At 43.1% G+C, this 57,671-nt stretch carries 48 protein-coding genes, 1 tRNA gene and 1 pseudogene (1 of these 50 running past the window's edge); 24 read left to right on the top strand and 26 right to left on the bottom strand.

Annotation, left to right across the window (positions count from 1 at the left end):
• Together C505_RS0111585 and C505_RS0111580 are read right to left on the bottom strand one after the other, a co-directional pair.
• Positions 1-2,914: the 5' portion of a PAS domain S-box protein gene (locus C505_RS0111585; protein ID WP_157368985.1), read on the bottom strand. The gene continues 1,064 nt to the left of window position 1, outside the view; only the first 2,914 of its 3,978 coding nucleotides appear in the window; it begins with the start codon at positions 2,912-2,914; the stop codon falls past the left edge of the window.
• Positions 2,915-3,072: 158 nt separating this feature from the next.
• A complete protein-coding gene (locus tag C505_RS0111580) occupies positions 3,073-4,467 on the bottom strand; it encodes a PhoH family protein (RefSeq protein ID WP_018692777.1) in 1,395 nt (464 codons plus the stop codon).
• 323 nt (positions 4,468-4,790) lie between these two features.
• Between C505_RS0111580 and rapA the strand changes: the two genes are divergently transcribed.
• On the top strand, positions 4,791-7,712 hold the full coding sequence (rapA, locus tag C505_RS0111575; RefSeq protein ID WP_018692776.1) for an RNA polymerase-associated protein RapA: 2,922 nt from the start codon (positions 4,791-4,793) through the stop codon (positions 7,710-7,712).
• Positions 7,713-7,849: 137 nt separating this feature from the next.
• On the opposite strand, the gene C505_RS0111570 is transcribed toward rapA, so the two are convergent.
• The 4 genes from C505_RS0111570 to C505_RS22185 form a co-directional block, all read right to left on the bottom strand.
• The gene (locus C505_RS0111570; RefSeq protein WP_018692775.1) at positions 7,850-8,506 is read right to left on the bottom strand and encodes a hypothetical protein; all 657 of its coding nucleotides are present in this window, start codon (positions 8,504-8,506) and stop codon (positions 7,850-7,852) included.
• 219 nt (positions 8,507-8,725) lie between these two features.
• Positions 8,726-9,091 carry a TonB family protein gene (locus C505_RS0111565; protein WP_169337035.1) on the bottom strand — a complete coding sequence of 122 codons (366 nt, stop codon included), beginning with the start codon at positions 9,089-9,091 and terminating at the stop codon, positions 8,726-8,728.
• Between the two features lie 269 nt (positions 9,092-9,360).
• Positions 9,361-9,606 (bottom strand): hypothetical protein, encoded by a 246-nt coding sequence (locus tag C505_RS0111560; RefSeq protein WP_018692773.1) that lies wholly within the window; start codon positions 9,604-9,606, stop codon positions 9,361-9,363.
• A gap of 81 nt (positions 9,607-9,687) precedes the next feature.
• Positions 9,688-10,152 (bottom strand): GNAT family N-acetyltransferase, encoded by a 465-nt coding sequence (locus C505_RS22185; RefSeq protein ID WP_018692772.1) that lies wholly within the window; start codon positions 10,150-10,152, stop codon positions 9,688-9,690.
• A gap of 209 nt (positions 10,153-10,361) precedes the next feature.
• On the opposite strand from C505_RS22185, the gene hpt reads away from it, so the two are divergent.
• Positions 10,362-10,892 carry a hypoxanthine phosphoribosyltransferase gene (gene hpt, locus C505_RS0111550; protein ID WP_026317908.1) on the top strand — a complete coding sequence of 177 codons (531 nt, stop codon included), beginning with the start codon at positions 10,362-10,364 and terminating at the stop codon, positions 10,890-10,892.
• Between the two features lie 56 nt (positions 10,893-10,948).
• On the opposite strand, the gene C505_RS0111545 is transcribed toward hpt, so the two are convergent.
• The 8 genes from C505_RS0111545 to pspA all read right to left on the bottom strand — a co-directional run bounded on the left by C505_RS0111545 (position 10,949) and on the right by pspA (position 17,564).
• A complete protein-coding gene (locus tag C505_RS0111545) occupies positions 10,949-11,302 on the bottom strand; it encodes a 4a-hydroxytetrahydrobiopterin dehydratase (RefSeq protein WP_018692770.1) in 354 nt (117 codons plus the stop codon).
• A gap of 10 nt (positions 11,303-11,312) precedes the next feature.
• Positions 11,313-12,119: a phenylalanine 4-monooxygenase gene (phhA, locus tag C505_RS0111540; RefSeq protein WP_018692769.1), complete on the bottom strand. Its 807-nt coding sequence runs from the start codon at positions 12,117-12,119 to the stop codon at positions 11,313-11,315.
• Between the two features lie 199 nt (positions 12,120-12,318).
• Complete coding sequence (megL, locus tag C505_RS0111535; protein WP_018692768.1) at positions 12,319-13,500, bottom strand: methionine gamma-lyase; 1,182 nt, start codon at positions 13,498-13,500, stop codon at positions 12,319-12,321.
• Positions 13,501-13,681: 181 nt separating this feature from the next.
• Positions 13,682-14,665: a TIGR01620 family protein gene (locus C505_RS0111530; RefSeq protein WP_018692767.1), complete on the bottom strand. Its 984-nt coding sequence runs from the start codon at positions 14,663-14,665 to the stop codon at positions 13,682-13,684.
• Complete coding sequence (locus C505_RS0111525; RefSeq protein ID WP_018692766.1) at positions 14,662-16,077, bottom strand: YcjX family GTP-binding protein; 1,416 nt, start codon at positions 16,075-16,077, stop codon at positions 14,662-14,664. Before C505_RS0111525 ends, C505_RS0111530 begins: the two co-directional genes overlap by 4 nt.
• Before the next feature lie 23 nt (positions 16,078-16,100).
• Positions 16,101-16,505 (bottom strand): PspC domain-containing protein, encoded by a 405-nt coding sequence (locus tag C505_RS0111520; protein ID WP_018692765.1) that lies wholly within the window; start codon positions 16,503-16,505, stop codon positions 16,101-16,103.
• A complete protein-coding gene (gene pspB / locus C505_RS0111515) occupies positions 16,492-16,716 on the bottom strand; it encodes an envelope stress response membrane protein PspB (protein WP_018692764.1) in 225 nt (74 codons plus the stop codon). Before pspB ends, C505_RS0111520 begins: the two co-directional genes overlap by 14 nt.
• 188 nt (positions 16,717-16,904) lie before the next feature.
• Positions 16,905-17,564: a phage shock protein PspA gene (gene pspA, locus C505_RS0111510; RefSeq protein ID WP_018692763.1), complete on the bottom strand. Its 660-nt coding sequence runs from the start codon at positions 17,562-17,564 to the stop codon at positions 16,905-16,907.
• 165 nt (positions 17,565-17,729) lie between these two features.
• Between pspA and pspF the strand changes: the two genes are divergently transcribed.
• From pspF to C505_RS0111475, 7 genes are read left to right on the top strand one after another with little or no spacing between them, the layout of a single operon-like run.
• Positions 17,730-18,791: a phage shock protein operon transcriptional activator gene (gene pspF, locus C505_RS0111505; RefSeq protein WP_018692762.1), complete on the top strand. Its 1,062-nt coding sequence runs from the start codon at positions 17,730-17,732 to the stop codon at positions 18,789-18,791.
• Positions 18,788-20,404, top strand: a complete 1,617-nt coding sequence (sapA, locus tag C505_RS0111500) for an ABC transporter substrate-binding protein SapA (protein WP_018692761.1) — start codon at positions 18,788-18,790, stop codon at positions 20,402-20,404. Before pspF ends, sapA begins: the two co-directional genes overlap by 4 nt.
• Complete coding sequence (locus tag C505_RS0111495) at positions 20,401-21,432, top strand: ABC transporter permease (protein WP_018692760.1); 1,032 nt, start codon at positions 20,401-20,403, stop codon at positions 21,430-21,432. Before sapA ends, C505_RS0111495 begins: the two co-directional genes overlap by 4 nt.
• On the top strand, positions 21,419-22,315 hold the full coding sequence (locus C505_RS0111490) for an ABC transporter permease subunit (protein ID WP_018692759.1): 897 nt from the start codon (positions 21,419-21,421) through the stop codon (positions 22,313-22,315). The genes C505_RS0111495 and C505_RS0111490 overlap by 14 nt, the downstream gene beginning before the upstream one ends.
• The gene (locus C505_RS0111485; RefSeq protein ID WP_018692758.1) at positions 22,312-23,316 is read left to right on the top strand and encodes a peptide ABC transporter ATP-binding protein; all 1,005 of its coding nucleotides are present in this window, start codon (positions 22,312-22,314) and stop codon (positions 23,314-23,316) included. Before C505_RS0111490 ends, C505_RS0111485 begins: the two co-directional genes overlap by 4 nt.
• Entirely contained in the window at positions 23,313-24,080 is a 768-nt protein-coding gene (locus C505_RS0111480; RefSeq protein WP_018692757.1) for an ATP-binding cassette domain-containing protein, read from the top strand. The genes C505_RS0111485 and C505_RS0111480 overlap by 4 nt, the downstream gene beginning before the upstream one ends.
• 18 nt (positions 24,081-24,098) lie before the next feature.
• Entirely contained in the window at positions 24,099-25,901 is a 1,803-nt protein-coding gene (locus C505_RS0111475) for a monovalent cation:proton antiporter-2 (CPA2) family protein (RefSeq protein ID WP_018692756.1), read from the top strand.
• Between the two features lie 57 nt (positions 25,902-25,958).
• Here C505_RS0111475 and C505_RS24340 read toward each other — a convergent pair whose 3' ends face one another.
• Both C505_RS24340 and C505_RS22180 read right to left on the bottom strand, forming a co-directional pair.
• Positions 25,959-26,363 (bottom strand): hypothetical protein, encoded by a 405-nt coding sequence (locus tag C505_RS24340; protein WP_157368981.1) that lies wholly within the window; start codon positions 26,361-26,363, stop codon positions 25,959-25,961.
• A 165-nt stretch (positions 26,364-26,528) separates the two neighbouring features.
• Positions 26,529-29,279, bottom strand: coding sequence for a reprolysin-like metallopeptidase (locus C505_RS22180; RefSeq protein ID WP_018692754.1), 2,751 nt, complete (start codon positions 29,277-29,279; stop codon positions 26,529-26,531).
• Between the two features lie 131 nt (positions 29,280-29,410).
• Here C505_RS22180 and C505_RS0111460 point away from each other — a divergent pair, with 131 nt between their 5' ends.
• Both C505_RS0111460 and C505_RS22175 read left to right on the top strand, forming a co-directional pair.
• A complete protein-coding gene (locus C505_RS0111460) occupies positions 29,411-30,361 on the top strand; it encodes a D-2-hydroxyacid dehydrogenase (RefSeq protein WP_018692753.1) in 951 nt (316 codons plus the stop codon).
• Between the two features lie 156 nt (positions 30,362-30,517).
• Positions 30,518-31,174 carry a TcpQ domain-containing protein gene (locus C505_RS22175; protein WP_018692752.1) on the top strand — a complete coding sequence of 219 codons (657 nt, stop codon included), beginning with the start codon at positions 30,518-30,520 and terminating at the stop codon, positions 31,172-31,174.
• Here C505_RS22175 and glnE read toward each other — a convergent pair.
• Positions 31,131-33,956, bottom strand: coding sequence for a bifunctional [glutamate--ammonia ligase]-adenylyl-L-tyrosine phosphorylase/[glutamate--ammonia-ligase] adenylyltransferase (glnE, locus tag C505_RS22170; RefSeq protein ID WP_018692751.1), 2,826 nt, complete (start codon positions 33,954-33,956; stop codon positions 31,131-31,133). The genes C505_RS22175 and glnE overlap by 44 nt on opposite strands.
• Before the next feature lie 19 nt (positions 33,957-33,975).
• A complete protein-coding gene (locus C505_RS0111445) occupies positions 33,976-35,487 on the bottom strand; it encodes a CYTH and CHAD domain-containing protein (protein ID WP_018692750.1) in 1,512 nt (503 codons plus the stop codon).
• 185 nt (positions 35,488-35,672) lie between these two features.
• On the opposite strand from C505_RS0111445, the gene C505_RS0111440 reads away from it, so the two are divergent.
• From C505_RS0111440 to C505_RS0111425, 4 genes are all read left to right on the top strand, one after another.
• The gene (locus tag C505_RS0111440) at positions 35,673-36,347 is read left to right on the top strand and encodes a TIGR04211 family SH3 domain-containing protein (RefSeq protein ID WP_018692749.1); all 675 of its coding nucleotides are present in this window, start codon (positions 35,673-35,675) and stop codon (positions 36,345-36,347) included.
• Between the two features lie 172 nt (positions 36,348-36,519).
• Positions 36,520-39,687, top strand: coding sequence for a bifunctional proline dehydrogenase/L-glutamate gamma-semialdehyde dehydrogenase PutA (putA, locus tag C505_RS0111435; protein ID WP_018692748.1), 3,168 nt, complete (start codon positions 36,520-36,522; stop codon positions 39,685-39,687).
• Between the two features lie 60 nt (positions 39,688-39,747).
• A complete protein-coding gene (locus C505_RS0111430) occupies positions 39,748-40,428 on the top strand; it encodes an SMI1/KNR4 family protein (RefSeq protein ID WP_018692747.1) in 681 nt (226 codons plus the stop codon).
• Between the two features lie 81 nt (positions 40,429-40,509).
• Complete coding sequence (locus tag C505_RS0111425) at positions 40,510-41,712, top strand: HD-GYP domain-containing protein (RefSeq protein WP_018692746.1); 1,203 nt, start codon at positions 40,510-40,512, stop codon at positions 41,710-41,712.
• Here the strand turns inward: C505_RS0111425 and C505_RS0111420 are convergent.
• Together C505_RS0111420 and C505_RS22165 are read right to left on the bottom strand one after the other, a co-directional pair.
• Complete coding sequence (locus C505_RS0111420; RefSeq protein ID WP_018692745.1) at positions 41,709-42,668, bottom strand: general secretion pathway protein GspB; 960 nt, start codon at positions 42,666-42,668, stop codon at positions 41,709-41,711. The genes C505_RS0111425 and C505_RS0111420 overlap by 4 nt on opposite strands.
• Before the next feature lie 36 nt (positions 42,669-42,704).
• Positions 42,705-43,682, bottom strand: a pseudogene (locus tag C505_RS22165) (ExeA family protein); the annotation flags it as partial.
• Between the two features lie 135 nt (positions 43,683-43,817).
• Between C505_RS22165 and C505_RS0111410 the strand changes: the two are divergent.
• Positions 43,818-44,957 carry a CCA tRNA nucleotidyltransferase gene (locus C505_RS0111410; RefSeq protein ID WP_026317905.1) on the top strand — a complete coding sequence of 380 codons (1,140 nt, stop codon included), beginning with the start codon at positions 43,818-43,820 and terminating at the stop codon, positions 44,955-44,957.
• On the opposite strand, the gene C505_RS0111405 is transcribed toward C505_RS0111410, so the two are convergent.
• From C505_RS0111405 to folB, 3 genes are read right to left on the bottom strand one after another with little or no spacing between them, the layout of a single operon-like run.
• Entirely contained in the window at positions 44,954-45,754 is an 801-nt protein-coding gene (locus C505_RS0111405; protein ID WP_018692742.1) for an undecaprenyl-diphosphate phosphatase, read from the bottom strand. The genes C505_RS0111410 and C505_RS0111405 overlap by 4 nt on opposite strands.
• 31 nt (positions 45,755-45,785) lie before the next feature.
• Positions 45,786-46,283: a 2-amino-4-hydroxy-6-hydroxymethyldihydropteridine diphosphokinase gene (gene folK, locus C505_RS0111400; protein WP_018692741.1), complete on the bottom strand. Its 498-nt coding sequence runs from the start codon at positions 46,281-46,283 to the stop codon at positions 45,786-45,788.
• 4 nt (positions 46,284-46,287) lie between these two features.
• A complete protein-coding gene (gene folB, locus C505_RS0111395) occupies positions 46,288-46,641 on the bottom strand; it encodes a dihydroneopterin aldolase (RefSeq protein ID WP_018692740.1) in 354 nt (117 codons plus the stop codon).
• 161 nt (positions 46,642-46,802) lie between these two features.
• Between folB and plsY the strand changes: the two genes are divergently transcribed.
• Positions 46,803-47,405, top strand: coding sequence for a glycerol-3-phosphate 1-O-acyltransferase PlsY (plsY, locus tag C505_RS0111390; RefSeq protein WP_018692739.1), 603 nt, complete (start codon positions 46,803-46,805; stop codon positions 47,403-47,405).
• Positions 47,406-47,476: 71 nt separating this feature from the next.
• On the opposite strand, the gene tsaD is transcribed toward plsY, so the two are convergent.
• Positions 47,477-48,490, bottom strand: a complete 1,014-nt coding sequence (gene tsaD, locus C505_RS0111385; protein WP_018692738.1) for a tRNA (adenosine(37)-N6)-threonylcarbamoyltransferase complex transferase subunit TsaD — start codon at positions 48,488-48,490, stop codon at positions 47,477-47,479.
• Between the two features lie 210 nt (positions 48,491-48,700).
• On the opposite strand from tsaD, the gene rpsU reads away from it, so the two are divergent.
• The 6 genes from rpsU (at position 48,701) to C505_RS0111355 (ending at position 56,313) form a co-directional block, all read left to right on the top strand.
• Positions 48,701-48,916, top strand: coding sequence for a 30S ribosomal protein S21 (rpsU, locus tag C505_RS0111380; protein ID WP_018692737.1), 216 nt, complete (start codon positions 48,701-48,703; stop codon positions 48,914-48,916).
• A gap of 19 nt (positions 48,917-48,935) precedes the next feature.
• Positions 48,936-49,379, top strand: a complete 444-nt coding sequence (locus tag C505_RS0111375; RefSeq protein ID WP_018692736.1) for a GatB/YqeY domain-containing protein — start codon at positions 48,936-48,938, stop codon at positions 49,377-49,379.
• Positions 49,380-49,471: 92 nt separating this feature from the next.
• A complete protein-coding gene (gene dnaG, locus C505_RS0111370; protein ID WP_018692735.1) occupies positions 49,472-51,226 on the top strand; it encodes a DNA primase in 1,755 nt (584 codons plus the stop codon).
• Between the two features lie 149 nt (positions 51,227-51,375).
• Positions 51,376-53,235: an RNA polymerase sigma factor RpoD gene (gene rpoD, locus C505_RS0111365; protein ID WP_322786044.1), complete on the top strand. Its 1,860-nt coding sequence runs from the start codon at positions 51,376-51,378 to the stop codon at positions 53,233-53,235.
• A gap of 194 nt (positions 53,236-53,429) precedes the next feature.
• Positions 53,430-56,135, top strand: coding sequence for a choice-of-anchor B family protein (locus tag C505_RS0111360; RefSeq protein ID WP_018692733.1), 2,706 nt, complete (start codon positions 53,430-53,432; stop codon positions 56,133-56,135).
• A gap of 101 nt (positions 56,136-56,236) precedes the next feature.
• Positions 56,237-56,313: transfer RNA gene (locus C505_RS0111355), tRNA-Ile, on the top strand.
• Positions 56,314-56,480: 167 nt separating this feature from the next.
• On the opposite strand, the gene C505_RS0111350 is transcribed toward C505_RS0111355, so the two are convergent.
• Positions 56,481-56,681 (bottom strand): hypothetical protein, encoded by a 201-nt coding sequence (locus tag C505_RS0111350; RefSeq protein WP_018692732.1) that lies wholly within the window; start codon positions 56,679-56,681, stop codon positions 56,481-56,483.
• A gap of 522 nt (positions 56,682-57,203) precedes the next feature.
• Here C505_RS0111350 and C505_RS24335 point away from each other — a divergent pair.
• A complete protein-coding gene (locus C505_RS24335) occupies positions 57,204-57,377 on the top strand; it encodes a hypothetical protein (RefSeq protein WP_018692731.1) in 174 nt (57 codons plus the stop codon).
• A gap of 29 nt (positions 57,378-57,406) precedes the next feature.
• Here the strand turns inward: C505_RS24335 and C505_RS22160 are convergent.
• Positions 57,407-57,671, bottom strand: a 265-nt coding sequence (locus C505_RS22160) for a transposase (RefSeq protein WP_018692730.1), incomplete at its 5' end; no start/stop codon positions are given.

The following is a 57,671-nucleotide window of genomic DNA, read 5'->3' as shown; positions in this document are numbered from 1 at the left end:
TTGCAATAAATACTTGTTTATCAGAGATATCTAAACATACTTGAAGAGGTAACTTCCAGTCTGGTGAAATTGCCTTAGCAGGCACATGTTTTAACTTTACCGTGAATTCAAAGCGAGCGCCTTTATATTGTGTCGACTTCACATGTATCGAACCACCCATAAGCCGAATAATTGCTTGGCAAATCGCAAGACCAAGACCTGAACCTTCATATTGACGTGTTATTGAACTGTCACCCTGTTCAAATGCACTAAACAACCTCGGTTTCATCTCTTCTGAGATACCAATCCCCGTATCTTCCACGAAAAAATATAGCTCACAGGATTGTTCATCTTTCTCCATACATGCACCACCAATCGTGATTTTACCTGAGTCGGTAAACTTCACTGCATTATGCAGTAGATTTGTAAATACCTGTCCTAATCGGATTGAATCGCCAATGCACATTTCCGGGAGCTTTAAATCCAATTTATAATCAATAAAAATCCCTTTCTGCTGGGCAGTCAATGCATTGAGCATCACTGCTTGGATGATGACTTCTGAGAGATAAAACGGTTCATGCTTGAGTTGAAGTTTCGCAACTTCCATCTTTGAAAAATCTAAAATATCATTAATCACTTGCATCAGTGCATTGCCTGAACGCTCTGCTTTCTTCACAAAATCTCGTTGCTGTGCGTTTAGCTCTGTTGTTTCCAACAGTTGAAGCATGCCCATAACGGCATTCATCGGCGTTCGAATTTCGTGGCTCATATTGGCAATAAATTGCCCTTTCGCATTATTTGCACGTTCTGCTTCTTCTTTCGCAATGGAAAGCTCCTTTGCAATCAACCGCCGTTCACTAATATCTTGAAGGTGAACAATGATATACAGAGGCTGTTTCTGCTCATCCCAAACCAGAGAAGCACTAAGCAAGATCCACACCTCTCGATTGTCTTCGGTTCTTGCTCGAAATTCCTTACTGAATGAGTCCCACTCAACAACCAACAATCGTTGTAGATCTTCCGTGAGTTCTGCGCGTTCTTCTGGGCTGAAAAGTGCAGGAAAATAACGGCCATACGCCTGCTTATCTGTAAGAGAAAAAATATCAGAAAATGCATCATTCACTTGTAGAATTGCAAATTCTGGAGATAACAAACATATCCCATTCGCAGCATATTCAATTGCACTACGAAATTTATTTTCACTTTGTCTCAATGCCCTTAATGTTTCGTGAAGCTCCGTAATATCCCGACCGATCCCAATGACACCCAGCATCTTTTCCTGCTCATTAAAAAAAGGGGTGATGAGAATATCTAGATATTTCTGACTTCCATCAGGATATGTCACCAACTCACTTCGTCGGCTTGAGCAGCCTTCATCGAGCACCATTTGGTCTTCTTCATCAATCAGCCGAGCTTTCTCTCGGTTAAAAAAACCACTGGCTCGGCTACCAATAATTTGCTCTTCTTTCACACCTAAGAAAGCTTCATATGCTCGATTACATCCCAGGTATGTACCATCAACGTTTTTAAAGAAAATCAGATCTGGAATCGCTCTAATAATTGATTTCAGGAGTGCTAAATTTCTCTCTTTCGCTTCCGTCGAGCGCTTCAGTGCATTCGTTTTTTCTTCAACGATATAATCCAACCGACGATTTTGATCGCGGAGGTGCCGCATGAGTTCTTTGTTCTGAATAAAGGCCTGATAGACAGAGTTAAACCATGTTTCCCACCCAAGTGGTGCAGGCTTTCGCATCACAACATCACCATTTGCAGCTTGCTCAATGTAATGAATAAGCTGTGAAGCTGGTTTGACGAATATACGTCTGGTTAAGCTATAAACTAATGACAGTAAACAGGAAAGCCCACCAAATAAAATTAAAAATTGAATAATAAATCGAAGAAAGATTGGAGCAATAAACTCAGAAGCCTGTTGATAATACACCAAAGTCCATGGCAAAGTTTCCAAAGTCCGAGTTTCCACATAATAGCCGCCAACATATCCTTTTTTGGGACCTGAACGCAACATCGAAATTGCATTGACAGATAAAGATTTGGGCAACATATCTTGAACCGAATACGCTTTTTCCGGGAGGTTTTGTACAAATGAGGAATGTGCGAGAACACTATTTCCTTTATCAAATAAAACAAACTCACCTTTATTCCGCAAAAGGCGCTGTGCCATTGCGCTCAACTCTCGTGTTCGAAAGTCGATACCAAGGACACCACGAAATTCTCCATTGGCATAAACAGGGACCGTATGAGAAAACATGACCCCCTTTCCTGCCATATCTTGTGCAGCATTTGTCGTTTGTACACTTTGGTCTGGATTTGTTTCTGGTGTATTCATCCGAAAAACTTGAGAGGATAATAAATGGACACCACACAAAGGATTTTTGGGGGAAACCGGTGGGTAGATATGGATAAACTGCTCTCGTGAAAGGTAATAAATCCAGATAGATTCCGGTAACATGCCCTGAGCAACGGACATGACCCCATTCAGTGACTTGATCATGCTCCATTCCTGCTTCAGATGCTCATCCCCTCCCGTGCGATAATAACCACACGTTGTCCCAAATTTATCTGGATCCCCATCAATCATCTGAGACCAATTCAAATAATATTGGTCTTTTCTATCTCTTATAATCGGTGGAAGTTTCGCAGGCGTTTCTTCCTTTTTTTGGAGCGCACTTTCGGCAAGGTAGCGTGCACCTGTTAAAAACCGGGAGGAGTCTTCAAAGTGCCTATCAAACTGACTGGCAACAACGTGATTAAGATCAGAAGTGCTTTCTTCTTTCTCTTCAACCCAGGATAGAAAAAAATAAAGAGAAGTAAGCAATGAGACTGCGAGAATGACGAGGTAGGAATAAACCGTCATGCGATAGTATCGACTGATCGCTTCCATTGTGTGTTGCGAAGAGAAATTCAGATTAACCACTTCATATTCCAATACTGACTTCAGAAACTTTATCCATCAAACGTCATATCCTGATGATCCAAGCATGAATCGAAGATCTCACATGATGAACCGACCTATTCAATTGTCCCCCAGTGTAAAACATCCCTGTTCGAAGTAAACATATCTCATTCAAATTTTTAAAGGTTTTCTTCCGCGAATGATGCAAGACGTGAACGAACAACACCATTTAAATGTATCGTTGCACTCCCCGTGAAATTCTTAAAGCGTTCGACGATATACGTCAGGCCGGATGAAACAGCTGTAAGATAGTTACTATCTATTTGAGCCAGATTCCCAGAGCAGATCAACTTCGTTCCTTCACCACATCGTGTGATAATGGTTTTCAATTGCGAGGCGGTTAAGTTTTGACATTCATCGAGCAAAACAATTGCATTTTGAATACTTCTTCCTCGCATGAAGTTAACCGACTTGAACTGGATGTTGGCTTTATCCATAATGTAATTCAAGCTGGAGTGCGGGTTTTCATCATGCTTATGGAGTACTTCCAAAGAGTCCGTTATCGCAGCCAACCAAGGCGCCATTTTCTCCTCTTCTGTACCTGGAAGGAATCCTATAGATTCTGCTATTTCTGGCGTATTTCGGGTCACAATCACTTTATCGTAAAATCCTTTTTCAATGACTAGCTCCAGTGCCGCTGCCAAAGCTAATAAAGTTTTACCACTTCCAGCGGGTCCTGTCAGGATCACAAGTTCTATATCCGTATCCAGTAAAGCATTGAGTGCCATCGCCTGATAAATATTCTTGGGAGATATGCCCCATGCCGTTCGTGCCAGCAGTCGTTCACGACCTAAATCGACAAAACTCACACTATCTTGATGGATCTCACAGATTCGTGCCGCAAATTGCTCTGTTTCATCCAGTAAATATTCATTGATATACACCGTTGGGATCGCATCTCGTGCAACCGTATGAATGGTTTCCCTTCCTTCTGTCATACTGGAAACATTTTTAATCCTAGCCCAGAAATCTCCTTCAACTTTCTCAAACCCCTTAGTAAGAAAGCGAATATCATCAATCAGCTGATCCGTTCGATAATCTTCAACATGAGAAAGCCCAGCACCTTTTGCTTTGATGCGCATATTGATATCTTTTGTGACCAGCACAACTTTCCGTGGTGCTTTCACTTTTTGCAAATGCAAAGCTGCATTGATGATCCGGTGATCATTTTCTCCACCGGGTAACATACCAACATGTTCATCGACATAATGATCATTCACAATCATTAGTTTTCCCGGCTCCAGCCTGCCCATTTCAGCCTGAGGCATCTTCACCCCCTGCAACATATCTTCTGGTGCAGCATCTTTAAGAACATCTTCTAAAGCACGAATAGCTGTTCGAGCGTCTCTGCTGACGTCCTTTCGGCGGTCTTTGATATGATCCAGCTCCTCTAAAACCGTCATCGGGATCACAACATCGTGTTCCTGAAAAGAAAGAAATGCGAAGGGTTCATGCAGCAGAATATTCGTGTCGAGAACGTAGAGTTTCGTTTCCGATAGCTGGTGTTTTCCCATGAAATATACCCTCAAATTACGTACAAAAAATTCATACCACTTGATTTTGAGTGGATTTTCCGTACTCAATCGTCAATTTGATTTAATTTATTAATACTAAAGTTTTAATTTCACCCCCTCCTTTTTTCCTGTTTGAATCAATGAGTTAAATCATTTACTTTCTTAATCTTAGTTGAAAAAACACGACAAGGAACGGCAATCACGGGAAAAGAGATCCCGCATAATATTGGCTAAAATTTCACAGGTGCATCGAATGCACTTTAGGGGTAACATAGCGCCCTTTTCTTCAAAGTCCGAATAGAACGAGAGATTGTAAACAACCTATGAGTTATGCCATTGGTCAACGTTGGATAAGTGATACTGAGTCAGATTTGGGACTCGGTACTGTGGTTAATATTGAAGGCCGAATGGTAACCATTCTCTTCACCGCAACTGGTGAGCAGCGCCTTTATTCCATGAGTGAAGCACCGATTACGCGCGTTTTGTTTAATCCAGGTGACACCATTCAAAGTGCTGAAGGCTGGTCTATGGTTGTCGAGCACATTGATGAATGTGAAGGGCTTGTCACCTATATCGGCATCCGACAGGACACACAGGAGTCTGATGTTCAATTAAGAGAAGTGATGCTGGATCACTTTTTCAAAATGAACAAGCCACAAGATCGCCTTTTTTCAGGTCAAATTGATCGTTTTGACTGGTATGTCTTACGTCAACAGTGCTGGGCAAATCAGCATCAGCACCATCAATCCCCTTTACGTGGACTCATTGGTTCTCGTGCAAGTTTGATCCCGCACCAGCTCCATATTGCTGAAGAGGTTGGAAAACGTTATGCCCCACGTGTTCTTCTATCTGATGAAGTCGGTTTGGGTAAAACAGTCGAAGCAGGGATGATTATCCACCAGCAGATCATTTCGGGGCTCTCTCAAAGAGTGCTTATTGTTGTTCCAGAGTCTTTACAACACCAATGGCTCGTCGAAATGATCCGCCGCTTTAACCTTCATTTCTCTATTTTTGATGATGAACGTTGTACAGAAGCTTTTGCAGAATCATCGAACCCTTTCGAAACAGAACAGCTCGTCATCACAAGCATGGAGTTTTTATCGAAGAAAAAACGCTGGTTTGAACAAGCAACGTTAGCTGAGTGGGATTTACTTGTCGTAGATGAAGCCCACCATCTCGTTTGCGAAGAAAGCAAGCCGAATACCGAATATCGCCGGGTTGAAGACTTAGCAAAAGATACTGATGGGCTGATCCTCTTAACTGCAACACCCGATCAGCTCGGCCACGAAAGTCACTTTGCACGTTTGAAGCTGCTCGACCCAGATCGATTTTATGACTACAACGTGTTTGTTGAAGAAGAAAAGCATTACAATGAAGTGGCTGAAGCAGCAAATGAACTTCTGGTTGAGAAAAAGCTTTCTGACAAAGCGGTGCAAACGATTCAAGCACTCCTCAAAGAGTCTGATATCAGTCATGAATTGAATACACTCACAACTGAGTCGAGTGAGCCAGAGCGTGTTGCACAAGCCAAACAATCTTTGATTCAACAGTTATTGGATAGACATGGTACAGGCCGGATATTATTCAGAAACTCACGTTCTGGCGTTGAAGGCTTTCCTGAGCGTATCGTCAACCCACATCCTGTCGAGCTGCCCAGTCAGTACAAAACAGCAATTAGTGTCTCTGGCCAGTTTTCAAATGGCCACTGTCTAGAACAAAAGGCCATACGAGCACTATTTCCAGAGCAAATATATCAGGAATTTGAAGGAGAAAATGCAACTTGGTGGCATTTTGATCCACGTGTTGAGTGGTTAATTGATACATTAAAATCTCTGAAAGAAAAGAAAGTACTGGTCATTTGTGCGCATGCACAAACAGCACTGACGTTAGAGCAAGCCCTCCGCGATAAAGAAGCCATCCGTGCAGCAGTATTCCATGAAGGAATGAGTCTGATTGAGCGTGATAAAGCAGCCGCATACTTTGCACAGGATGAAGATAGCGCTCAGGTACTTCTTTGTTCTGAGATTGGTAGCGAAGGCAGAAACTTCCAATTTGCACATCACCTTGTGTTATTCGACTTGCCTCTTAACCCGGACCTACTCGAACAACGAATTGGCCGGCTTGATCGTATCGGCCAAACTGAGTCTGTTCAAATTCATATTCCTTACTTTTCTGAGACATCTCAAGAACTGTTATTTCACTGGTATCATGAAGGACTGGAAGCATTTGAACATACCTGTGCAACTGGTTCTATTGTTTATAAAGAATACGGTGAACGGTTATTGGAACTTTTGTCTGAGTATTCAAGTCAAGAAGAGGAAAGTCATACACAACTCATTCATGATGCAAACACCAAACATCATTCACTGAAAAAGGCACTGGAGGAAGGTCGCGATCGACTACTAGAACTCAATTCCAGTGGACGTGGTGCAGGCGAAAAGCTCGCTGACGCAATTGAAACAATCGACAATGAAACACACTTAGCAACATTTATGTTGAAGGTGTTCGATGTCTTTGGTATCAATCAGGATGATAAGGGTGATAATGCGATTGTCCTGACCCCTTCAGAGCATATGTTAATGCCAACATTCCCGTGCTTACGTGATGATGGGATCACCGTCACATTCGACCGAGATACGGCACTTTCTCAGGAAGATATGCATTTTATCACTTGGGATCATCCAATGGTGCAAGGGGCAATTGACTTGTTTACTGGTGACGAACTTGGTTCAAGTTCTGTTGCATTGCTCAACAACAAAGCGCTGCCTGCTGGGACATTTTTTGTCGAGCTCATGTATGTGGCAGAAGTGACGGCCCCAAGCGAATTACAAATCAGCCGCTACTTACCGCATACACCTATTCGACTCTTGTTGGATAAGTCAGGGAAAGATCTTTCTGCGAATGTGCCTTTCGACACCTTCAATCGTCAGTTAAAACCAGTCGGCCGTCAGACAGGCTCAAAACTTGTTGCAGCATTACAAAGCGTCATTCATAACCTATTACCGAATGCATTGACTGAAGCAGAAAAGCAATTATCTGATATTCAGGAAAAAGCAAAGGGGAAAGTGCATCAGGCATTAGATGCCGAACTGGAACGTTTACAGGCACTCAAACAAATGAATCCGAATGTTCGAGACGATGAAATCTGGTTCTTGAATAAACAAAAAACGTCTATGGATGAATTTATAATGAAAACGCAATTAAAGCTGGATGCAATTCGTTTAATTGTTGTTTCTCATGGCTAAACATTTTTATTTCAGGTCGCTGCCAATCAGGCAGTGGCCCGCTTCAATCATGAGTATTCTGTAGATATTTCCATATGACTGCTGAACCTGTATCTATCTATGACATGCAACAAAGAATATAGGTTTTCAAGCGCTGCCTAAGCAAACGCAAGTGTTGCATCACCTTCAAAGTATCCCCGTTTTTTCATGGTTGATATCACTTCAGATAAAGGCCCTTCAATTCGGACAACTTGATCAGATTGGAACAACTCTTCTGTTAACAGCCCTTCATAAACTGCTGATGGCTGAACAAACTGACTATTTAATCTTGGTAAATCAAAGCCACCTGGGATACGTAATATATCAAAATCCAGGCATGGGAACTGATCTGAGCTTACCCAATCAGATCGCGTCAGCAAGATGGATTCATCATGAATTTGAAATGCGTAACACTCAAAGTCCGAGTCTCTCAAAATGACGTAATCCGAGGCACGAACTTGAGTGACTTGAATCGAATCCAGCGTTAAGGCCTCCTGTAAGGCCACTGTATATCGGCGATGGGGTAGGTACGTATAAATAAGACCACCAGCAACAAAACTGAATGCTGTAAATAAGACCTCGATACTAAACAATGGCATCGTACTATTTGGTGAGTGCATCATTACGATCAAGCAGCCTGTTGCTAACCCAACAACAGCACTAAAAAATGAGATTAACCGTGCAAGTACAGCAAAATCTCTTCTACTTCTTTTGATCTTCATTGAAATCAGCCGCTTTTCTGATTTTGTAAGCGACCGTTCAAACTGCTTGAACATCTGACAACCTATCTATACCACTGACTGAATGAAACATTATTGAGGGTTACACTCCCGTGATCAAACTAAAATCGACGACGTGTAAAAACCACAATAAAGCTGAAAAGTTAAATTTGGTTAACATTTTGTAACTATCGAGCATTATATAGACAATGATAGCTTTTGAAAAGTATTAATTTGTACTCAATTTAAACTTTTTAACACTTCATTTTAATCACGTCATTTATCCAGGAAAGCGATCATGCTCAAGACATCCTCATTTTTGCTTTTATCCTTACTTTGTTCCTTCTTTTTTGGGACAGGATATCGGCAAATCTTTTCAAATTTCCCTTGATTTGTCGCACCTTTCGTTAAGATCACAACTTCAAAGGTAAGCCACCCTGGTTTCTTTCTAGTGTTACTTTCATGTGGTTCAAAGTTCCAGCGCTTTGTCGCTTTTAAAAGCTCTTTATTGAAGAGGTCACGGGGGAAAGATTGAGAAATGTTAAAGTATTGTGGCTCACCGTCTTGGTTAATGCCTATTTTTACTTTGAGACAGCCAGAAACACGTCGCTCAGCAAGCTCGCGATGATATTCAGGATACACTTTGTTAACAATGTACCATAATCTCTGTTTTTGAGTTATTTCCCTGATATGTATTTCATGCTCAGGTGCCTTCCACTTAAGGATCATGGCACATGAAGAAAGGAGTAAAATACATATCAATACCACAAAAGTGTTCAATCGCTTCATACTAAGTCAATAACCATTCAACAATAGATACCTATTCCCTCATTGCTCAAAACGAAAAATTAATCGAGCATATTAAGAAAATAGTATTATTTTTATGTTATGACTAGCATAAAGCAATACTATCATTTCACAGATTCAACAATATAAGGTGTACAGACACGTACTTCCCTCTCCTTGATTCTTCTCTTCACTTTAAAAACATAACAACCATCTTCGACTTTACCTTCAACAATAGATTGATAAGTCTTTATATGTTTTTCGCCAGCAAAAACATATACCAGCTCCTCCGTTTGCATATGAAAATCCTCCATTTCATCAAAAGCGAAGCCATTTGCTGCAAACAAAAAACCGAAAAGTGCATATTTCATTGTTTCGTCCTACCTTGGTTTGTATCAATATATTGAAAAGAATATGAAACCATGCATGAACCTAGGATGAATGGTATTTAATCAAATCTCTAATTTTGCAATTTCAACCGGATCATTTCGTTGCATATGTAAGATTGGGTAGGGTTTTCCCATTCCATCGGTTGGGGAGCGGCTGATAACTTCAAAACCAAGGTGCTGGTAAAAGCCAATCGCCTGTTGATTTTGTTCGTTGACATCCACGCATCGGCACCCATGATTTTCTAGGGCATCAAGGAGTAAATACATGCCGATTCCTTTACCTCGAGCCTGATTGCGAACAAATAACATTTCGATAGACTCCCCAGCGATTCCAATAAATCCCAGGATCTCTTTCGATTCATTTTGAACATAATAAAGAGTTACCGCAGGAAAGCCTTGTTCTGGGATGATCTTTTTAAACGTTTGTATATCTTTTTCACTGACAAACTCATGGGTTGCACGAACAGAGTCTTCCCATACAGCAAGTAATTCTGGGTAATCAGCAGGAACTGCACGTTGAATATTCATTCTATCTAAATCTCCATTTTGACCCCATTCTAATTCACACCAATCAGTAAGACCATGATCTGTAATCAGCTTTTTAAGTGAGAATATGACTCTAGCCCTATTCTACGACATAAATATCGCACAGAGCAGACCTTCATCTCATACCATATACTTAAAAATCTGATATGATCTGCCCCCGTGGCATCCAACAACATTTGATGAGTTACAACATGAAACATAGAGTCGACGTTCTGATTTCTGAAAAAGACGTCCAAGAAAGAATTCAAGCACTCGCAGAAGAAATGTCTGCACATTACGATAACACTGATGATCTCATGATTGTCGGCCTGCTGAGAGGTTCTTATGTCTTTATGGCAGACCTTTCCCGAGCAATGAAAGTCAATCATATCGTCGACTTTATGACCGCTTCCAGTTATGGTTCCAGCATGGAGAGCAATCGTGATGTAAGAATTTTGAAAGATCTGGATGAAGACATTAAAGGGAAAGATGTTTTAATCGTTGAAGATATTATTGATACAGGATATACACTCAGCAAGGTCAAAGAGATTCTCACCCTGCGTGAGCCAAAATCATTAAGGATTTGTACGTTGCTTGACAAGCCTTCACGCCGCGAAGTAGACGTTCCCGTTGATTGGATTGGCTTTAGTATTCCAGATGAGTTCGTAGTCGGTGTAGGCATCGATTACGCACAGAAGTACCGCAATCTACCTTATATTGGAAAAGTTGTTCCACTAGACTAACGATTTATAATTCCGCATGAAAAAGAGAGAATTAAATCCTCTCTTTTTCATTCATATTACTGTTGCGCATGACTTTCGAAAATCGCATCTGTTTTTGCTGCACAGATAAAGTCATTTTTATGTAAGCCACCAATGGCGTGTGTCCACCAAGTGATTGTGACTTTACCCCACTCGGTCAATAGTGCCGGATGATGAAATTCAGCCTCAGCCATATCTCCAATTGCGTTTGTAAAAGCAATCGCCTGTTTGAAGTTCTTAAATTTATAGACGCGTTCCAACTGTAAAACTCCGTCCCGAGTCAACGGTGTCCAATCTGGGATCTGCCGTATTAACTCACCGAGTTCTTCATCTGATACTTTCGGTGCATCCGCACGACATGCTTCACATTTTTGCTGTAATAATTCAGACATGAATTTATCCTTAGCTCACTAATCGTTTTTCTTTTGGTGGAAATTTTGGCTCAAATAATCCAAGGGCTTTCGCCTTTTTCACATATTGCATGATATCCATTTGGCTCAACTCAAACAATTGATGGATACTCTCAATGCAGTAGTAAATCGGCTGCATGATATCAATTCGGTATGGCGTTCTTAACACATCCACAATGTTAAACTCTCGACGCTCCGGTACTTCACTATTGAAAGCGTACTCGGTTTCTCCAGGTGAAGATAAAATGCCACCACCGTAAATCTTCAGCTCGTTATCTGTATTCCTGATCAAGCCAAACTCCACGGTAAACCAGTACAGTCTAGCAAGAAAAACACGGTCTTCCTTACTTGCTTCGTACCCCAGCTGTCCATATCGATGTGTAAATTCCGCAAACTCTGGGTGCGTTAGCATCGCACAGTGTCCGAATATTTCATGAAATATATCGGGTTCTTGTAGGTAATCAAAATCTTCTCTGCGACGAATAAATGTCGCAACCGGAAACTTCCGGTTGGCCAATAAACGAAAAAATTCATCAAAATCGATTAACGCTGGGACAGCAGCACACTCCCAGCCTGTGCGTTCTCGCAAAACACTGTTCAGCTCTTCCATATGTGGAATGCCATCGGAGCGCAAATTAAGAATCTTCAAGCCATCAAGATACTCATCACAAGCCTTATGTTGGATATTTCCAATCTGACGAGAATACAATGCATGCCACACATCATTCTCTTCTGGTGTCCAAAGGATGCTACCATCGGCTTCTAACGGTTTTGATACATATTGACTTGATTTTGCCATTCTTCACGCACTCCATAAATTGTTCTGATGTGTCGATAGTAGAACGAGCTGAGACTCAAAAGAATAGTCTGGCATGAATTCGATTATGTCGTTTTTATGTCAAGTGTAAACATATTTTTACTTGTAAAAATATGTTTACACTGATTTTAAAGCCTATTAGATATAGCTTCAACGAATTTTGTAAAATTATATTTACGAATTAAATTTTCTTTAGTGCTTTTTCTAGGTCAAGAATCAGATCTTCGACATGTTCCAGCCCTGTAGACAAACGGATTAACCCATCTGATATCCCAGCCAACTTTCTCTCCTCAGAGGTATAAGTTGAATGAGTCATCGAAGCAGGATGCTGTATCAAAGATTCCGCGTCTCCTAAGCTTACAGCTAGCGTCCATAATTCTGTTGCATTAATGAAAGCCTCCCCATGTGAGACACCACCATTTATCTCAAATGACAACACCCCACCTGCTCGCTTCATTTGCTGTCCAATAAAGCGATAACCAGGATGCGATTTGAGACCTGGATAATCCACACGTTTTACTTTAGGGTGTTTTTGCAAATACTCAGCAACGCACTGCGCATTATCCGAATGACGTTCCATACGTAATGCCAGTGTTTTTAAGCCACGTAGTATCAACCATGCATCATGAGGACTAATCGTTGCCCCCATATCCTTTAGTGTTGTCATCTTAATGTGAGAAATACGCTCCGTATCACCAACAACGATACCTGCAACAACATCACCATGGCCATTCAAATACTTCGTCGCACTATGGATAACCAGGTCAATGCCAAAAGCCGCTGGCTTCTGATATAAAGGCGTCAAAAAGGTGTTATCAACCACGGAAACCAGCTGATGTTGCTTTGCAAAACGTCCAACGAATTCTAAGTCAATCACTACCAAATTCGGATTCACAGGTGTTTCCAAAAAGATCAATTTAGTATGAGGCTTTCGGGCTGTCTGAATTGCTTCATGATCGGTCATATCGACAAATGACACCTCAACCCCAAACTTCTCCAACAGGTGGCTTAAAAAAACAAATGTGCAACCATACACAGCTTTTGAAGCAATAATATGATCACCCGCAGCAACAAAAGCCATGATTGATGCCGATACAGCACCCATCCCGGTTGCTGTTGCTGCTGCCGCCTGCATACCTTCAAGTGCCGCAACACGATTTTCCAGCTCCGCTGTTGTCGGATTTCCCAAACGGGTATAAATATACCCTTCTTCTTCCCCAGCGAAGCGCCTAGCACCTTGCGCAGCATTCTCAAAAACGAAAGTTGATGTCTGGTAGAGAGGAGTTGTCAGCGCACCATGTGGGTGAGCGTGTTCCCTGCCCGCATGAATACAGAGCGTTTCAGGTTTGTATGCATTTGACATATAGCGCCTTATTTTTATGTTTTAAAACAAGACTCTCTAATAGGAACAGAAGAATCAATAATTAGACTGATTTTTAGGTTTTTTTTTCTAAAAACGATTCATCATTTTGTAAAGTTCTCTATCCAACAGAGATAGTGAAGCCCTCAATAATTCATTATTGAGGAGTAGGGATCGCAGATCCCTAACCGAGCTTCTTAAGCAAAGAAGTAGTGAGTTTTGTGATGGAACTTTTTGCTTCTAAAGCTTGAATTGGACGAACTTCATTGATGACTTTAAATCCCATTCTCGCCATAAAAACTGAGGAAACTATACCCTGTGAAGCTTTGAGAGAAAGTTTTGCTGCAATTTCAGAACTGAGCAACGTACTACCCATATCAGTCACCAATTCAGTCGTCCCCACCAAGAGCATTTGCTTCATGAGCGATTTCAGAACACGAATACGCGCCCAATACCCAAGTGTCATACCATACAGTGAAGAGACTTCTCCAATCAGCCACAGTCCTCGCCATAAAACAATAATCATATCCATTAAGGCAAAAGGACTCACGGCCACCATTAACCCAGTTTGCATTGCCGTTTTCTCAATGAGCACTTTTGCATCCTTGTCGATTTGAGATAAAACATGGCGTTCAAATAACGCCGAGACTTCGCCAGCATTGTGGTGATCCATTATGCTTTGCCGCCAAGCATTTTTCTGTTTTTGATAATGATTCAAAAGAGGCTCTTGGGCTAATAACTTCACTATTTCCTTTGATGAAATCCCATGACTCTGGACATGCGAACGACGAATAGAAACGGCTTTTAAATGTTTCAGCTCCCGAATCTCCCGCACGACCAAAATGATGCCACACCCAAGGATCAGCCCGATGATACCTGCGAATACCCCACCTAAATACGGCGAAGCCTGCCAAGCCGTGTACCCAGATATCCCAAGTTCCGCAACCAACCAAGTGATGAGTCCAATGACAAGCCATTTGACAATGCCAGTCTTTCCTTTAGAAATACGCCTTGATTGCAATTCTTCTTCGTGGGGAGACTGTATCAACCCTTCACCATATGCAGAGCCATCAAATGACTTTGATGACTGAAGTGGTGATGATTCATCCGCTTTTTTGAAGTCAGACTGAAAAGACTTAGAAGGATTGAGTTTTGGTTCCTGACTCATACCAGCTTATCTCCAATTAAAAACTGTAATGCTTGGTCCATGCGAATATGAGGTAATTCACTTGCTACGGGTAATTTAGGTGGTAAGAAAGTTGGAAAGTCAAAATTGTGTGTATGCCAGATATGCGGCGTAGGAAAATAGTTGGGAACATCGCCAGGAAACAACGTTTTTCTATTCCCATCAGGTGTTGTTCCTTGAATACAGCTGTATAGTGCGCCACTGTCTTCAACCTCACCATGTTCTGTCGCACGGATTGACGACAAGGCAATTGCATTTTCTTCAATGCCTTCAAACTTTGCATTTTTCCGTGATAAGGAAGTCATATCTTGTATGAGCGAAACGAGGTTTTCATGCTGCTCGGGTGTCACATGATCCGCTTTGGTTGCTGCCACAAGGATTTTACTGATCCTGGGTTTCACGATCCGGGCAAGCCAGCTTGTTTGGCCATAGGAGAAATTCTTCAAAATCAACTCGACAGACTCAAGCATCTCATTCATGGACTCATGTCCCTGGTTCAGCGCAGACAGGCAATCAACAAGTACCACTTGGCGATCAATCCGCTTAAACCAAGTTTCATAAAATGGCATGACGACATGCTTCTTGTAAGCTTCAAATCGAGTATTTAACTCTTGAAGTGTACTGTGGCGTTCTCCCTCAATCACATCTGGCAACGTGTGCCAATCTAATACCGGAAAAAAGTCTAACATTGGTGCGCCATCCAGATCCCCAGGTAGCAAAAACCGCCCAGGAAGAAATAAATAACCTAGCTGTGCTGAACGGGCCTTGACCATCCAACCTTTATACAAATCAGAAAGTTGCTTGATTTCATCTGGATCGTGGCCTGCATGAATATCAAGCAAGTCCAATGCTGAAATGAATTCAGCTGCGAATTCTTTTTTCTGGCCATGCATCGTATTCGAAATCAGCTGACACCATTCTTTAAAACTTAAGCGCAACATACAAAGATCGAGCAACCACTCACCCGGGTAATCAATAAGGTCGAGATAAATCGTGCTATATGCGCCGAGGCTTTTTTTAATCGGATGCTCAGTGAGAAACCGGATTTCCAAAGAAACTTGCGTGATCCCTTTTGTCGACTCCGGCCACTGCGGCGGATCGGAAAATACCGACTGTAAAGCGGGTTTATACGGAAAGGGAGGTACGTTCAACTCGTATTGGGGGGCTATCTTTCCCCCCAGCCAGCGTCCTTCTAGCATCACATCAAAAAATGGAAAGTGTTGTGCACTCCCTTCCGATGTTAAGTGGTGAACAAGTGATGTGATAAATGCAGTTTTACCGCTTTGGCTCAAGCCTGTGACAGCAACACGAAGCCGTCGTTCGGCAGCGGTTTGTGCGAGTTTATTGGCTTTTTCACCGGCTTTTTTCAGTGTTGATTTGAATTTGTCTTTCATATGAACAACAACAGACCTCCTACTTATAGTTTCTTAAATTCCCTATCTAATGCAAACTTTTTGGAGGTCACATAAGATTCCATCAACCTTAATCGGTTTTCAAGCTGTGTCATTTTGTCACTGACATCACTGATTTGAAAACTCACCTGTGGCCCAGCCAGCCGTTCATGCTTCTTACTATAATGTGAATGTATTTGATCACTCGTATCATGCCACTGTGTTTCATAAGCTTCATCTAATAAGAAGCGCAAGATGATGTATCCCCAAAAAAATAGTCCTGCCGATAAAAGAAACCCGAGCACGAAGAAAGCACGAACATAAACAGGACTAACATCCAACTGCTTTGCAAATCCAGCACAAATTCCAAAAATAACGCCTTGATCAGGGTAGCGTTTTACATGAAAAAATTTAAATTTATTCAGATCCATGTTTCTCCCTCCAGTCCGGCGACTCGGCATCAAGGATTTTCTCTAAAGACTCAATCCTATCAGCCATTTTATCTGCTTGCTCAACAAGTGCATGGAGCTGTGTGCGTTCTTCTGGTGACAAGCCTGTTGCCTGCCTTCGTTTCATTCCGTAATGAAGGTTGAGCCATACGATTGCAACAACCCCACCAAATATGACCAACAATTCTTCCATATTTCTTCCTCCACATGACAATGATCATCATTGATCAATTGACTGCTATCGTTCGCTTTGCGCGTATCAATTTCTTAATCGTTGTCATGCCTCTGATAAAAACAGTGCCATGGTACATGAATCTTTACTTTTAATTATTTTTATTGCTCCTGCTGAAAATCATACGATTCATTTTCAGCAGGGACCTGTCATTTGTCTTTGAGTTGCTTCTTCAGCTCAGCAAGCTCTTGATCAACCTGGTCCTGAGATTCTAACTCAGCGATTTCATCTGAGAGAGATTTTTTCCCTAAATCATGAGATTCAACTTCCGCTTCCAAGTGATCAATCTTACGCTCGTATTGCTCAAACTTTAAGAGTGCATCTTGCGTTTTCGTTGCAGTGAGTTGTTTTTTTGCATCCAAGCGCGTTGATGCCGTTTGTTGTCTAAGTAACATTGCACTTTGACGAGCCTTCGCATCTGCTAGTTTTTCCTGAAGTGCATGGATTTCTTCAGATAATTTCGCAATATGATCATCGACACGCTCAAGTTCCTTCTGGAGAGCTTCGAATGATTGAGTTGCTTTTTGTTTCTCCATTAACGCAGCTCGAGCAAGGTCTTCACGATCTTTACTCAGTGCAAGCGTCGCTTTATTTTGCCATTGTTCAGCATCAGCTTGTAATCGTTGCTCACGACGCTCAAGCTCTTTACGTTCTGCAATTGCTTTTGCAGACGCTGAACGAACTTCAACAAGCGTGTCTTCCATTTCCTGAATGATCAGACGAACCATCTTTTGTGGATCTTCAGCCTTGTCCAAAATCGCGTTAATGTTAGAATTCACAATATCTGTAAAACGAGAAAAAATTCCCATAGTATTTACCTCTAATCGTTGTTCCTTGGAGACGTGACATTCAGAATTGGTGCCAACTTTCCTAAATAACGACAAATATTTGATTTAAAAGTATTTTTAGATTTCACTGGAATTTTGTACTAGTATATTCAACCAAATGTTAGTAAATTTCACTAAAAAATTGTTATGTCACGTTTAAGGCAGAAAGACAACCTGATCGGCGAGTCCGATGCTTTTTTGGAAGTTCTGGAACAGGTCTCAGGAATTGCACCACTCGATAAACCAGTATTAATTATTGGCGAGCGAGGAACAGGAAAAGAGTTAATTGCAGCTCGCTTGCACTATCTTTCACCACGATGGGAACAAAATTACGTCAAATTAAATTGCGCAGCACTCAGCGAAACACTTTTGGAAAGTGAATTATTTGGGCACGAGTCTGGTGCATTTACTGGCGCAAACAAACGCCATGAAGGCCGATTTGAACGTGCGCATCATGGCTCTTTATTCTTAGATGAACTGGCCAATACATCTTCTCTCGTACAGGAAAAGTTGCTGCGTGTCATCGAATATGGTGAACTTGAGCGTGTTGGTGGTAAACAGACAATCAAAGTCGACACACGACTCATTTGTGCAACGAATGAAGATTTACCGACACTTGCTGAAGAAGGTCAATTCCGTTCTGATTTACTCGATAGATTGGCATTTGATGTGATCACACTTCCGCCCCTACGTTATCGTCAGGAAGATATTCTGATCCTTGCAGAGTATTTTGCAATTCAAATGGCCCGTGAGCTTGGGTGGTCGTTATTTAGCGGGTTTACAACGCGTGCAAAAGAAGTGCTTCTTTCTTATCACTGGCCAGGCAATATCCGCGAACTAAAAAATGTTGTTGAACGCAGCGTCTATCGCAGCGCAGATCCGAATATTCCGGTTAGCCAAGTCATTCTCGATCCGTTTCATTCACCTTTTCGCCCTTCGGTACGTAGCTCAGAAACGCAACATCGACACCCTGGCAATGAGCCAGAAGGAGCTTCGTCTGTGGCAATTAATCGTGAGTCGGAACCGACGTATTCCTTTCCGCTTAATTTAAAAGAAGCCTGTCAAAGTTATGAGATATCCGTGATCCAACAAGCGCTTGCTGCCCATCATTACAGCCAGAAAAAAACAGCACAAGCACTTTCATTGTCCTATCATCAATTCCGCGGCATTCTAAAAAAGTACAATTTACTTGATGAGATAAAAAAATGAGCAGGACGCAATGGCTATTTTGGGCAAGTTTATGGTTTAGTCTGACAGGGTGCAGTTTTTTAAGCAAAGATGAAACCCATGCGCAACAAGGGATTATTTATTGCTCGGAAGGATCACCTGAGAGTTTTAACCCACAGCTTGCAACATCGGGTACAGTCACCGCTGTTTCACATCAGATTTATAACCGTTTATTGGAACAAGACCCAGTCACCGGTGTATTCATACCAAGCTTAGCCACATCTTGGACGGTCAATGATGCATCCACAAAATATCGCTTTAAACTCAGACACAATGTATCATTCCATCAAACCGACTTCTTTCAACCCACCCGTGACTTTAATGCTGATGATGTTGTCTTCACGTTCAAACGGATCATAGATATTTACCATCCATATCGATTTGTGAACGGTGGCATCTACCCTTACTTCCAAAGTATTGGTTTTACCCATGTTGTCAAATCTGTGCAAAAGGTTGCTGATGATGAGGTTGAGTTTTTACTTCATACCCCGGACAGTTCATTTTTATCGACTTTATCCACTGATTTTGCAGCCATTCTCTCTGAAGAATATGGCGCACAATTAGAACTGGTCGGCAAACATGAATCCATTGATAATCAACCGATAGGAACAGGCCCATTCCAATTAACTGAATTTCAATATGATTCCTTAATTCGCTTTCAAGCACATAAAAAGTATTGGCAAGGCCCACCATCTATCGATCATCTAGTTTTTGATATAACCAGCCACAATGCTTCTCGATTAGGGAAACTCATCACGGGTGAATGCGACTTGATTGCTTTTCCATCTGCAGCAGAGTTAGAACTCATTAATGACAGACCAGAAATCCGTCTTGAGAAAAATACGACACTCAACGTTTCTTATTGGGCTTTTAATACGAAAAAGCCTCCATTTGATAACCCGAAGGTGAGACAAGCCCTTGCCCTTGCAGTGAATCGAGATTCAATATTACAGTCTGTTTATTTTGGTCATGCAACATTGGCAAAGTCGATTCTTCCACCTGTTTCCTGGGCATTTGACCAATCCCTCAAAAAGCCCGAATTCAACCTTGAAAAAGCAGCGCAATTACTGAAAGAGTCCGATGTTCATGAAGGGTTTGAAATGGATATTTGGGCGATACCTGTCAGCCGTCCTTATAATCCTAACGCCACAAAAATGGCGGAGTTACTCCAAGCTGATCTGGCGCAACTAGGGATTAAAGCCAATATTATCTCGATGGAATGGGCCACCTTTCGTAAGCATCTCAACGCCGGGGAGCATGATTCTGTGTTGATTGGATGGTCAGCCGATAATGCAGATCCGGATAACTTCTTTAGACCATTATTGAGCTGTACTGCATCCTATAGTGGTCAAAACAGAGCACAGTGGTGTGATCCAGACTTTGATAGGCTATTACAGGAAGCACTGACGACAACAGATGTAGCGCGCAGAATTGCCATGTACCACCAGCTTCAGCAATTGTTACAACATGAAAACCCAGTGACACCCATTGCTCACTCACTTCGTTATCAGGCAACACGAACAAACGTCTCAGGCGTTGAGGTCAATCAATTTGGCGGTATTTCATTTTACCGGGCGAAGAAGGTGGCACTGTGAGTATCTATATTATCCGACGGCTGTTTTTGCTTGTCTTTGTTTTGACACTTTTATCTATTTTTTCTTTTAGTCTTGGGTATCTCTTTCCAGGTGATCCGCTCACAAATTTCACAGGGCAACAGGATATACCCTACTATAGTGTTCCTGAATTACGCCAAGCGTATTACCTTGACAGTAATATCGCCACGCAATATATCGCCTACCTAACTCGCATTTTACAGGGTGACTTTGGAATTTCATTTTCCAGCGGGGCATCTGTGTTCGAAGAAATTAAACGTGTCTTTCCTGCAACAATCGAACTCGCTTGCTATGCACTGTTAGTGTCATTATTTGTTGGCATCATTCTGGGTAGTATTGCTGCAATGAAAAATAACTCACCTATCGCAAAGTTGATCAATTACATTGCACTTGTAGGTCAGTCATTGCCGATATTCTGGTGGGCGCTGATCCTCATTATGTTTTTTTCTTTTCAGTTGGGTCTTTTCCCAATTTCGGGGCGTCTCAGCCTTTTATATCCAATACAACACCAAACTGGCTTTTTATTCGTTGATATCTACCTCTCAGATGCATCATATCGTACCGCGGCTTTAAAAGATGCACTACGGCATATTATTTTACCAACTGCTGTTTTGAGTATGTATCCAACGACAGTGATGCTGAGGTTTACACGCGAGTCTCTATTGAATGTCCTTGATACGCCCTATATTAAGACAGCGAAAGCGAAAGGTATGTCCCAGACGCAGTTGATGTTCCGCCATGGACTGAGAAACAGCCTGTTACCAGTCATCAAGCAAATCGGATTACAATTTAGTACGCTATTGACGATGGCAATGCTCACTGAATTTATTTTTTCATGGCCTGGGATTGGGCGCTGGCTGGTTGAAGCCATTTATCAACGTGACTATACCGCCATCCAGGGCGGATTATTAATTGTCGGCTGTTTTATTATCATCATCACGGTATTGATCGAGATCGTCCATATGATCCTCAACCCACTCGCGAGGAAAGACCTGTATGCATCGCGCTAAGTTGTATTACGAGGAAGTGAACCAGTCACCAACAGCCCAGTTATGGCGCTCATTCAAACGTGATCATCCAGCTGTGGTAGGTCTATGGTTTTTTGGCTGGGTATTATTTCTGGCCATTGCAGCCCCTATTTTGACGCCTTATGACCCACTGCAACAACAAGTCGATCATGTCCTGCTCCCACCTTCTTGGGATGACAATGGTGATGTTCATTTTGTTTTTGGGACAGATGATTTAGGGCGGGATCTCTTCTCTCGTTTAATTTCTGGGGCCCGTCTGACATTTGGCCTCAGTTGTCTTGGTGTTATCTCTGCACTTGTGATTGGGACAATCATTGGTGCCATCGCAGGAATGAGTACAGGCTTAAAATCGAGTTTTCTTCATCACATTCTGGATATCACATTATCGATTCCCTCCCTATTACTTGCCATCATCATCGTCGCTATTCTTGGTCCCAGTTTGTTCAACAGTCTGGCAGCTGTCGTGCTTGCGCTTTTGCCACAATTTATTCATACCGTCAGCAGTGAAGTCCACGAGCAACAAAACAAGAATTATGTCGTTGCTTTTCGACTAGATGGTGCGAGCAAGTTTCAAATCCTTCTCAAAGTGATCTTGCCAAATATCTATGACAAACTTGTCGTCCTCTTTACCCTTGCATTATCGACAGCCATTCTAGATATTGCAGCCCTGGGTTTTCTTGGCTTAGGCGCACAGCCACCAGAGCCAGAATGGGGCGCTATGCTTAAAGCAAGCCTTGATTTAGTTTATGTTGCCCCCTGGGTCGTTGCGATCCCAGGCATTATGTTGTTTTTGACCGTTTTATCTATCAATCTGGTTGGTGAAGGGCTCAACAAAGCCTTAAAAGAGCGGATGGAACGTTTATGAATTTATTGGATGTCCGCAATTTAACGATTGAGTTACCAACGCATGATCAGCAGATCATCGCCGTTGATCGAGTAAGTATGACCATCCGAGAAGGTGAAATCCTCGGACTCGTTGGTGAATCAGGTTCTGGCAAAAGCCTCATCGCAAAGGCTATTGTTGGTGTGTTGAATAATCGTTGGAAAGTCACAGCGGATCGCATGCAATGGATGGGAGAAGATTTACTCCGTTTACCTGTCGAAGAAAGACGGGAAATTATTGGACGTGATATCTCCATTATTTATCAAGAACCAAGTCGATGTCTCGATCCAACCGCAAAAGTTGGTGAACAGCTCAAAGAGTCAATTCCAAATAGCATCCTCAAGGCGAACTTTTGGCAGCGCAGAAAAGCCCGACAGGAAAAAGCAGAAGGGCTTCTGCATAAAGTCGGTATCAAAAATCACAAACGAGTCATGAACGCCTACCCTCATGAACTTTCTGAAGGGGTTTGCCAAAAAGTGATGATTGCAATGGCGATTGCAAAATGCCCCAAACTCATTATCGCCGATGAGCCGACTGCATCACTCGAAGCAACAACGCGTGCTCAAATTTTTCGAGTCTTAAAAAGCTTAAACCAGTTGAAAAACACTTCGATTTTGTTGATCACCCACGACTTTGAAATCATCAGTCATTGGACCGATCATACCAATGTTCTTTATTGTGGACAGCTCGTTGAGTCCGGAAAAACATCGGATATCATTACGAAACCATTTCACCCATACACAGATGCTCTGATCACGAGTGTACCTGATTTCAAAGAAGCAACCGCGCATAAGCAAAAGCTTGTGACCTTACCAGGTACAATACCATCACTTGAACACCTCCCCATTGGCTGCCGCTTAGGGCCAAGGTGCCCAAACGCCAAGCGAGAGTGCGTCATTGCACCAAAAATGACAAAACGGCAAAGTCATAGTGTTGCCTGTCATTTTCCACTGAATTTAACCAAGAAAGAAACCATCACATGAGCGCGCTCCTTGAAGTTCATAATCTTTGTAAGAACTATCCAATGCCAGGAACATTGCTTTATCGGCAGCAGATCACTGCTCTCTACCCGCTCACATTTACCCTTGAGCGTCAGCAATCTCTCGCAATCATTGGAGAGGCTGGTTCTGGAAAAAGTACTTTAGCAAGGCTGCTGGCTGGCGTCGAAAAGCCGACTTCAGGTGATATTATTCTCAACGGTTATCCATTAACTGAAAAACTCCAACGCCAACGTCATAAAGACATACGGCTTATTTTCCAAGATGCGAAAGACTCTCTGAGTCCAGGTGTTAAAATTGGCTCGACTCTCGACAATGCCTTAAAACTCAATACCGACTTGGCGAAAGAAGAACGTATCCAGAAAATCGGCCGAACGCTCATTAAAGTCGGTTTACTACCAGAACATGCTGAGTATTACCCACACATGCTATCTGGTGGGCAGCTACAACGCATTGCGCTTGCCCGTGCCTTAATCCTTGATCCACAAATCGTTATCTTGGATGAAGCGCTTGGTGCGCTTGATCCATCTATCCGGGCTCAAATCGTCAATCTGCTTTTGGAACTTCAGGAATCGATGCATTTGTCTTACATCATCGTGACCCACCAGCTCAATCTCGTGAAACATATGAGCGATAATGTCCTAGTTTTGAATGAAGGCAAGCTGGTCGAAAGCAATGAAACAAACCGCTTATTTATGTCACCTACTCATGAATATACGCAAAGAATGATTGCAAGTCGTAACATTTAACGAGTTGAACGAAAACCTATGACCACCGAAGACTTTTTATTTCAGGCATTTATTTTTTTATCCGCCGCTGTTGTTGCCGTTCCTATTTCTAAAAAGGTAGGGCTAGGTTCGGTTTTGGGCTATTTAATTGCAGGGTTTGTCATTGGCCCTTCAGCACTGGAGCTTGTCGGTGACGAAATCAAAGATATTATGCATTTTGCTGAATTTGGTGTAGTCATGATGCTCTTTCTTGTCGGCCTTGAGCTGCAACCGAGTAAGTTATGGGCCATGAAAGTCCCTATCTTAGGGCTTGGTGGTGCACAGGTCACTCTCACATCTGTCTGTGGCTTTGCAATTGGCCTTGGACTCGGGCTCCCTTGGGAAAAAGCCCTTGCAATCTCGCTCATTCTTTCCCTGTCCTCTACCGCAATTGTTTTAAGCTCTTTGTCAGAGCGTGGCATGATGAAAACCAGTACAGGAAACCAGATTTTCTCTGTTTTGTTGTTTCAAGACATTGCCATGTTACCAATCTTGGCTTTTCTGCCATTACTTGCCATGGAAATTCAAACGAAAACAGCAGAATCGAATGGTTTGATTGAAACACTGATTATTCTAGGCAGTATTGCGGGGATTATTCTCGCAGGACGATTTTTGATTCGGCCAATATTCAGGATCATTGCAACAACAAAACTTCGAGAGTTGTTTACTGCTGCTGCATTAACGCTTGTTATCGGTATCACGCTACTCATGCATATGATTGGATTATCCGCCGCATTGGGTGCATTTGTTGCAGGCGTTGTTCTAGCAGATAATGAGTATCGACATGAAATAGAAGCGGAAATCGAACCATTTAAAGGCCTGTTGCTTGGCCTATTTTTCATTACAGTTGGTGCAAGTATTAACATCAATGTTCTGCTTGCAGCACCATGGATTATTGCCGGTGTTGTGGCAACTTTAATGACCGTGAAGTTTATCGTTGTCTTTTCAGTTGCACGCGTATTCCACCAATCCAGCAATCACAGTACGATGATCGCTGCCGCATTATGTCAGGGTGGCGAATTTGCTTTCGTCTTATTCAACTTTGCCCAGCAAAACCAAGTACTCCCACTTGAAATCACACAACCACTTACCGTTGCCGTCGCCATTTCAATGGCACTCGCGCCACTTGTGATGAATGCATTATTCAAATTGGTTGAAACGCAAATGGTTCAAAAGAGTGATATCACACCCACTGAGCATGATGTCGTGAATAAGTCTCCGCGCGTGATCATTGCTGGGTTTGGACGTTTTGGGCAAATTGTTGGCCGCCTAGTTAGAAAAAGCGGACACCAAGTCACCATCTTGGAACATGATGCCAATCAGGTTGAACTGCTACGCCAGTTTAATAACGAAGTGTTCTTTGGCGATGCAGGAAGAAAGGACTTGCTTGAACTTGCTGGCGCGCATGATGCCGAAATTTTTGTCATTGCGATCGATGATCATGAAAAAAGCCTTGAGATCTTGCATATGGTGAAGAAACACTTTCCAAACCTGACTATTTTCGCAAGAGCACGGGGTCGAAGAGAAGCACATGAACTTCATCGAGCTGGTGCAGACAAATTCATTCGAGAGACATTTGACTCTGCCCTTCACTTGGGAAATGAGGTTTTGCAAAGTCTGGGAAGCTCAGCACAACAAGCAAGTGCTGCAGCACAAGCATTTCGTCAACATGATGAGCATTCAATATTCGCAATGACAGATTTGCTTGATGATAGGCAAGCATATATTTCAACTGCGATTGCAAATGCTGAAGAGCTTGAATCCATCTTGAAAAAAGAGTTTATTTCTGAAGACAAGAAATAATATGGTCGATGAAAGCGCGCTCCACACAGCACGCTTTCAACGACATATGTTGAATTCCTAAAGCCGAAATGCGCTAGGAGCACCTAGCCTTTCATTCGTGACTGTATACCTTCCTGGCGCAAACGAAAGCCTTCCGTTGGGATATCGAACGCGAAAAATTGACCAATCGGAATATCTACTTTCTGCGGGTTGGGCCACTTCCCCATTCCGGCAATACTGATTGGCATTGGTATATTGGTCCGCCAAAATCGTATAGTATTTCATTCTTCCCCCACTTTGGGTGTAATAATACCCCCACACCCCAGTAATCGGGATACGCTCATTATTTGAGTCTCTCGCCCAATCCCATCGGGAACCATCTCTCGGCGCACAAAATATATAAACTGGATCATCCGTTGCTGTCGAATGAAAAGGAAGCAAAGATAGTCCAACGAGGGTACTAAACATAACACGACGAATCAAAATCAAATCTCCTGTTGCTTTTGCAAGCACGGAAGATAATGCGTCCCCAAAAACAGATCAATCAAAATTATTAAAAATTTTAAAACATTTTTAAAAATAAGTGATTATGAAGATTTATAAATGCATAGCAGCAGTCTCAATATGAGGCTGCTGCTGTAAGTGAGATTATTGGGTTCTTCGGCTTCTCAACGTAATTACAAATAAAATAAGCAGTAACCAACTCATCGAGCCGCCACTGCTTGAGCCAAAGCTCGTTGTGCCAGTGTCTGTATCATTCGTGCTCGTGTCTGTACTCCCTGTGTCAGTATTGTTTGAGCTGCCATTTGATGAACCATTTCCATTACCGATACCAACACTACTATCTCCTGAACCACTATCTCCTGAACCACTATCACCAGAACCGCTATCTCCTGAACCCGGATCAGTGCTAGGCGCTCCGGCTATGATGGGAATGCTGACTCTTCCAACATCCGTTTCTCCATCCCCATCAGAGATGGTATAATCAACCGTCACCGTACCGCTATCACCAGCTGCCGCTGTATAAGTAAAGCCATTTGTAGAACTCTGTAAAGTGCCATTTCCACTGACGATTGTGGCTGTTGTCACTGTGAGCGCATCACCATCAACATCAGAGGTATTGGAGAGGACATTCACTGTTGTTTGCTGACCTGCTTGTAAGTTTGCTACTGTGAAATCATTTGCAATAGGTGCATCATTGACGGGTGTAATCGTCACTTGTGCTACTTTGGTTGTTGATGAAGCTAAGCTAGCAGGTGACACTTCAATGGTTAAATCTAAGGACCCAGTAAAGTTAGCACTCGGAGTCACTTGAGCACCAGAGACGGTATAGTTTGAAGTTGAAGTCGTGACAACTTGAAAAGTAAAATCATCGCTATTCGAAAGGGTTATCTGAGACTTTAAAACTGTAAAAACCGTATCTTCAACGCTTGGTGGAATTGCGACAGTGATTGCACTTGCAGGGAGCGTTGTCCCAGTGGTAATTGCATGGTTTTTAGCGCTCACGGCATATACTATATGATTGACACAGCTGACTTTAATTCTTCCATTACTTGACACATTATTCCCAACCGTAATCGTTGCAGAGCCATCATTCGGTGTTGATGCGATTAAGGTTTCCGTGAAATTTGTCCCCCCATTTGTCGATAGCTCAATTTTTACATCTGTACAATTGACAGGGGGTGCGTTTGTATTTGCAACATTCCATGTCACCGTCTGTTGCGAACCAATTTCCCACACGGATGACTCAGTGGGTTGTGTCACTGTAAATGGCCCAGAAGCTGCATCGACCGCAACCTGCATGTTGTCAAAGTCTGTGCCACCATTTTGATCTCGAACCGTCAATCGAAAATTCATTGTACGGCTTGTTGTTGGATAGGTTTCTCCTAGAGAGGGGGTTCCACCTTGCAAGACATCAGACACCTTTGGAAAAGAACGTTCTGTCGACGTTGTTGGGGTAAATGAACGGAATAAAGGTCTTGAACCATTATCAACCATTTCAGCAACAGAGCTAGATGCTGTCCCTAAATCGAACTGCTCCCAAACGTATAATAGCGTATCTCCATCTGCATCGGTTCCACTCCCAGTCAGCATAAATGGAGTATTGGCAGGGATCGTAAAATTTCCACCCGCGTCAGCGACAGGTGCATCATTCGTTTGAACAACCGTCGTTCCACATGAAGTATTATCAGATAAGTGAGCATTGATTTCGTCGATAGATGCAGCATGAAAATAGGGGTCTGTGTTTGATTGTAAATTCTGAGTGTCACATATCCCCGCATAAGCCATCACTGTCGTACCACTACCAGGCTCATACGCGACACCACTACTCCGACTGCCACCACAGTTGCTCGTTGTACCATTAAATGTGTGTCGTGCATTGAGCTGGTGCCCAAGTTCATGGGACACAAAATCGATGTAAAATGCATCTCCTTCAGGTGAAGACGCTCCTGTCACTCCTTGAGATTTAATTGCACTACTTGAACAAGCAACACCGAGGCCTGCAAATCCACCACCGCCTGTAGAAACAACATGACCTATATCATAATTGGCAACACCAATGGTTGCTGCTTGCTCATCATCGTTAATATCAATATCCTGACTTGTATTGTTCGTAAAAGGATCAGTCGCTGCATCTAAATAAATCACAGCATCATTATTTGCGATGAGTTGAAAGGTGATATTGACATCAACTTCATACACCTGGTTCACTCGCGTGACAAGCTTCGCGAGTTCAGCGGCAACAGCGGATTTTTTATCCGCATCCGTTGTCGCACTCGTTTGATTAAAATGAAATGCGGAATATTCACCTGTTGTCGATATTGCAAGCCGAAGTGTACGGCGGCTCGTTGCTCTTGCTGCCCGCTTTAATGGTGGATCTAACTTCCGACTTTCTTCTTGATACAACACCTTATCCACCGGAAAGTTTTCTGGAGGGCGAACACCATCTCGCGTATACACTTGATAATACATACCGTCAGTTTTTTTGACTGCATCGATAAACACGTATTTGCCCTGATAGAGATACATGCCATGAAACCCATATGGCGACATTCCAAAGCGTCCAATTTGTTGTCCTGTGTCATCTTTACCGATATATGACTTAATCTCAGGAAATTTTGCCGCAAGTTCTGGTGCCATGACTGAATCATTGGATAATAATACGCTAACCATCTGGCCATCTGGTGCAGGTACTTCTATCTGGATTTGTGCTTGCTCGATTCTATTTTGAAAACGAGGGATATCGAGCCGATAAAGTTGATATTCCACAACCCTTGGATTCAGTGCCATTCCCTCTCTTTGCATCATACTGACTGATTCCCAAAGTGCTGCTGTCACCCAAAAACTGGGAAAAAGAGCCAATAACATTGAGATCATTCTGATCCATCGATTATTCATGGGTGCGCTCCATTAAAGATTGGACAGCTGACTATCACGTTTACACATTCTCATAACTTCATCACCTTGAATGTGATACGATTCATAGACATGACAGATAACACTCAGTGTAGTCGAAATAAAACCAAATTATGAAAGCCGTCCTTTTAGATAGAGCAACCTTAGGCGATGTTCATTTAACCCCGATTCGTGAGAGCGTATCGTCTCTAACTTGTTTCGACTATTCAACTGAAGAAGAAGCAATACACCGCTTGCAAGATGCTGATATCTGTATCACGAATAAAGTACCAATATCAGAAGCCACACTGGCACAACTCCCACAGCTCAAACTGATCTGCGTCGCAGCAACGGGAACAAATGTGATTAATTTAAATGCAGCACAACAGCGAAAGGTTCCTATCTGTAATATTAGAAACTACGCAGGGACATCAATTGCACAGCATGTATTCTCTTTACTACTGAACTTAACTTCACAAACACATCAGTACATCCAAGATGTTCAACACAAGCGTTGGTCGAAAAGCCCAATTTTCTGTCGACTGGATTACCCAATGATGGAATTAAAGGGAAAAACACTTGGAATTATTGGTTATGGGACATTAGGCCAAAGCATTGAAAAAATCGCGCATGCATTTGAAATGAAGGTGCTCATTGCTGAGCGTCAGCATGCAGATTCGATTCGCCCTGGACGAATCTCTTTTGATGAAGTACTCCGTTGTGCTGATATCATCACTTTACATTGCCCATTGACTGGTGAAACACATCATTTATTTTCCGAAAACACCTTTCAAAAGATGAAGAGAACGGCTGTTCTCATCAACACAGCGCGGGGAGATATTATCGATCATCATGCACTTAAGATAGCTTTAACAGAACACCAAATTGCAGGCGCAGCATTGGATGTCCTTGATCAAGAACCGCCACCTGAAGATCACATACTGCTCCAAGACGCCATCCCAAACCTGCTGATTACACCCCATATTGCTTGGGCGACTCAAGAAAGCCGACAACGCCTTGTTTCACAGATTGGAAATATTATCCGAAGTTTTCAACAGGATGTACTGATCAATCAAGTTTGCTAAGGCATGCGCATCTACCATATAAATCGAGGCTGGCTGCATTTTATACGAAACAGAGGCGCTCAACCTGTTTTCCTTTTGGATTCAGCGCTTTTCACTAGATAGTTAGCCTTTTTACCGCTAAGATCCAATCATAAGAATACTAATTTTTTGACATATATGTGGTTTTGGATACGACACATTACTGTTGCGATTGTTCTTCTCGGCTTTGCAGCATGGTTGCTCACCAACCCGAATGCTTTAGTCACGGAAGGAAAAAAGCCAGGACAGGGTAAAGGAAACTTTAGCCAGGCAGCTGAAGGCATGTCTAACTTTTATGCGAAAGTTCGTTCTGCAATCGGATCCAACAGTGAAAAAAACAAAAAGTATGTCGTCCAATTACCAAAACCAAAATTCACACTTGATTCTGTCCTATTAGAAAGAAGCCGCACGGTGAAACCATCCGATTCTAAATGGGTTGGTAAAGTCATGAATCGTCGTTTCCGTAAAGGAGAAACACTCAAAGAAACGTTAGGAAATTATGCACGACAAGAAGGGTTTGAACTGATTTGGTGGTTAAAACAAGATTATGTTGTGAAGCATTACTTTCATGTTGATGGAAATTTTTTATCCACACTTCACCGCGTTGCAAAAGCTGTTGACGCTGACTTTTCAGAAGAAGTGAAAGCTTACTTTTGCCCCCAAGAGCGTGCCTTAATCATCACAGACAAAGTCACCGGTTATGTCAAAAAATACTGTATTGCCGCAGGTGATGATTACATTGAAAGTCAGTCTAGTTACCGCCATCGTTTTGAAAAAGAGCCTGCCAAAATTTAGTAACACGTATCAAGTGGGACTCCATCGACTGTTTATCAATTTTCGCTGCTTCATTTTGCAAGGCTTTTGCATGGATCTGTCTTCGAAGGGAAATGTAGCTTTCTTTGAGCATATTTCCAACTTCTTGCGTGATCACACCAACATCTTCGAGCGTTTCGATCAATCGAATATTATCCGACCACTTTAAGAGCTGCGGAAATTGTGCTGCATGCGCTAATACAAGATATTGAACAATAAATTCAATATCTGCAATCCCGCCTTTTCCTTGCTTTAAGTCGACCCACTCACTATCTGAGTTATCCAAATTATCACGCATTTTCTGACGCATTTGAACGATATCAAGCTTCAGTTTGTTCAAATCGCGTTTTGAAATCAAAATTTGGTGCCGAATTTTATCAAAGCATTGCTCTAATGCCGCAGAACCATAAACTGGCCTGGCTCTCACCAATGCCTGATGTTCCCAAGTCCATGCTTCTTCAGCCTGATACTCTGCAAATGTCTCAATATGAATAGCAAGCAAGCCAGATTGACCTGAAGGTCTGAGACGGGTGTCAATTTCGTACAACTCCCCTGTCGTCATTTTGGTTGATGATAAATGCAAGATCCGCTGAACTAACTTTAAATAAAATTGACGAGAATCAATCTGCTTTGGCCCTGATGTCTGCCCCGAGGAATGACATTGATGTAAAAAAACCAGATCTAAATCAGAGTTATATCCCAGCTCGATACCACCAAATTTCCCATAAGCAAGAATCAATACCCCTTTTTCACCCGTTTGCGCCATACCATCTGGGAATCCATACTTTTCAACCATCTGTAACCAAGCATGCTCTACCATTGTGCTAAGAAGCACTTCCCCAAGTTTTGTAAGGTGATCGCTGACTTTCATCAGAGGGAGCACTTCTGTAATATCTGCTGCTGCAATTCTGAGTTGATGAATATGCTTAAAGTGGCGTAATGCCTCCATCAAACCTTCTAGATCTTGTGGATCAACGCGTAATAAAAATTCCCTCAGTTCCGTTTCATAGTCATCTAAAGGCGTCGGTTGATAGAGATGAATCGGATCAAGTAATTCATCCAACAAGAGTGGATATCGACAGAGATACGCTGTGATCCATTCGCTCTTGTGACATAACTGGAGTAATTGTTTTAAGGCACCTTGATTCTCTAATAACAACTCAAGGTAGGCTGTTCGGCTGAGTATTGCTTCAATCACCTGACAAACTCGGCTCAATACCAAAATTTCATTTGGAAACTCATACACACATGTGATCACTTTAGGAAGTAACTTATCTAAAGCAGCTCGCCCACGCTGACCCATCGAGCTTTTCTGTGCTTTTTCCCTGATCGATAGGATCACTTCTATGAGTGGAGAGTCCGCTTTTATTGCTTCTTGTGGTAATTGTGACTGCGCCCATAGCCATTCCGCTTCATCTTCCTCTGACGACTCTTCCTCCGGCTCCTGGATCAACAGGCTGAATTCATCATGAATCAACTTTTGTGTTTGAACGACTTTCTCTTTCAGCGCAATATAATTAGGCATGTGAGAAACATAGGCTAAGCGTGCCTGATCAAGCAAAGAGGATGGCAGAAACTGTGTTTGCTGATCAGCAAAAGCTTGGACAGCATGTTCCAAATGCCGCATAAACAGGTAAGCATCATGTAGTTTTTGAGCGACATCAGGTGGGAGTACACCACTTTTTTCAAGGACATCCAATGCTTGAAACACAGATCGCACTTGGAGACTTTTATCTTTTCCACCTCGAATCAATTGCAAGGCTTGACAGATAAACTCAACTTCCCTGATCCCACCACGCCCAAGTTTTAAGTTATCTTCCAATTGGCGACGACGGGTCTCTTGAATAATCAGCTTTTTCATTTTTCGCAGTGCATCAATCACACTAAAATCGATGTAACGCCGAAATACAAAAGGGCGGATCAGTTCATAGAATGTTTCACAGTCATGTGAAGGGAGCACACTTCTGGCTTTAAGCATCGCATAACGTTCCCACTCCCGACCTTGCTCTTGATAATAATCTTCCATTGCATCGAATGAAAATACCAACGGTCCGCTATCTCCAAAGGGCCGTAGACGCATATCGACACGAAAGACCCGCCCATACATGGTCACTTGGTCCAAATGTGTAATCAGGCGCTGTGCCAGTTTTGTAAAATATAACTGATGATCAACGGATTGACGGCCACCTTGGGTTTGTCCATGTTCAGGAAATGTAAAAATCAGATCGATATCTGATGAAAAATTCAGTTCATTTGCCCCAAGCTTACCCATTCCCAGGACCAACAATGGCATCGGTTTTCCTTGTTCATTCATCGCCTCCCCATACCTTGGCTTGAGAGAAGCTCTTGCTTCTTCATATGCGAGTTGAACAAATCGATCGGCACTTTGCGAAATCAAAGGAAATGTCTCAGCGACAGTTTTTTGCGCCGTTAAATGCTTCGCAGCAATCCAAACAAACATGATGTGGCGGGCTAGACGTAATTGAGCTGAAAAGTCACTGACGCCACTTTGCTTAAGTGAAGAAATACATTCGTCAAGATTGGGTGGCGTTGATTGAAAAAGGCACTTTTGAGTCACCAGATGATCTGTAACCTGTGGAAACCGTTCCAGCACATCCATAATAAAATCACTGAGACCCAACATCTGGGCCAGATGTTGTTTTTGCCCTGATGTTAACAGTGGAATGACATCAGGAAACTTTTCGCTGAATCGGGAGAAACATACCGTTGCATGCGTTTGTATAGCCGTAGGAAGCTCTTTCATGGGAATGTTCTTTTCAGGGTTATCGCCAGTAAGGTTCCAGTTTTAGCCCTGATAATCGTGATTGCTCCATGGCTAGCAATACACTCTCTATTTTACGGGCCAACCAGGATTGCAGCACCGTTTGCGTCTGTGGCGCAAGGCTTGTTTGCTTTTCCTGAAGATATGCGTAAGTTGCTAGCTCATCAATTCCTTGAAGCAAGTCCATCCAAGGGGCTCTAAACTCCAATCGTTCTTCTGGCTCAAACAACTCGCCAAGACAGGCACCTGTTAGTAAATTTCTACGAAGTAAACCTTGCTGACCAATATATTTTTCTGCCTCAATCGTTTCTTCTTCTGGAAGTAACTTACTGATCTCTCGCCAGTCTCTTTCTAAGAGTGCACTAGCTTCTAAAATAATGGGTTGAACTAATGTGTCCTTCTCTAATGGACTCAATGTGTCCTTCCAAGGAATACCCAGTAACCATTCTCCAAGACCAAACATCAAACGGGTATATCGTTTATCAACAAATAAAGCTTCTACTGTTTCTCTTTGCGGAAGCTGGCTTTGTTCCTCATTTAATATGGTTTCTAAAGCCTGCCAAAGTTCTTTTTTCTTTTTTTGCCGACCTTGGTACTCGACCAGGATATTTAGATGAAAAAAAGCATCAACCCATTTTAATTCGCCAAGTAGCCACTTTAAATCATCATGAAGTGCTTGGCTAAGAGATTTCGGGATGAATCCCTTAAACAACCAAAGCGTATGTCGAATCAGCGCAAGCGCATCGCGAACACGATATAAGGCGACAATGTCACCCGTTTGAAGATAACATTGTTCATGGTGTTGAAGAGTTTTTAATCCATAAGTGAGACACGCTAGATGCGAATCTACCACAGTCATCTTTCGCTCAAGCGGCACACTCCCTAACGACTGATAGGCCGTCAGTGGATTCTGGTCAGCAAGCCGATACCCACGCTCTGCTTTACTCTGAGAACCTAATCGAACCTGATATTGGGCAGCGATGTGCTTCGCGATAGCAAATAAATCTTCAACCTTGCCATCGACCAGTTCAATTTCAATTTCATAGATAGGCTGCTGCCTGCATGCTGCTGAAATATAACCTTGGTCTAAAACAACTTCCGCTTGTGTGTTTTCGTATTGAATTTGGAATTTTTGCCGCTCAAAATCTGTTGAGAACAACGGTGCCAGTTGCAAACAAACTGCACCAAATGGAAACCCTTCCGGCCAAATCTTAGAATCAAATTGAGTTAAATTCGGCTCATCATGCGTAATCGGAAGATTAAATTCCGGTCGTTGATGCATGCCCCCCACCACTTTTCCTGATAACTTAATCGTTTGCTCTCCAGCACCATCAACCCAACGCGTTCTCAGACCAATGTCATAATAACGAAGTGTCCGTTCGGGGGTATCATAGTAGGTATTTTTCAGTTGTTTTTTATCACTGGATAAGACTTGGCAAAAGTCGGCAAGCACATCAGATAAAGGTTTTTCTGATGCAGACAGAAGCAGCTTAATTTCTATTTCAGTATCCATTCGGGCCTGGTTCATGAATTACAACAGATCAACATTACTAAACACCACTGTGGCATGCAAGTGATATCCACATCCAATCACACGAAAAAACACCAAGTTTTCATCTACACTTGCCTTAGGTGTAGAGTAATTCTAATATGCAGCCTCTAACCTATCGAAAATTAAAACATAAACTGGGAAGGCAAATGTTCAAGCCATGTTTTTTCGCGCTCACACTTATATTTTCAGGAACCGCTTTCAAATCATTTGCAGAAGTGGAAACGCAACAATCAACAGAAACGACCGCGACAAACACACCTGAAGCTTCACCCACTCCAGAAGCACCATCTATTCCCGCCAAAACTGCTTTTATCACCGATGAAGTCATCGTCTACTATCATTCCGGCCCAGGGAAGAATTATCGAATTATTGGAAATACATTTTCTGGTCATGAAGTTCAAATTCACCCTGAGTCAGAAAAGGACGGATACGTTAAAATTACAGATGTCAAAGGGCGCGATGGCTGGATCCAAAAGGAATTTGTGAAGACAGGTCCTGGTCTTCGATTAAAATTGGCAACATTACAAAAAGAAATGACACAAGTTAGTCAGCAACTTGAGGAAGCCAGTGTTTCTTTAACCCCATTACAAGAAGATAATGCGCTGTTGGAAGAACAGAACGATAAACTGCAAAAAAAACAGGCCGAGCTGACGAAAGAAGTCAAAAAATTAAGGGCTGCCCTCTCAGAAAAAGGTCAGTCCCAACAAACTGAGTTTATGCTCTACGGTGCATGTATTGCAGGCGGTGGGTTTCTGCTGGGATTAATCATTAGCCTGACGATGGGACGTAAGACTAGAAGAGAGCCAAACTACTGGTCATAAGGCCAATTTTTCATTATAAAGGATGAGGTATATTGATTGCCTCGTCCCCTTCTATCAAAAGCGTGATGTTCATTCTTCTTTTTTGGATTTGGATTCTATATACTGGCGAGCAAATTTGAACACGGCTTGCGAATTTCTCGCACTCATCAAGCCACTTCGATAAGGTTTAACTATGTTCAAAGCCAGTGAGGTTTTAGCACCGGGCTATGCGCCGGTCGATTTATCCCAATTTCGTCAAGCAATCACCAACAATTATATTGTTGACGAAGATCAGTATTTACAAGAATTACTGAAACTTGTCCCAAATGATCCCAACGAGTTGAATCAACTGACTCGCAATGCAGAGGCGCTCGTCAGCCAAGTTCGCGAAGGCGCTTCTGGTGGTGATGGCATTGATGCATTTCTTCAAGAGTACAGCTTGGATACACAAGAAGGTATCATCTTAATGTGCCTTGCAGAGGCTTTGCTTCGTATTCCAGACGCAGCAACCGCGGATGCATTGATTAAGGATAAACTCGATGGTGCAGACTGGGAAAAGCACTTAAAACAAAGTGACTCCTTACTTGTTAATGCCTCTACATGGGGATTAATGCTGACCGGCAAAGTCCTGCATATGGACAAAAAGATGGATGGATCGCCAAGCAACTTACTGAATCGTATGGTGAATAAGCTTGGTGAACCCGTTGTTCGCAGCTCCATGTACACAGCCATGAAAATCATGGGCAAACAGTTCGTCCTTGGCCGTAATATTGGCGAAGCATTGAAGTCCGCACACAAGTCTCGTGAGCACGGCTATACCCATAGCTTTGATATGTTGGGCGAGGCCGCTTTAACGATGGCAGATGCAGAGAAATACTGGCAATCCTATTCAAACGCAATCAAAAAAGTCAGCGAAGAAACTTACCGTAACCCAGCCATTTCTCGCCCAACAATTTCGATTAAGCTATCCGCGCTACATCCAAGATATGAGGTTGCATGTTCTGATCGCGTTTTGACAGAAATGGCAGATAGTGTTGGCAAACTCATTGCCCAAGCAAGAGAGCAAAATGTCGGCATTACTATTGATGCAGAGGAGATGGATCGCTTAGAGCTGTCTCTCGATCTATTCGAAAAACTTTATCGTAGCGATATTGCAAAAGGCTGGGGCAATTTAGGTCTTGTTGTTCAGGCTTACTCAAAACGTGCACTTCCAGTCCTTTGTTGGTTGACTGCACTTGCAAAAGAGCAAGGCGATGAAATCCCTGTTCGTCTTGTCAAAGGCGCTTATTGGGATAGCGAAATCAAATTGTGTCAGCAAATGGGAATTGAAGGCTATCCGGTCTTTACCCGTAAAGCGAGTACAGATGCCTCTTACCTCGCATGCGCCCGCTTCTTGCTTAGCGATGCAACACGTGGGGCGATCTACCCTCAGTTTGCAACTCACAATGCACATACAGTTGTTTGTATTCAAAATATTGCTGGCGATCGTCAGTACGAATTCCAGCGTCTGCACGGGATGGGTGAAGAACTTTACGATACTGTACTCAGCAAGGCGAATGGCACTCAGTGTCGTATTTATGCACCTGTAGGAGAGCATAAAGATCTACTGCCGTATCTTGTGAGACGTCTATTGGAAAATGGAGCAAATACATCATTTGTTCATAAGTTGATTGACCCAAATACACCCGTCAGCAGCTTGACCGAACACCCAGTCAACACATTGGCAAAGTTTGAATCTCTGGCGAATGACAAAATCACTTTGCCACAGCATATCTATGGCGAGCGCTTGAACTCCCAAGGCACAAATTTGCATATTGAGTCACAAGCAAATCCATTCTTCCAAGGGCTAGATCAGTTTAAAACACAAAAATGGACTGCTGCCCCAATTGTTGATGGAAAAGATGTCTTCAGTGATGACATCAAAGCTGTACATAGCCCACAAAATCAAATTTTAGAAGTTGGCACAATTTATTGGGCCGATCAAAAAATCACAAATCAGGCATTGGACAGTGCCGTCAAGGCATTCCCGTCATGGCGTGACACCCCTGTTGAACAACGCGCTGCTTATTTGGATAAAGTTGCCGACCTCCTTGAGTCCAATAAACACGAGCTCATTGCATTATGTACCCGCGAAGCAGGGAAAACGATGCAAGATGGCATTGATGAAGTCCGTGAAGCCGTTGATTTCTGTCGATACTACGCAGACCAAGCACGCAACCACCTTGCAGGCTCAATCACATTGCCAGGACCAACGGGTGAATCAAATGAACTGTCGGTTCAAGGCCGTGGCGCATTCGTGTGTATCAGCCCTTGGAACTTCCCGCTTGCGATTTTCCTAGGTCAAGTTGCAGCAGCACTTGTTGCTGGTAATACTGTTCTTGCGAAACCAGCAGAGCAAACTGGTATTGTTGGATATCGTGCCATTCAGCTGATGCATGAAGCAGGTATCCCAGGAAATGTCCTCCATTTTCTTCCTGGTGATGGTGCAACTGTTGGTGCTCGCCTGACTTCTGACGAGCGAGTTGTCGGTGTTTGCTTTACGGGTTCAACAGTGACAGCACAAGTGATCAACCGCGCACTTGCTGCCCGGAATGGTGCTATCGCCACATTGATTGCTGAGACAGGTGGCCAAAATGCGATGTTAGTTGATAGTACAGCACTTCCTGAGCAAGTTGTGCAAGATCTTGTTGCATCAGCATTTACAAGTGCAGGACAGCGATGCTCTGCATGTCGTGTTGCTTACCTTCAAGACGATATCGCTGACCGTGTGATTGAATTAATCAAAGGCGCAATGCAAGAATTGAGTGTCAGCGATCCTTGGTTGTACAAAACAGATGTCGGCCCGGTCATTGATTCAGATGCAAAAGGAAGCCTTGAAGCACATCTACAGGAAGTCACGCAATATGGTAAGATCCTCAATCAACTTGCACTTCCAGCAGAAACGAACCAAGGTCAATATGTCGCGCCAACATTAGTTGAAATCAACCAGATCGACGATCTGAAGAAAGAAAACTTCGGTCCAATCCTTCATGTTGTTCGTTACAAATCAAAAGATTTGGAGAAGGTTCTGGACAGCATCAACAATACTGGTTTTGGGTTAACACTTGGTATTCATAGCCGAAACGAATCCCATGCTCAGTATATTGCTGATCGTATTCAGGTTGGTAATGTCTACATCAACCGCAACCAAATTGGTGCTGTTGTTGGTGTTCAACCATTCGGTGGACAAGGACTCTCCGGTACAGGACCAAAAGCAGGTGGACCACACTATCTGTTCCGTTTTGTGACAGAAAAAACGCGCACAAATAACTTAACCGCTGTTGGTGGTAATGCAACACTACTTGCGTTAGGTGATGGTTAATCACACTTCCCCAGCCTCACGGCTGGGGAATTTCTCTCACTTTCATCAGGAGCAACCAAGATGCAAACTGATGTTCAAACTGCTTACCTCCGCCTCAATCAATGGTTTCAGGCGCATGCACCTGAATATATCAGGCACCCAAAGCAACCAAACCAAACACAAGACATCGCGGAATTAGCCAATTATTTTCAACGACAATTGCCAGAAGAATACATAACATGGTTGATGCTTGATGAGCCCAATCCATGTATTCAATCTCTCTTTGGAGATGGAACACTGGAAACAATGCAGCTATTACTTCAACCAAGTCAGATCATTCAAACCCGGCAAAATTATCAGAAAAAAGCAGCAAAATCGGCGCACCTTCTTGAACTATTTGATACACACCAGAGCATACAGCACAAGTTGTTTGATCCACACTGGCTTCCGTTTGCTGACGACAATCGCCAAGCAACATTATGGGTTGACCTTAACCCAGGACCAACTGGTACGTTTGGCCAATTAATTTATCTATCACTCGAGCAAACCGCCCGGTTTGTATACGCTGAATCAATTCCATCATGCTTTAAAAACCTTCTTTCACACCTCGAGCAAAACGGCCTGATATTGAAGAAAAAAGAAAGAATGAATGAAAACAATTTTGATGACATAGATTTTGATGAAGAAAACTTTGACGATCCGAGAAGTCAAAAAGAGGCAGAAGAGAAGCTCAGTCGCTTTTATCGCTCTCATCGACGTTAATCCGGTCATTTATCCTCAAGTAGGTCAAGAATTTGCTACCTTTATAACAGGTGTCTTTCTTATTCGAGAATATATTTTTCCATGATCGAAACACTCGATGTTGACCAACTTGAACCAGGCATGTTCGTCAATAGTGTACTCAAGCAAAAAGGTCGCAAGAAAATCAAAACCAAAGGCTGGGTCAGAACGGCTGAGGCGATTGAAAGCTTGAAACGTTCTGGTATTTTAGTGGTCACCGTCGATACCGATAAGCGACTTCCAGGCGAAGATGAGCAAGAAGAACCTGAAGAAGAGCCGATTGAGGAAGATGAAGAAGATGAAATGGTTGATGGAAAGATCCCCATCAAAAAGGAGTTGATCCGTGCAGAAGACATTTACCGAGAGGCAAAAGTTCTCCAACGTAAAGCTTTAAGCTGTTTGAAAAGCGATCTCCCAATTGATGTCGGTTCCTTTATCGACATTGGTGGCAATATGGTCAATTCGGTCTTCCGGAATCATGATGCGCTTTCTTTTATGACCCGTATCCGTTCGAAAGATGAATATTTACTGGAGCATTCGATCAACGTTGCGATATTGATGGCTATTTTCGGCAAGTTTCTAGAAATGGACAAGCAAACAATCCTAAGCATCACGATTGGCGCACTCCTGCATGATATTGGCAAAATCAAAGTACCCGATGAGATCCTCAATAAACCAGGTAAACTCACGGAAGAAGAGTTTTGTGAAATGAAAATGCATGTTGTCCATGGTCGGAATGCGTTGCTAGAACATGATGTTGATGAACTCACACTGGAGGTTGCTGCATTTCACCATGAGAAGCTGGATGGTACAGGTTACCCACATGCACTTGATGCTGATGAGCTATCCATATATGCACGGATGATTGCAATTTGTGATGTCTATGATGCGTTAACGGGCGATCGTTGCTACAAAGATGGTATGCCACCCGTTGCTGCGCTAAAAATCCTTAGAAAGGATTCAGGCCCTCATTTTGATACCGATCTCGTGAATAAATTCATTAATTGTATGGGCGTTCACCCTGTCGGCTCACTCGTCAAACTTAAGAGTGATAAAATTGGTCTTGTCATGGAATCGAACAAAGCTGAACCCCTTCGTCCCATCGTCAAAACTTTTTATAGTACAAAGTTTTATCGATATACGGAAATTAGAGATATTAATTTAGCAGATCCTAAGATCTCCGATGATATTGAAAGCCCGGCAAAGGCCGAAGAATATAAAATAGACCTTCACCGTTTCGTCAATACCGTCTTATTTTCTTCTTAGGGCATGCCTTCCCAGGTTGTAAGTGCGGGCAGAGAAAAATCTTCACCGTACATGCGCATGATGACGTGGTTTTGTTCAATTCTGCGGATTTGAATATCTGCTGTGATCCACTGTTTTTCTTGTAACGTCTTGTCATTCACCTTGATCCAACGTTGATTTTCATCTGTCGCGAAGATATGTGTTTGAAAAGCAAGACGAGGGACATCTTTCACAAATGAGACTGGCATATCATGTAAATCCGTCACGCGATTTGATTGATGAGGTTCTCTCTCTTGAGGTGATGAACTCGCTTGCATGGCAGCTTGGAAGCTACGCACTAGCTCTGGAGAAACATCTTCTAATGGTAGCTCTTCAACCAATTCTGGCTCCTGAGACCTCACTTGTGTGTCCTGAACTTGTTTTGTGATTTCCCGTGGTTTTTGAATCTCAGTTTGAACTTTAGAGATCCCTTTTTTCGAGTCCCATTCGTAAGCTGTTTCTGTTGTTGATGCTGACTTTGCAACAATTGAAGCAGGCTGTGGTTCAGCAGGCATTGTCTTTGGCGTCTGTAGTGTTGAAATTTTCGCTTCAATCTCACTCAGTTTTTGATTGAGTTTCTCATTTTCTTCAGACAAGGATTCAACCGTTGGCGACACATCAGGCTGAATTAATGAAATATCTTTTGCTTGGGTTAGGTTTGTATTTAACTGGGTTCTTTGTGTATGAGCCTGCGATGTAGGAATGGGTTGCTTTTGCAAAGCGGGTTGTGATGTTATTGAACTCAAGCCAAACTGCCCGAGGATAAAGCCAACAGACAAAGCAAGAAGGACTGCAAGCGCAATCACAGCATAAATAAGACGATTGGGAGAACTCTCTGGCGCATAGGCAACAAACGTTGGCTGAGCAAGCTGCTCCCCCCGCGGTGAGGTTTGTTGCTCTGTTTGCTTTCTGTTCAACGCCTCCAGTAAAAACGACATGTCCGACTACCCTTCTTCTGATACTTGAGAGTCTGTATTGACTTCATTCGACTCAATAGGTTCCATAATAGAGCCTAGCGTGATTTTAACTTTCTTTTCAAAAAAGATCCCACCAGCTAAGAACATGGATAAGCATAGAAGACCAATCATAAACCACTTGAGACGTGAGGAGGCCGATTCAACAAGTACATCATCAGAAGATAAATTCCGAAGTAACACTTCATCTGCCGCGGCTTCAATAAGCTTTCGATTAATTGACTGCCGCTGCATGGCATACGCTCCCATGAGGGCCCGCTCACAGATCAGATTGATGAGCCGAGGCACACCACCTGACTGTTTATGAAGCTCTTTCATCGCACTTTTTTCAAATATGGGGCGTTCACACCCAGCAACACGAAGTCGATGCGCGACATAATAAGCCACTTCCTGTTCCGTCAGTGGCATTAAGTGATAACGAGCAGTGATCCGCTGAGCAAGCTGGCGAAGATCACGTCGCTTGAGCAGTTCCTGCAATTCCGGTTGACCAATCAGAATGATCTGCAAAAGTTTCTTCGTATTGGTCTCAAGGTTCGTTAATAGACGTAGCTGCTCCAGAACTTCTGGCTGCAAATGTTGTGCTTCGTCAATCAGCAATAGTGTACTCTTGCCATTTGCATGATTCTCAAGAAGATGTGCTTTGATTTTATCCGTAAGTGACTTGAGTGTTTCCTCGACATCAGCGTACGAAATTTTTAACTCATCACAAATCGTGGATAACAACTCTTGTGCAGATAACGTTGGGTTTAAGATGAATGCGGCTTGAGTATCTTCTGGTAACGTCTCTAGCATACAGCGAGAAATCGTTGTTTTTCCTGTACCAACTTCCCCTGTCAATAAGACGAACCCACCACTCTCTCCCAGCCCATATTTTAAATGAGCTAGAGCCTCTTTATGGCGCGTACTTAAAAATAAATAATCCGGGTTGGGAGCTATGGAAAATGGTGCATCGGTCAGGCCAAAAAATCCGCGGTACATATCCTATCCTGCTGAAAGTTTTATTGCGCAAAAAATTCGTTATCAACATACTTTATTCAAGGCATGTATAATGGCATAAAGTTGTATGAATACCAATCCACAATCATCATCCTGATTGGTCTTAGAGGTAAAAAAATGGATGTCTATTTAGTTGGTGGTGCAGTTCGAGATTCACTATTGGGTCGTCAAGTTACTGAAAGAGACTGGGTTGTTATCGGTGCAACCCCGGAAGAAATGCTTTCCAGTCATTTTCAACAAGTCGGAAAAGATTTTCCGGTATTTCTTCATCCAGAAACAAAAGAAGAATACGCACTGGCAAGAACAGAAAGAAAAACAGGCCATGGCTATAAAGGGTTCACCTGTTATGCAGAACCAAATGTCACATTAGAAGAAGATTTGCAACGTCGTGATTTAACGATCAATGCCATTGCACAAGCCGCAGATGGGACGCTTGTTGATCCCTATGATGGGCAAAAAGATCTTGAGAATAAAGTCCTTCGTCATGTTTCAGAAGCTTTTGCAGAGGATCCTTTACGTGTGCTTCGTGTCGCTCGATTTGCTGCACGATATCATGAATATGGCTTTCAGATTGCACCGGAAACAGAAATTTTGATGAAACAAATGGTCAATACGGGAGAGCTTGAACATCTGACCCCTGAGCGGATTTGGAAAGAGTTCGAAAAGACATTTACAGAAAACAATGCTGCCGTATTTGTTCAAACTCTTCTGGACATTGGCGCGCTTGAAGTGTTTTGTCCTGAACTCGCTCAATCCTGGCAACAGTCTACACAAGAGCGGTTAAACTATGCTGAATCACGGCAATTCAGTGCAACATTACGTTTAGCGAGTCTATTTCAAGATTTAGGTTTTGATATTCAAGATGGAAAATCCGCGCGACTGACTGCAGCCTCGGAAAAACTAAGAATGCCAAAAGAGGTGAAAGATCTCGCTCAATTTACAGCACTTTATACGCAGTTCTTCCAGCAGAAAACACCGTTCACTGCAGAAAAAGTACTGAAGATGCTCAATAGTATTGATGTCTGGCGAAAAGAAGAACGATTTGATGATGTATTGAAGTTATGCCAAATCACTGAAAAGAATATTGAAAGTCTGCATACAAAGATGATTAAAGCCTGTTATCAAGCAGCACTTACAGTCAATGTCCAAGATGTGATCAAAGACGGATTCGAAGGTGTTCAAATTAAAAAGGAGTTGGAAAAAAGACGGATCAGCAAAATCAATGAGGCTTTGTCCGAATCAGATGCGCTGACTTAAGTCAGCGCAATCATTAAAAACAATGCCGCGGCTAGTAGAAGTCGATAGATGACAAAAGGCATCATGCCAATGCGCTCAATCCATTTCAAAAACAAATGAATACAAGCATAAGCACTGAGAAAGGCAACCAAAACCCCCGTCCCCATAATTGTCCAGTTCACCGGGTCAGTACTTTTTGCCAGCTTCACTGACTCCAATCCGCCCGCAGCAAGAATGGTCGGAATAGAGAGCAAAAATGAAAACCGAGCGGCCGCCTGTCTGTCCAGACCCAGTGCTAGTGCTGCTGTAATTGTCACTCCAGAGCGTGACGTCCCTGGGATTAAAGCAAGAACCTGAGCCAAACCAATCCAAAGTGCATCCTGCCATTTCATTTGCTGAGTCGTTCTTTCTCGTTTCCCTTTGATATCAGCCAAGCCCAATAACAGACCAAATATCAGTGTAGTCACTGCGATAACCGAAGCTGAACGCAGATTTTCGGATATCCAGTCGTGTGCAATAAAACCAATAAGACCCGTCGGGATTGTCCCAAGGATAACTAACCAGGCAAGGCGGCTATGTTCATCTGAGTATCCCGTGAAAGATCGGCACCAAGAAACAAACATCTGATAAATTTCTTTACGGAAATACCCCATCACCGCCATCAGCGTCCCGATATGAAGTGCGACATCATAGGCTAAACCCTGTTCAGCCCACCCCAGAACTTCCTTTGGCAAGATCAAGTGGGCTGAGCTGGAAATTGGTAAAAACTCTGTGAGTCCCTGTATCAACGCAAGTACAATTGCTTCTAACCAATTCATATCTTTTTCTTCTTATTTTGATGCATTCGATTTACGCGCTTTGTGGCCACAAGAATTCTATCGGCCAAAGCGACTGCTTTGATTTCTCGTAGGCTTGCCACAATTCCTCCATCGTCTGGCCAACTTGCGGGTGTTCTAATGATGGCGCCAGTTCTTGTAATGGAAGTAAAACAAATGCATTTGTCAGCACTTCGTCTCTGGGAAGAGAAATTGGTTCCTGACATACAACATCATCATACAGTAATAAATCCAGATCGAGTGTTCGCGCACTAAATTTTTCGCCACCACGAACTCGGCCATTCTTGTCTTCAATTTGTTTTAAAATCGAAACCACTTGTTCAACTGAAGCATCCGATTGGGCTTCAACCACAAGGTTATAAAAGTTTTCACCTTCAAAACCAACCGCTTCGGATTCATAAACTTGGGAGAATTTCAGCCCTTGAAAAGCTTGATTCAAACCATGGAATGCCTGATTTAAATAATGTTCCCGATCGATATTCGTGCCAATACTGATAAAAATACGTGCCATGGACTTAGCTTCTCTTCCGACAAATTTGAACACCGACGGATGCTGCATTGTGAACCGCACCTGGTTTTCGTAGTGTTATTGTGACTTCATGGACAGAAAACTCATGCAAAATCAATGCTGCGACTTTTTCGGCCATCGTTTCTATTAATTCAAATGTATGTGTTTTGGCAAATGTCGTTACTCGTTCAGACACAGCGGCATAATCCAAAGCCAGATGAATATCATCCTGTGCAGCAGGACATGCGTTGTCCCATGCCATATTAATATCAAACAATAATTGTTGGCGTATTTCTTTTTCCCATTCGTAAACACCAATCACCGTGTCTACTTCAAGCTGTTGAATAAATACTCTATCCATCCCGTGACTTCTTATGATGAAAACATTACTATGAACTTTCAGGTCGGATAACATGCAAGCGCAAAAAGCGTTATCCTACCCGTCTATATGGGGACTGCTTCTGAAAACCGGAAAGCGTTGGCAATACTAACCCAAAAAACAACCTTGAGAAACACTAATTCATGTTCTTGTCGCTCATCATGATTGTCCTGGCCTATCTCTGTGGTTCACTCTGTTCCGCTGTGATTGTCTGCCGTGCTTTTGGACACCCTGATCCACGAACTGACGGCTCAAACAATCCTGGTACAACCAACGTTTTAAGGATCGCGGGAAAAGGACCTGCTGCTCTTGTATTACTTGGTGATGTATTAAAAGGAACGATACCAGTCTGGCTTGCTTATTTTTTTAAACTTGAGCCGATTGCACTTGGGTTTGTCGCTTTAGCTGCTTGCATCGGGCATATTTTCCCATGTTTTTTCGGCTTTAAAGGCGGTAAAGCTGTCGCAACAGCACTTGGCGCTATGTTTCCAATCGGCTGGTCATTAGCGTGTTTGCTCCTTGTGACTTGGCTTTTCGTAGCATTGATTACTGGTTATAGCTCTTTAGCTGCCGTTGTGACTTTTGCACTCGCACCTGTATATACATTCTTTATCAAACCCATGTATACCATTCCTGTTCTGATGCTCGCAGTATTGATCATCGCCAGACACAAGGAAAACATTGCTCGTCTTTATCTGGGGAAAGAAAGCAAGATCTGGGATAAAGGGAAAAAGCTAAAAGAATAAAAACAAGCATGGAAGGCGTGACATTAGCACGCCATTCAATCAGGGGGTCATGATATGAAACGGCATCAATATTAAAGCGGCGGTAATTCATTGATTGGCCAACGAGGACGCGCTTTTACTGCCAGATCTAATGTTTGACCCGCTTTTAATCGCGCTAAACCTGCGTAAGCTATCATTGCACCGTTATCTGTACAAAATGCAGTCCTTGGATAGAATACTTTTCCGTTTAGTTTTTCCATCATCACCGCCAGTTGTTCACGAAGGCGTTGATTTGCACTCACTCCACCAGCAATCACCAGGCGTTTCATTTTCGTCTGTTCCAGTGCGCGTTTACACTTAATCGCCAATGTATCAACAACTGCCTGTTCAAATGCAAGCGCGATATCAGCCTGTGTTTGCAGATCATCGCCTTCCTTCGCGATTGTATTCGCAGCGAATGTCTTCAAACCACTAAAGCTGAAATCCAATCCTGGACGATCAGTCATCGGACGTGGAAACTTAAAGCGCCCTTCCGTTCCTTGTGTTGCAATTTTAGCGAGTAACGGGCCACCTGGGTAATCGAGACCAAGCAACTTCGCTGTTTTATCGAACGCTTCGCCAGCTGCATCATCGATCGATTCACCCAAAATCTCATACTCACCAATCGCCTTTACTGCAACCATCATCGTATGCCCGCCTGAGACCAGCAAGGCAAGAAATGGAAATTCAGGTTTGGTATCTTCCAACATCGGCGCCAGCAGGTGCCCTTCCATATGATGCACACCAACAGCCGGAAGTTTCCAAGCGTAAGCGAGTGATCGCGCAATACTACTACCGGCGAGGAGTGCGCCGACCAGCCCTGGGCCCTGAGTAAATGCAATGCCATCTAGATCAGTATGCGATAGATTGGCTTCTTTTAATGCTGCTTGAATGAGTGGTAAAGTCTTGCGAATATGGTCACGGGAAGCGAGTTCTGGAACGACACCACCATAGTCCGCATGCAGTTTGACCTGACTATAAAGTTGGTGCGCCAGTAAACCTTCTGCCTCAGAATAAATCGCGACTCCGGTTTCATCACAGGAGGTTTCAATACCTAATACACGCATACCACACCTTCACAGCCATTATCATATTTCATACAAAGAGCGCGATTTTACATCCCTCAAAACATTTTCTCCAGCTTTTACGTAAGACAACTTTACATTACATGATGATTCAGATTAGAATACGGCACCATTTTTAATCAACTGACTAGAATTAGTTCAGAATCGTCTGGTATCGACTGGAACTAATTTATTTACTGAGGTGATGATTTAATGCCAGTAATCAAAGTAAGAGAAAACGAACCGTTTGACGTAGCACTTCGCCGCTTCAAGCGTTCTTGCGAAAAAGCAGGTATCCTATCAGAAGTTCGCCGTCGTGAATTCTACGAGAAGCCAACTGCTGAGCGTAAGCGCAAAAAAGCTGCTGCTGTTAAGCGTTCGCTTAAGAAGCTGGCTCGCGAAAACGCACGTCGCGTAAAACTTTACTAAGCAATCAAGGACCCATTTCATGAGCCTTCTAGAGCAATTAAAAGATGCTCAAAAGTCTGCGATGAAAGCCAAGGACAAAGCTCGTCTTGGTACGATCCGTATGGTTTTGGCTGCAATCAAGCAGGTTGAAGTCGATACGCGCAAAGAGTTGAGTGATGAAGATGTCACAACTGTTTTGACCAAACAGGTCAAACAACGTCGTGACTCAATTGAACAATTCGAAAGTGCAAACCGTCAGGATCTTGCAGACGCAGAAGCCGCTGAGCTCGCTGTTTTGGAAGAATTTCTTCCAAAGCCTCTGACTGAAGAGGAAATCAACGCACTGATCAAAGATGCGATTGAAAAAAGCGGTGCCGCATCCATGCAGGAAATGGGCAAAGTGATTGGTTTGCTAAAACCACAAATGATTGGCCGCGCCGATATGGGTAAGGTCTCTCAGCTGGTCAAAGCAAATCTGAGCTAATCAAGATCTGCTTATAAATATTTGCCGCCGCGCTCCGGCGTGGCAGCAATTCTCTTGCCCAATGTTCATTCAACTCTGACATTGAGGTCACTTTGACAGGAAGAATTCCACGCCACTTTATCGACGAGTTACTTGCTCGAATAGATATCGTTGATCTAATTGACCAGCGCGTTCCACTCAAACGAGCTGGAAAAAACCATCAAGCTTGTTGTCCATTCCATAACGAAAAATCACCATCTTTTACAGTCAGTCAAGAAAAGCAGTTTTACCATTGCTTCGGATGTGGTGCACATGGCAATGCGATTAGTTTTCTCATGGAATATGAGAACCTAGAGTTTGTCGATGCTATCGAGGATATTGCAGGTCAACTCAATTTAGAAGTTCCTAGGGAGCAAGGCGCACAAAATTATTCGAAAAAGCCCAAAGGCACACCGGATGATTTCAGCTTAATGGAAAAAGTATCCCGTTTTTTCCAGCAAAAGCTGAGTCAAAACCAAACTGCGCTTTCCTACCTCGAACAACGAGGCATTGAGTCACATATTATTCAAAAGTTTGAGCTAGGCTTTGCACCGAATGACTGGGATCAAGTTTTAAGAACGTTCGGAACACAAAAAGACACAACGCAGTCACTCCTTGATCTGAAGCTCATCACAGAAAATGATCGTCGCAAGCGTTACGACTTTTTCCGCAATCGGATCATGTTTCCGATCCGAGATCGCCGTGGCCGAATTGTCGGCTTTGGCGGCCGTGTTTTAGATAATTCAACTCCCAAATACCTAAATTCACCAGAGACCCGGATATTTTACAAAGGCCAAGAGCTATATGGTCTATTCGAAGCCAGAGAGAGTAAGCACCAGCAATTAGACCGTGTCCTTATTGTCGAGGGCTACATGGATGTGATTGCTCTTGCTCAGTTTGGAATCGATTATGCTGTTGCGTCCCTTGGTACCAGTACGACTTCCGATCATTTGCAACGCTTGTTCAGAAGCGCAAAGCAAACAGTTTGCTGTTATGACGGAGACCGAGCAGGAAAAGATGCAGCTTGGAGAGCACTGGAGAATGCCCTGCCCCAACTGAAAGACGGGACAGACTTACGTTTTCTCTTCTTGCCTGATGGGGAAGACCCTGACTCTTTGATTCAAAAAGAAGGTCAAAGCCAGTTTGAAGAACGGATCAACAATGCTCAGCCTTTTACACAGTTCTTTTTTGATAAACTTCTTCAGGATGTCGACATCACGACTGAAGCTGGCAAATCGATGCTATTCGCACAAAGCCAACAACTGATTGAAAAAGTACCAAGTGATTTTTATCGTTTGGAGTTGCTTGAAAAGCTTGCACAGTTACTTGGTAAAGAAGTCCAGCAGCTGGATCGTTTCTTTAAAACAAAGTCTGACAAGCCTGTTTCTGCCCCGAAACTAAAGATCACACCAATGCGACGTGTCATTGGATTACTCGTTCAACATCCTAGTTTGGCAAAAACTGTTCCTTATAACCCCTCTCTGGTCAACACAAAACTCCCTGGGATCGAGCTTCTCTTGGACTTACAAGCGGTCATTTTACAAAAGTCATCTGTCAATACCGCTCAGATACTTGAATATTATCGTAACACCCCACATGAGTCTGCGATTGCGCGCCTAGCTGGATGGGTGCATGAAGTGTCAGATGACTCCCTTGAAAAAGAGTTTAGCGAGACCTATCAATTCATTGAAGATGAATGCTTAAATCATCGTGCTGAAAACTTATTGTTAAAGGCAAAGCAAGGCAGCATCACACCAGAAGAGCGCCAACAGCTCAATTTAATTTTGCGGGCTCTTAACCAAAATAAAAGTGAAGCCAACGCTCAATAGTAACCAGTTCATGACCCACATGATTTGAACGAGGCTTTACGTCGTTTTTGCTAAACTATAAAACGTATCTGATCGGTGATGGAACTGTTTTCAGTTCTCTGTTATAATGCGAAATTCACTGCGCCGTACGTATTTGTTGAACCAACCAGGTGGAAGAGAATCTCTCTATGGACCAATCTCCTCAGTCGCAATTGAAATTGCTTATTGCAAAAGGTAAAGAGCAAGGTTATCTGACATTTGCAGAGGTCAATGACCACCTGCCTCAGGATATCGTTGATTCCGACCAAGTAGAAAATATTATCAGCATGATCAATGATATGGGTATTCAGGTTTGCGAAACCGCTCCTGATGCTGATGATTTGATGATGCAGGAATCAACTGCCGATGAAGATGCCGCAGAAGCTGCAGCACAGGCACTTGCTAGTGTAGAAAAGGAAATCGGACGTACTACAGACCCAGTGCGTATGTATATGCGTGAAATGGGAACTGTCGAACTCCTGACTCGCGAAGGCGAGATTGATATCGCAAAGCGTATTGAAGAAGGCATCAACCAAGTTCAGGAGTCTGTCGCTCAATATCCTCAAACGATTTCGTCCTTACTTGCTCAGTGGGATAAATTTGAAGCAGAAGAGGTTCGCTTAAGCGACATTATCTCTGGATTTATTGATCCCAACGAAATTGATGATTCACCTGTTTCAGCCACTCACATCGGCTCTGAAGTTCCGGAGGAAGAACTTGCGGACGAAGATGAAGACCTGATGTCGGATGACGAAGAAGGTGAAACGGAAGAAGATACAGGCCCAGATCCTGAAGAAGCCCGTGAACACTTCCAAAATCTTCGAGCACTCTACGAAGAAGTTTTAAAATCGACAGAGTCGAAAGGGCGCGACCACGCAGACACAATGCAAGCTATTCAGGAACTGAGTGAGAGCTTCCGTTGTTTCCGTCTTGTCCCAAAACAGTTTGATAATCTCGTCGATAACATGCGCAAAATGATGGATCGTATCCGTACTCAGGAACGTATCATCATGAAGTATTGTGTCGAACGCGCAAAAATGTCGAAAAAAGCATTTGTTCGTGAATTTGCCAATAACGAAACTTCCATCGCATGGGTTGATGCGCAGATTGCAGCAAATGAAAAACACTCGGCAAAACTCGCAGAATACCGTGACGAAATCGAACGTTGTGTCCAAAAGTTGATTGCAATTGAATCAGAAACAGGCCTTTCTGTTGACCGTGTCAAAGACATCAACCGTCAGATGTCTATCGGTGAAGCAAAAGCGCGCCGTGCGAAAAAAGAAATGGTTGAAGCAAACTTACGTCTTGTTATTTCTATCGCGAAAAAGTACACCAACCGTGGTCTTCAATTCCTTGACCTGATCCAGGAAGGAAATATCGGCCTCATGAAAGCCGTTGATAAGTTTGAATACCGCCGTGGTTATAAGTTCTCAACTTACGCAACTTGGTGGATCCGTCAGGCGATCACACGTTCAATTGCCGATCAAGCAAGAACAATCCGTATCCCAGTTCATATGATCGAAACGATCAATAAGCTGAACCGTATCTCTCGCCAGATGCTTCAGGAAAAAGGCTATGAGCCAACGCCAGAAGAACTTGCAGAGCGAATGATGATGCCGGAAGACAAGATCCGCAAGGTACTTAAAATCGCAAAAGAGCCAATTTCGATGGAAACACCAATTGGCGATGATGAAGATTCGCATCTTGGCGATTTCATCGAGGATGGAACGATTGACTCACCAATTGATTCTGCCACGATGGAGAGCTTACAAAATGCAACACGCGAAGTCCTCTCAGGCCTTACAGCAAGAGAAGCAAAAGTACTTCGCATGCGATTTGGTATCGATATGAACACGGACCATACGCTGGAAGAGGTCGGCAAACAGTTCGACGTTACCCGTGAACGTATCCGTCAGATCGAAGCAAAAGCATTACGCAAGCTTCGTCACCCATCACGTTCTGAGCAGCTCAAAAGCTTCTTAGACGAGTAATTGATTAAGCCAGGGCACTTAAGCTCTGGCTTTTCTCTATTTCCCCCTTCTGCCTCCCTAAGTCTCCCCTTTTGTTAAACAAAAAAGAAATTGTATACAAATCAGGAACTAGCTGTTTATCTTCGTGTTTTTACTGGAGAAATTGTCAACACCTCTTATAATTTACCCACTGTTAACAACGGGAAGACCAGCTTATGACACGCGCCTCGCTCGCCCTAACAGCAGTACTGCCACTCATTTTTTTTACACCAAATATTCTGGCTCACTCTGAGCATGGAAAGCCCAAATATGTTGCGCCGGATGGCATTGATAAGGGAAATTGTGCACAAGCAGAAACACCATGTAAAACCATTCAATATGCGGTGACAAAAGCCAACAAGGGAGACCGGATCATTTTAAGTGCCGGGACCTACAAAATTCAGGATACTGATACTCTACTGCACTTGCTCAGTGAAATTGTTCCAATTCAGCCTGGCTATGATATTCAAAGTCAGTATCGGACAACAGAGTCACAAAGAAATGTCGTGACCCTCGTTGGGATCCCACCAGAATATATCGCACCACTTGCTCGAAAAGGCTTTGATGTGATCGTGGATCAAAAGTCGAAGGACACCACTGATATCGCAGCAAAAATGACAGAGCTCTCTGCAATGAAGGAGGCTCAGCGAAACATCACATGCGAAAATGGTAAAGCAGGCCAGTTTACCTGTAAGAATATCGATCTAGTCTCTCATGTTCCCTTAAGTGAGTTTGAAGTTAACCCAAGTGCAGCCAGCGATATTTGGGGGCATCACGATCTGAATAATGGCCGTGAATATGCCATTATCGGTTTGAGAAATGGTGTCGGAATCGTGGATGTAAGTACACCTGATGATCCGAAGGTCGTCACTTCCATTCCGAGTCAAAGTACAACATGGCGTGATATCAAAGTTTATCAATATTACGATAAGAAAGCAGGGAAGTGGTTTTCTTATGCTTATGTCACCGCAGATGCGGCGTCTGTTGGTATGATGATCATCGATCTCAATAAACTCCCTTCTTCTGCAGATGTCATCAAGCTTGATACCACAGATATTCGGGCGCATAACATTTACCTTAGTAATGTTGAATACGGATTGAACGTGGCACTGGATGAGTCCCAGCCCTATCTTCACTTGGCAGGTATGTCTCTCTCTGGTGGTGCCTTCAATACCTATGCCCTGAACTCTCCTGCGGCTCCGACACTTCATTATCGGGCAAGCCATAGCAACCGAAGCGAATATAGCCATGATGTATCTTCATTGACGATTTCGGATTCGAGAAAAAGCCAATGTAGTAGTGCCAGCGACTACTGTGAAATCTTCATGGATTTTAATGAAGAAGAAATTTATCTCTGGGATAAATCGAACAACGCATCACCAAACAAGCTCAGCACAACGACATACACAAATGCAAGCTATGTTCACTCCGGGTGGTGGTCCGAAGACCGTCTGATGATGCTGGTTCATGATGAATTGGATGAAAGTAACCATGGCTTAAATACGACATTACGAATTTTCGATATGAGCGATCTGACGAACCCAAAACTCATCAAGGTTTGGCAAGGCCCAACCAAAGCGATCGATCATAATGGCTTTGTACGCGGTAACCGTTATTACATGTCCAATTACGCACGCGGCCTAACTGTTCTGGATATCACCGACCCAGAAAATACTTATGAAGCAGCACATTTTGATACCTATCCACCCAACGACAACACATCCTTCAATGGCGCATGGGGTGTTTATCCGTACCTCCCAAGCGGAAACATTCTTGTCAGTGACATCCAGGGGGGATTATATGTCTTGAAGGAACAGGCAGAAGATCAAAGCAAGCTCAGCTTTTCCAAGAAGATTTACCAGACTGCTCGGGGGAATACCCTAGAGATCAGTGTCAATCGGACTGGTTCTGCAAACCAAGCGATCACTGTCGGCTATGAAGCGATTGCGGCAGGAGCAAGCACAAAGGACTATTCGACAACAAAAGGAACGCTTTCTTGGGCCGCAAATGATAGCGAACCAAAACGTTTTACGATTCAGATCACCCCAGGATTAAATCCGCTGACCAAAAGAACATTTGTACTGCGCTTATTCAATCCACAAAATGGCGCACGCCTCACAATACCAAACTTGGCAACCGTTGAAATCAAAGGTGGTATGCCACAAATTGGTCGTATTGAGGTACAGGATGCCAGCTTAAGAGCATTGGAGACGAATGAAAATGCAGAAATCCAGCTATCCCGGTTGGGGGGCAGTGAAGGTGCTGTGACAGTCAACTGGCAAGTTGAAGCTGTTTCCGCAACTCTATCACAAGACTTCTCCAGCGCTTCGGGCACATTACAATGGTCAAATGGGGATAGCGAGTCAAAGCGCATTCTTTTACCGCTCGTCAATGACAGCGAAAAAGAGAACGCGGAGTCGTTGAAAGTCCATCTCAGCACTCCCTCAGGTGTCGACCTTTCGGATAAGACTGTTTTAGTCACCATTGCGGATGATGAGTCCAACACAGCACCCAAGGTGACTGCAAGTGTGAAAGAGTCCAATAACCTGCTGACATTCAGCGCGGTTGCAGAAGATGATCAGGATACACCACTGACCTATCAATGGAAGCAGATCTCTGGTCCAACGATCAGCCCGGATTCGCTTACAAAAAGTAGCATTCACGCAGTCTACACCGGCAGTGAAGATGTGCAGTTTCAGGTAACGGTTTTCGATGAATTTGGTATACAGGCCAATAGCCAAGTCGCATTTAATGCACAAACAAGAAAACAAGGACTTGCAAGTGACTCTGACGACAGCGGTTTATTCTCGCAAAGCCTCTTGATCAATCTCATGATTTTGCTGGGATTACGTCAAGCAGAAACAAATCCGTCTAAATCGTAAACAATCAAACACATTCACCCCGATTTTCCGATGTTTCGGGGTGACATCCCCCCAATAAATCCGATATACTTGGCGCCGTCTTGGAGTTTACCTTCCTGTACGGCCCCTTAGCTCAGTTGGTTAGAGCAACCGACTCATAATCGGTAGGTCCCCAGTTCAAGTCTGGGAGGGGCCACCACCTTTCCTTAGTATTCAAGGGCTTGCCCTTTTTCTTACGTTCCTAAAATTAGTGTCACATACAGTGTCACAAGGCCAAAAGTGTCACATTCGGGTCACATCAGACCAGATTGCAATATTTTTGTCATGGGTAAAAAGCCCTCGAATTGAGAGCTTTTTCAAGTGAATTTAATGATGACCGGATTCAAATTGCGATTTAATTTCGTTCAGTAAGATGTGAATTGCTGAGGACCAGTCTTTCCCCTGCTCTGCTTGTCGCAATAAAAGCTCTTGGGCGGCTTCTGCCAAGTTTACGATATCAATGCTAGGGTGATCCAATTGAGAGAGCTGTTGCAGTTGCTCCTGAGTGTACAGTGTTTGAGTGGCCATGATGACCTCCTTAGATTTTTTTCGAATTACCACTTAACTGCGTGGATGCCAGGAGGTTCGAAACGGCTCTAAGAAACCGCGGACGTATTTCCCCGTAAGGTGTTTTATTAGTCGCCCTCCCGGCGCTGTGATTATACCAAACAACAGGCACAAAAAAACCAACACTCACGGGGTTGGGTATTCCGTCTTAGAGAGGTTTCGACGCCTCAGAAGTGAGCATAAATTAGGAACAGCTTTCTTTGCAACCCTTTCTTGTCAAAAAATGTCCAATCGTGTCAAAACGTGTCCAAATTTTGACACGGTGTAAGGTCTCTAAAAGTCTCTCAGAACCTTATACAACAAGACTTTACCTTACCCTCTCATGTCAGAAAGTGTGTCAAAATTGCGCAAAAATTTTCAAAACCCGGCAGGCGAGGAGGAGTGAATTTTTGAGTTTAGAGTGTGTTTGCAAAAGGCTGTAGAGGTAAGCTACCATGGCCATCCCTACCTATTAGAAACCCTATAAAATATGGAGGTTTGTAAATGAAAGATGCTTTAGATGCAATCAAAGCCGTTCCTGAACTTACAAAAGAAGTGTATTCTGACGGTGTTAAGGAAACCCTACAAGAAGCCAGTAACATTGGAGTAGATGCAGTCAAAACTATTCGTTTGGCATTATTCCCTATACAGTTAGCCGCAATGGCTCAAGATCGTTGAGCTATAGTCAAATCTGGTGTATGACATGATCATGCAGCATCCTGTTGATCATCCGACGTTACTTTTTCTCCATCCTTGAATTCGATCCCTGCAATGACATCCGCTAGAAGGCGGTAGCCTCTCAATCGACGCCATTTATTTTGTGCGGTTACCAGCAGCTTATAAGCCATCGCCAGTGTCGTTTTTCGACTGCCACAATGCTTACTTTTCGTGGTTCTTAAACGAACCGTCGCAAACACGGACTCGATTGGATTTGTCGTTCGAATATGTTGCCAGTGCTCCGCTGGAAAGTCG

This window comes from Algicola sagamiensis DSM 14643, assembly GCF_000374485.1.
GTDB lineage: Bacteria > Pseudomonadota > Gammaproteobacteria > Enterobacterales > Alteromonadaceae > Algicola > Algicola sagamiensis.
The sequence above is the reverse complement of the archived record's forward strand: the minus strand, read 5'-3'. Positions and strand labels throughout refer to the sequence as shown.

Bases quoted from the DNA above. Each gene is read 5' to 3' on its own strand.
- rpsU (WP_018692737.1), top strand. From the start codon at position 48,701: ATGCCAGTAATCAAAGTAAGAGAAAACGAACCGTTTGACGTAGCACTT.
- C505_RS0111545 (WP_018692770.1), bottom strand. From the start codon at position 11,302: ATGTCTGAATTATTACAGCAAAAATGTGAAGCATGTCGTGCGGATGCA.
- rapA (WP_018692776.1), top strand. From the start codon at position 4,791: ATGAGTTATGCCATTGGTCAACGTTGGATAAGTGATACTGAGTCAGAT.
- pspA (WP_018692763.1), bottom strand. From the start codon at position 17,564: ATGGGAATTTTTTCTCGTTTTACAGATATTGTGAATTCTAACATTAAC.
- folK (WP_018692741.1), bottom strand. From the start codon at position 46,283: ATGGCACGTATTTTTATCAGTATTGGCACGAATATCGATCGGGAACAT.
- C505_RS22180 (WP_018692754.1), bottom strand. From the start codon at position 29,279: ATGAATAATCGATGGATCAGAATGATCTCAATGTTATTGGCTCTTTTT.
- C505_RS0111570 (WP_018692775.1), bottom strand. From the start codon at position 8,506: ATGTTCAAGCAGTTTGAACGGTCGCTTACAAAATCAGAAAAGCGGCTG.
- C505_RS0111410 (WP_026317905.1), top strand. From the start codon at position 43,818: ATGGATGTCTATTTAGTTGGTGGTGCAGTTCGAGATTCACTATTGGGT.
- phhA (WP_018692769.1), bottom strand. From the start codon at position 12,119: ATGGCAAAATCAAGTCAATATGTATCAAAACCGTTAGAAGCCGATGGT.
- C505_RS0111440 (WP_018692749.1), top strand. From the start codon at position 35,673: ATGTTCAAGCCATGTTTTTTCGCGCTCACACTTATATTTTCAGGAACC.
- C505_RS0111445 (WP_018692750.1), bottom strand. From the start codon at position 35,487: ATGGATACTGAAATAGAAATTAAGCTGCTTCTGTCTGCATCAGAAAAA.
- tsaD (WP_018692738.1), bottom strand. From the start codon at position 48,490: ATGCGTGTATTAGGTATTGAAACCTCCTGTGATGAAACCGGAGTCGCG.
- C505_RS22175 (WP_018692752.1), top strand. From the start codon at position 30,518: ATGTGGTTTTGGATACGACACATTACTGTTGCGATTGTTCTTCTCGGC.
- glnE (WP_018692751.1), bottom strand. From the start codon at position 33,956: ATGAAAGAGCTTCCTACGGCTATACAAACGCATGCAACGGTATGTTTC.
- C505_RS0111430 (WP_018692747.1), top strand. From the start codon at position 39,748: ATGCAAACTGATGTTCAAACTGCTTACCTCCGCCTCAATCAATGGTTT.
- C505_RS0111425 (WP_018692746.1), top strand. From the start codon at position 40,510: ATGATCGAAACACTCGATGTTGACCAACTTGAACCAGGCATGTTCGTC.
- C505_RS0111360 (WP_018692733.1), top strand. From the start codon at position 53,430: ATGACACGCGCCTCGCTCGCCCTAACAGCAGTACTGCCACTCATTTTT.
- C505_RS0111560 (WP_018692773.1), bottom strand. From the start codon at position 9,606: ATGAAATATGCACTTTTCGGTTTTTTGTTTGCAGCAAATGGCTTCGCT.
- C505_RS0111530 (WP_018692767.1), bottom strand. From the start codon at position 14,665: ATGAGTCAGGAACCAAAACTCAATCCTTCTAAGTCTTTTCAGTCTGAC.
- C505_RS0111525 (WP_018692766.1), bottom strand. From the start codon at position 16,077: ATGAAAGACAAATTCAAATCAACACTGAAAAAAGCCGGTGAAAAAGCC.
- C505_RS0111350 (WP_018692732.1), bottom strand. From the start codon at position 56,681: ATGGCCACTCAAACACTGTACACTCAGGAGCAACTGCAACAGCTCTCT.
- sapA (WP_018692761.1), top strand. From the start codon at position 18,788: ATGAGCAGGACGCAATGGCTATTTTGGGCAAGTTTATGGTTTAGTCTG.
- C505_RS0111480 (WP_018692757.1), top strand. From the start codon at position 23,313: ATGAGCGCGCTCCTTGAAGTTCATAATCTTTGTAAGAACTATCCAATG.
- putA (WP_018692748.1), top strand. From the start codon at position 36,520: ATGTTCAAAGCCAGTGAGGTTTTAGCACCGGGCTATGCGCCGGTCGAT.
- C505_RS0111475 (WP_018692756.1), top strand. From the start codon at position 24,099: ATGACCACCGAAGACTTTTTATTTCAGGCATTTATTTTTTTATCCGCC.
- pspF (WP_018692762.1), top strand. From the start codon at position 17,730: ATGTCACGTTTAAGGCAGAAAGACAACCTGATCGGCGAGTCCGATGCT.
- C505_RS0111520 (WP_018692765.1), bottom strand. From the start codon at position 16,505: ATGGATCTGAATAAATTTAAATTTTTTCATGTAAAACGCTACCCTGAT.
- C505_RS0111490 (WP_018692759.1), top strand. From the start codon at position 21,419: ATGCATCGCGCTAAGTTGTATTACGAGGAAGTGAACCAGTCACCAACA.
- C505_RS0111405 (WP_018692742.1), bottom strand. From the start codon at position 45,754: ATGAATTGGTTAGAAGCAATTGTACTTGCGTTGATACAGGGACTCACA.
- hpt (WP_026317908.1), top strand. From the start codon at position 10,362: ATGAAACATAGAGTCGACGTTCTGATTTCTGAAAAAGACGTCCAAGAA.
- pspB (WP_018692764.1), bottom strand. From the start codon at position 16,716: ATGGAAGAATTGTTGGTCATATTTGGTGGGGTTGTTGCAATCGTATGG.
- folB (WP_018692740.1), bottom strand. From the start codon at position 46,641: ATGGATAGAGTATTTATTCAACAGCTTGAAGTAGACACGGTGATTGGT.
- C505_RS22185 (WP_018692772.1), bottom strand. From the start codon at position 10,152: ATGAATATTCAACGTGCAGTTCCTGCTGATTACCCAGAATTACTTGCT.
- C505_RS0111580 (WP_018692777.1), bottom strand. From the start codon at position 4,467: ATGGGAAAACACCAGCTATCGGAAACGAAACTCTACGTTCTCGACACG.
- C505_RS0111420 (WP_018692745.1), bottom strand. From the start codon at position 42,668: ATGTCGTTTTTACTGGAGGCGTTGAACAGAAAGCAAACAGAGCAACAA.
- plsY (WP_018692739.1), top strand. From the start codon at position 46,803: ATGTTCTTGTCGCTCATCATGATTGTCCTGGCCTATCTCTGTGGTTCA.
- C505_RS0111375 (WP_018692736.1), top strand. From the start codon at position 48,936: ATGAGCCTTCTAGAGCAATTAAAAGATGCTCAAAAGTCTGCGATGAAA.
- C505_RS0111460 (WP_018692753.1), top strand. From the start codon at position 29,411: ATGAAAGCCGTCCTTTTAGATAGAGCAACCTTAGGCGATGTTCATTTA.
- megL (WP_018692768.1), bottom strand. From the start codon at position 13,500: ATGTCAAATGCATACAAACCTGAAACGCTCTGTATTCATGCGGGCAGG.
- C505_RS0111485 (WP_018692758.1), top strand. From the start codon at position 22,312: ATGAATTTATTGGATGTCCGCAATTTAACGATTGAGTTACCAACGCAT.
- C505_RS24335 (WP_018692731.1), top strand. From the start codon at position 57,204: ATGAAAGATGCTTTAGATGCAATCAAAGCCGTTCCTGAACTTACAAAA.